General features: G+C 58.7%; 41 protein-coding genes and 3 pseudogenes. 26 read left to right on the forward strand and 18 right to left on the reverse strand.

What is annotated here, in order from left to right:
- Positions 1-354: 354 nt before the first annotated feature.
- The 10 genes and pseudogenes from M0D69_RS33255 to M0D69_RS33300 form a co-directional block, all read right to left on the reverse strand.
- Complete coding sequence (locus M0D69_RS33255; protein WP_301786084.1) at positions 355-828, reverse strand: VOC family protein; 474 nt, start codon at positions 826-828, stop codon at positions 355-357.
- Positions 829-1116: 288 nt separating this feature from the next.
- A pseudogene (locus M0D69_RS33260) lies at positions 1117-1330 on the reverse strand (transposase); the annotation flags it as partial.
- A 185-nt stretch (positions 1331-1515) separates the two neighbouring features.
- Positions 1516-2670 (reverse strand): multiple monosaccharide ABC transporter permease, encoded by a 1155-nt coding sequence (gene mmsB / locus M0D69_RS33265; RefSeq protein ID WP_301786085.1) that lies wholly within the window; start codon positions 2668-2670, stop codon positions 1516-1518.
- Positions 2671-2698: 28 nt separating this feature from the next.
- Complete coding sequence (mmsA, locus tag M0D69_RS33270) at positions 2699-4210, reverse strand: multiple monosaccharide ABC transporter ATP-binding protein (RefSeq protein ID WP_301786120.1); 1512 nt, start codon at positions 4208-4210, stop codon at positions 2699-2701.
- 113 nt (positions 4211-4323) lie between these two features.
- Positions 4324-5385, reverse strand: a complete 1062-nt coding sequence (gene chvE, locus M0D69_RS33275) for a multiple monosaccharide ABC transporter substrate-binding protein (protein ID WP_301786086.1) — start codon at positions 5383-5385, stop codon at positions 4324-4326.
- Positions 5386-6579: 1194 nt separating this feature from the next.
- Positions 6580-6738 carry a helix-turn-helix domain-containing protein gene (locus M0D69_RS33280; protein WP_367619793.1) on the reverse strand — a complete coding sequence of 53 codons (159 nt, stop codon included), beginning with the start codon at positions 6736-6738 and terminating at the stop codon, positions 6580-6582.
- A 75-nt stretch (positions 6739-6813) separates the two neighbouring features.
- Positions 6814-7617, reverse strand: coding sequence for a hypothetical protein (locus M0D69_RS33285; RefSeq protein ID WP_301786087.1), 804 nt, complete (start codon positions 7615-7617; stop codon positions 6814-6816).
- A gap of 68 nt (positions 7618-7685) precedes the next feature.
- Positions 7686-8552 carry an aldo/keto reductase gene (locus M0D69_RS33290; protein ID WP_301786088.1) on the reverse strand — a complete coding sequence of 289 codons (867 nt, stop codon included), beginning with the start codon at positions 8550-8552 and terminating at the stop codon, positions 7686-7688.
- 191 nt (positions 8553-8743) lie between these two features.
- Entirely contained in the window at positions 8744-9964 is a 1221-nt protein-coding gene (locus tag M0D69_RS33295) for an MFS transporter (RefSeq protein WP_301786089.1), read from the reverse strand.
- Between the two features lie 12 nt (positions 9965-9976).
- Entirely contained in the window at positions 9977-11086 is a 1110-nt protein-coding gene (locus M0D69_RS33300; protein ID WP_301786090.1) for an alkene reductase, read from the reverse strand.
- 152 nt (positions 11087-11238) lie between these two features.
- Here M0D69_RS33300 and M0D69_RS33305 point away from each other — a divergent pair, with 152 nt between their 5' ends.
- Positions 11239-12123: a LysR substrate-binding domain-containing protein gene (locus M0D69_RS33305; protein WP_301786091.1), complete on the forward strand. Its 885-nt coding sequence runs from the start codon at positions 11239-11241 to the stop codon at positions 12121-12123.
- A 13-nt stretch (positions 12124-12136) separates the two neighbouring features.
- On the opposite strand, the gene M0D69_RS33310 is transcribed toward M0D69_RS33305, so the two are convergent.
- Positions 12137-13477 carry an APC family permease gene (locus M0D69_RS33310; protein WP_301786092.1) on the reverse strand — a complete coding sequence of 447 codons (1341 nt, stop codon included), beginning with the start codon at positions 13475-13477 and terminating at the stop codon, positions 12137-12139.
- Positions 13478-13566: 89 nt separating this feature from the next.
- Positions 13567-14412: a carbon-nitrogen hydrolase family protein gene (locus M0D69_RS33315; protein WP_301786093.1), complete on the reverse strand. Its 846-nt coding sequence runs from the start codon at positions 14410-14412 to the stop codon at positions 13567-13569.
- 129 nt (positions 14413-14541) lie between these two features.
- On the opposite strand from M0D69_RS33315, the gene M0D69_RS33320 reads away from it, so the two are divergent.
- The gene (locus M0D69_RS33320; RefSeq protein WP_301786094.1) at positions 14542-15375 is read left to right on the forward strand and encodes a response regulator transcription factor; all 834 of its coding nucleotides are present in this window, start codon (positions 14542-14544) and stop codon (positions 15373-15375) included.
- Between the two features lie 39 nt (positions 15376-15414).
- On the opposite strand, the gene M0D69_RS33325 is transcribed toward M0D69_RS33320, so the two are convergent.
- Positions 15415-15804: a 4-oxalocrotonate tautomerase family protein gene (locus M0D69_RS33325; RefSeq protein ID WP_301786095.1), complete on the reverse strand. Its 390-nt coding sequence runs from the start codon at positions 15802-15804 to the stop codon at positions 15415-15417.
- 45 nt (positions 15805-15849) lie between these two features.
- Complete coding sequence (locus M0D69_RS33330; RefSeq protein WP_301786096.1) at positions 15850-16266, reverse strand: MarR family winged helix-turn-helix transcriptional regulator; 417 nt, start codon at positions 16264-16266, stop codon at positions 15850-15852.
- A gap of 517 nt (positions 16267-16783) precedes the next feature.
- On the opposite strand from M0D69_RS33330, the gene M0D69_RS33335 reads away from it, so the two are divergent.
- The 8 genes from M0D69_RS33335 to M0D69_RS33370 all read left to right on the forward strand — a co-directional run bounded on the left by M0D69_RS33335 (position 16784) and on the right by M0D69_RS33370 (position 25385).
- The gene (locus M0D69_RS33335) at positions 16784-18916 is read left to right on the forward strand and encodes a phosphocholine-specific phospholipase C (RefSeq protein WP_301786097.1); all 2133 of its coding nucleotides are present in this window, start codon (positions 16784-16786) and stop codon (positions 18914-18916) included.
- A gap of 385 nt (positions 18917-19301) precedes the next feature.
- On the forward strand, positions 19302-20030 hold the full coding sequence (locus M0D69_RS33340) for a GntR family transcriptional regulator (RefSeq protein ID WP_301786098.1): 729 nt from the start codon (positions 19302-19304) through the stop codon (positions 20028-20030).
- Positions 20030-21067, forward strand: a complete 1038-nt coding sequence (locus M0D69_RS33345) for an ADP-ribosylglycohydrolase family protein (protein WP_301786099.1) — start codon at positions 20030-20032, stop codon at positions 21065-21067. Before M0D69_RS33340 ends, M0D69_RS33345 begins: the two co-directional genes overlap by 1 nt.
- Positions 21068-21120: 53 nt before the next feature.
- Positions 21121-22560, forward strand: coding sequence for a cytosine permease (locus tag M0D69_RS33350; protein WP_301786100.1), 1440 nt, complete (start codon positions 21121-21123; stop codon positions 22558-22560).
- Positions 22557-23504, forward strand: coding sequence for a PfkB family carbohydrate kinase (locus M0D69_RS33355; RefSeq protein WP_301786101.1), 948 nt, complete (start codon positions 22557-22559; stop codon positions 23502-23504). The genes M0D69_RS33350 and M0D69_RS33355 overlap by 4 nt, the downstream gene beginning before the upstream one ends.
- 91 nt (positions 23505-23595) lie before the next feature.
- A complete protein-coding gene (locus tag M0D69_RS33360) occupies positions 23596-24633 on the forward strand; it encodes an NADP-dependent oxidoreductase (protein ID WP_301786102.1) in 1038 nt (345 codons plus the stop codon).
- Between the two features lie 114 nt (positions 24634-24747).
- Complete coding sequence (locus tag M0D69_RS33365; protein WP_301786103.1) at positions 24748-24984, forward strand: antitoxin; 237 nt, start codon at positions 24748-24750, stop codon at positions 24982-24984.
- Positions 24984-25385: a type II toxin-antitoxin system VapC family toxin gene (locus tag M0D69_RS33370; RefSeq protein ID WP_301786104.1), complete on the forward strand. Its 402-nt coding sequence runs from the start codon at positions 24984-24986 to the stop codon at positions 25383-25385. Before M0D69_RS33365 ends, M0D69_RS33370 begins: the two co-directional genes overlap by 1 nt.
- Positions 25386-25417: 32 nt before the next feature.
- Here M0D69_RS33370 and M0D69_RS33375 read toward each other — a convergent pair whose 3' ends face one another.
- The 3 genes from M0D69_RS33375 to M0D69_RS33385 form a co-directional block, all read right to left on the reverse strand.
- Positions 25418-26041 carry a GNAT family N-acetyltransferase gene (locus M0D69_RS33375; RefSeq protein ID WP_301786105.1) on the reverse strand — a complete coding sequence of 208 codons (624 nt, stop codon included), beginning with the start codon at positions 26039-26041 and terminating at the stop codon, positions 25418-25420.
- Between the two features lie 272 nt (positions 26042-26313).
- Positions 26314-27363: a LacI family DNA-binding transcriptional regulator gene (locus M0D69_RS33380; protein WP_301786106.1), complete on the reverse strand. Its 1050-nt coding sequence runs from the start codon at positions 27361-27363 to the stop codon at positions 26314-26316.
- Positions 27360-27635: a hypothetical protein gene (locus M0D69_RS33385; RefSeq protein ID WP_301786107.1), complete on the reverse strand. Its 276-nt coding sequence runs from the start codon at positions 27633-27635 to the stop codon at positions 27360-27362. The genes M0D69_RS33380 and M0D69_RS33385 overlap by 4 nt, the downstream gene beginning before the upstream one ends.
- A 110-nt stretch (positions 27636-27745) precedes the next feature.
- On the opposite strand from M0D69_RS33385, the gene M0D69_RS33390 reads away from it, so the two are divergent.
- The 12 genes and pseudogenes from M0D69_RS33390 to M0D69_RS33440 all read left to right on the forward strand — a co-directional run bounded on the left by M0D69_RS33390 (position 27746) and on the right by M0D69_RS33440 (position 39285).
- Positions 27746-28882: an acyl-CoA dehydrogenase family protein gene (locus M0D69_RS33390; RefSeq protein ID WP_301786108.1), complete on the forward strand. Its 1137-nt coding sequence runs from the start codon at positions 27746-27748 to the stop codon at positions 28880-28882.
- Between the two features lie 137 nt (positions 28883-29019).
- A complete protein-coding gene (locus M0D69_RS33395) occupies positions 29020-30519 on the forward strand; it encodes an AMP-binding protein (RefSeq protein ID WP_301786109.1) in 1500 nt (499 codons plus the stop codon).
- A gap of 5 nt (positions 30520-30524) precedes the next feature.
- Positions 30525-31328 carry a citryl-CoA lyase gene (locus tag M0D69_RS33400; RefSeq protein ID WP_301786121.1) on the forward strand — a complete coding sequence of 268 codons (804 nt, stop codon included), beginning with the start codon at positions 30525-30527 and terminating at the stop codon, positions 31326-31328.
- Entirely contained in the window at positions 31325-31840 is a 516-nt protein-coding gene (locus tag M0D69_RS43910; RefSeq protein ID WP_367619795.1) for an acyl-CoA thioesterase, read from the forward strand. Before M0D69_RS33400 ends, M0D69_RS43910 begins: the two co-directional genes overlap by 4 nt.
- A gap of 4 nt (positions 31841-31844) precedes the next feature.
- Positions 31845-32630: an enoyl-CoA hydratase/isomerase family protein gene (locus tag M0D69_RS33405; protein ID WP_301786110.1), complete on the forward strand. Its 786-nt coding sequence runs from the start codon at positions 31845-31847 to the stop codon at positions 32628-32630.
- A gap of 94 nt (positions 32631-32724) precedes the next feature.
- Positions 32725-33741 (forward strand): amidohydrolase family protein, encoded by a 1017-nt coding sequence (locus tag M0D69_RS33410; protein WP_301786111.1) that lies wholly within the window; start codon positions 32725-32727, stop codon positions 33739-33741.
- Positions 33742-34048: 307 nt separating this feature from the next.
- The gene (locus tag M0D69_RS33415; protein WP_301786112.1) at positions 34049-35386 is read left to right on the forward strand and encodes an MFS transporter; all 1338 of its coding nucleotides are present in this window, start codon (positions 34049-34051) and stop codon (positions 35384-35386) included.
- 141 nt (positions 35387-35527) lie between these two features.
- Entirely contained in the window at positions 35528-36277 is a 750-nt protein-coding gene (locus M0D69_RS33420) for an electron transfer flavoprotein subunit beta/FixA family protein (protein WP_301786113.1), read from the forward strand.
- Positions 36278-36291: 14 nt separating this feature from the next.
- Positions 36292-37224 (forward strand): electron transfer flavoprotein subunit alpha/FixB family protein, encoded by a 933-nt coding sequence (locus M0D69_RS33425; protein WP_301786114.1) that lies wholly within the window; start codon positions 36292-36294, stop codon positions 37222-37224.
- Positions 37225-37318: 94 nt separating this feature from the next.
- A pseudogene (locus tag M0D69_RS33430) lies at positions 37319-38187 on the forward strand (ornithine cyclodeaminase family protein); the annotation flags it as partial.
- Between the two features lie 238 nt (positions 38188-38425).
- A pseudogene (locus M0D69_RS33435) lies at positions 38426-38818 on the forward strand (methyl-accepting chemotaxis protein); the annotation flags it as partial.
- Between the two features lie 263 nt (positions 38819-39081).
- Positions 39082-39285 (forward strand): hypothetical protein, encoded by a 204-nt coding sequence (locus M0D69_RS33440; protein ID WP_301786115.1) that lies wholly within the window; start codon positions 39082-39084, stop codon positions 39283-39285.
- 40 nt (positions 39286-39325) lie between these two features.
- Here the strand turns inward: M0D69_RS33440 and M0D69_RS33445 are convergent, their stop codons facing one another.
- Positions 39326-40231, reverse strand: coding sequence for a LysR family transcriptional regulator (locus tag M0D69_RS33445; RefSeq protein WP_301786116.1), 906 nt, complete (start codon positions 40229-40231; stop codon positions 39326-39328).
- A gap of 107 nt (positions 40232-40338) precedes the next feature.
- Between M0D69_RS33445 and M0D69_RS33450 the strand changes: the two genes are divergently transcribed.
- The 4 genes from M0D69_RS33450 to M0D69_RS33465 all read left to right on the forward strand — a co-directional run bounded on the left by M0D69_RS33450 (position 40339) and on the right by M0D69_RS33465 (position 44932).
- Positions 40339-41304 carry a zinc-binding alcohol dehydrogenase family protein gene (locus tag M0D69_RS33450; RefSeq protein ID WP_301786117.1) on the forward strand — a complete coding sequence of 322 codons (966 nt, stop codon included), beginning with the start codon at positions 40339-40341 and terminating at the stop codon, positions 41302-41304.
- A gap of 1 nt (position 41305) precedes the next feature.
- Complete coding sequence (locus M0D69_RS33455; protein ID WP_301786118.1) at positions 41306-42583, forward strand: multidrug effflux MFS transporter; 1278 nt, start codon at positions 41306-41308, stop codon at positions 42581-42583.
- A 242-nt stretch (positions 42584-42825) separates the two neighbouring features.
- Complete coding sequence (locus M0D69_RS33460) at positions 42826-43050, forward strand: hypothetical protein (protein WP_122178059.1); 225 nt, start codon at positions 42826-42828, stop codon at positions 43048-43050.
- A 280-nt stretch (positions 43051-43330) separates the two neighbouring features.
- The gene (locus M0D69_RS33465) at positions 43331-44932 is read left to right on the forward strand and encodes a peptide chain release factor 3 (RefSeq protein ID WP_301786119.1); all 1602 of its coding nucleotides are present in this window, start codon (positions 43331-43333) and stop codon (positions 44930-44932) included.
- Positions 44933-45197 lie beyond the last annotated feature (265 nt).

Raw genomic sequence — 45197 nt, forward strand, 5'->3', positions numbered from 1 at the left:
AGCTTTCTCGCTGTCGTCGCGCGACAGCGACGTTGTGTATAACGACATGCCTCTAACCGTGGATAGAATCGCATTTATTGCCCGCCTTGAATCTGAATCGCCATGGACGAGGATGTCATTAGTGGGGAAATCCAGATAATAGTAGGTGAATCCGACCCCTCGCCGTTTCTCGCTATAGGTTCGCTCAGACGAGATTTTGACCTTCAACGAGTTAGCTTTCTGTAACTTAATCTCAAGCTGTGTTTTGTCTTCAAGCGGGGCCTTTTCCAGTCTGGCGTCAGGGTTCCTGAAACAGGTGAGATGAGCGTCGGCTGGAAGCGGGCAAAGCTGACCGACGCTCTATGGCGCCTTTTGTTAATCCGTCGTTCCCGAATAGGCGGCTCTCAGCGCGGCGGCGTCGAACTTCACCATTTTCATCATGGTGTCGGCAACGCGCGTGGCCTTTGCTGGATCGGGGTCAGCCATCATCTCGATGAGATCGGATGGAACGATCTGCCACGAGACGCCGAAGCGGTCTTTCAACCAGCCGCACGCCTCGGGCGAACCGCCGCCCTCGAGAAGGGCGTTCCAATAACGGTCAAGTTCTTCCTGATCGTCACAGTTGACCATAAGGGATACCGAGTGGTTGAACGGGTCGGGTTGCGCGGAGCTCATGGCGATGAAGGGCTGCCCAAAGAGAACAAATTCGACAACCTTCGTGGAGCCGGCGCTCGGCACCGAGGTTATCCGAATGACGCGCGAGTCTGGAAAGATATCCGCATAGAAAGCAGCGGCCTCCTCAGCTTCCTCGGAGTACCAAAGAAAAGGCGTGATCTTTTGAATCGTCATGGCAAATCTCCTGTCAGTGTTGGCTAAATGCGCAGGCAAGCCGCATGCCGCCATTGAGACGACGAAGGAAGACCATCAAAATCGACACGCCGAGAAGAAAAATTTCACTCGAATGGCAGCCTGAATGCGAAGGTCAACGGCTCAAGATGGCCGACCCTTGCCTGTCCGCGATCGGCGGCACGCGACCCATTGCGGACGTCATAGACTCCAGGGCAAAGTGTCGGCTTCGCACTCAAGATCTGCCATTCGCACGCCTCGATAAGAGGGAAACGGCCCTGGAGGTACGCCGCGATATGCAAGGTTGAGATCAACCTCTTCGCAAAGACGACGGCCCGAACGAATCCCAAAGCAGTAACCCACGATCAACATGCGAATCATGAGCTCGGGGTCGATGGAATGATCAGGTCCCACGTACGACTGTAGTGAGGTGTCAATGCCCTCTTAAGCCGGTACGCTCAACGTACCGATCGACGTGGCGCAACAGATGTGTTTGCGGCACGTGATGACCAAATGGACCGGCTCACACCGCGATTGAACGAGCGCAATGACTCAGTTGGTTTTGCTTCATCCCGAGCGCTTCGACATCGGGCTTTACTACCCGCCCGTTTCACACACAAGAAATCGAAGACGCCCGGAGTTGCTCGTGACAGGCTCTCGGAGAGGTAAAGGACGTGTTGTCGTGTCCCGTCAGGCGCGGTTACGGTTGTAGACATCAAGAAACACCGCCGCCAACAAGACCATCCCCTTGATCACTTGCTGGTAATCAATGCCAATGCCCATGATCGACATGCCGTTGTTCATCACGCCCATGATGAAAGCGCCGATCACCGCGCCCACCACCTTGCCCACGCCCCCGGAGGCCGATGCTCCGCCGATGAAACAGGCCGCGATCACATCGAGCTCGAAGCCGAGGCCAGCCTTCGGCGTTGCCGTGTTCAGGCGTGCCGCGAAAATCAGACCCGCCACTGCCGCCAATACTCCCATGTTCACAAAGGTCAGGAAAGACAGACGCGCGGTGTTCACGCCCGACAGACGCGTCGCCTTCTCGTTGCCGCCCAGCGCATAGATACGGCGACCGATCGTCGTGCGATTGGTCACAAACTGGTAAATCAGGATCAGTACGGCCATCAGGATCAACACGTCGGGCAAGCCCTTGTACGTGGAAAGCAGCCAGCACAAGTACGTGACGGCTCCCGCGAACAACACGTTTTTCATTGCGAAGAACGCGACCGGTTCGACGTCCATATCGTGTGCCCGTGCCTTGCGGCGCTTGCGTACCTCCGCCCCGACCAGCCCCAGCGCCAAGATGACGCCCACGATCAGGGACAATACGCGCACCTCTGTGCCGCCGAACGGATCGGGCAGAAAGCCAGTACTAATGCGCTGAAATCGCAGCGGGAACGGCCCGACCGATTGGCCTTGCAACAGCGCCAGTGCGAGCCCCTTGAAAATAAGCATCCCTGCCAGCGTCACGATAAACGACGGAATGCGCGCGTAAGCCACGAACCAGCCCTGCGCCGCACCAATCAACGCCCCCACCAGAAGCGCCACGATGATCGTCGGCACCACGGGCCATGAGTACTGCACGATCAGCACCGCGGCCAGCCCGCCGATAAAGCCGCTGACCGATCCGACGGACAGATCGATATAGCCGGCCACGATCACGAGCAGCATGCCCAGCGCCATCACAATGATGTAGCTGTTCTGCAAAACCAGATTGGTGATGTTCAACGGCTGCATCAGCACGCCGTCGGTCTGGAACTGGAAGAACCCCATGATAACGACCAACGACAGCAGCAGGCCGTAGTCGCGCAGATTGTTCTTGAGAAAGCCGAGTTTCATGAAATGGCCTTGATTCGATGTAGATAGGTCACGCATGACCGGCGTTCACGATGGCGCGCATGATACGTTCCTGGCTCGCTTCGGTTCGATCGAGCTCGACCACGAGCCGACCTTCGTTCATCACGTAGATGCGGTCGCACATCCCAAGCAGCTCCGGCATTTCGGAAGAAATCATCAGAATCCCTTCGCCCCTGCGCGCCAGCTCGTCGATGATGGTGTAGATCTCGTATTTGGCCCCGACATCGATACCCCGCGTGGGTTCATCGAGAATCAGCAGACGCGGCTTTGTAAACAGCCACTTGCTCAGCACGACCTTCTGCTGATTGCCGCCCGAGAGATTGACCACCCGTTGCTGGATGCCCGAACTGCGGATGCGCAACGTTTCGCGATACTGCTGCGCAACCTTTGCCTCGGCGTGTTCATCGATCACACCGTGATCGGACACTTCGGCGAGGTTGGCGAGCGACACGTTTTTGCGGATTTCCTGCTCGAGGATCAGGCCATACCCCTTGCGATCCTCGGTCACATAGGCAATGCCATGCTTGATGGCCTTGCCGATGGTCGATACATCCACTGTCTGGCCGTCGATCAGCACCTGTCCGCTGATCCGCCGACCATACGAGCGCCCGAAGATACTCATGGCCAGTTCGGTGCGGCCCGATCCCATCAGTCCGGCGATGCCGACCACTTCGCCCTTGCGCACCTTCAGGTCGATGCCCTTAATGACCTCGCGCTCCGAATACTGTTCGTGGAACACGTGCCAGTCGCGTACTTCGAAGATCACCTCGCCGATCTGCGGCTCGCGCTGCGGATAACGGTGTTCCATGTCACGGCCGACCATGCCGCGAATAATGCGATCCTCGCTGATCTCGCTTGCGGCGCAGTCGAGCGTCTCGATCGTGCTTCCGTCGCGGATGACGGTAATCTGATCCGCGACCTGTGTAATCTCGTTGAGCTTGTGCGAAATGAGGATGCAGGAAATACCTTGTGCCTGGAGTTCCAGCAGCAGTTTCAGCAGCGCGGCGCTATCGGTCTCGTTCAGACTCGCAGTGGGTTCGTCGAGGATCAGCAGCTTCACGCGCTTTGATAGCGCCTTGGCAATTTCCACCAGCTGCTGCTTGCCGACGCCGAGCTTTCCGACAGTCGCATCGGGCGACTCGTTCAGACCGACGCGCCGCAGCAATTCGCGCGTGCGCTTATGCGCCGCGTGCCAATCGATCACGCCGTATTGCGCCAGTTCATTGCCAAGGAAAATGTTCTCGGTGATCGAGAGCATCGGCACCAATGCCAATTCCTGATGAATGATGATGATGCCGCGCTCTTCGCTATCGCGGATGTCCGTGAAGCGTTGCACCTGCCCTTCGAAGTGGATTTCCCCCTCGTAGGACCCGTGCGGATACACACCGCTCAGCACCTTCATGAGAGTGGACTTGCCCGCGCCATTCTCACCGACGACCGCATGGATTTCTCCGGCTTTGACCGTCAGATTGACGTTATCGAGTGCTTTGACACCCGGAAACGTCTTGGTGATGCTGCGCATGGACAGGATGGTCTCGTCCGCCACGCCGTCTCCTGAATTTGTAATGTTTTGCAGGGTCCGCTAGCCGGAGCGCGCGTGGCGTCTCCGGCGACAGACTTGACTTCGATATTGCCTTACTTGACCTGCGCTTCCGTGTAGTAGCCGCTGTCAAGCAGGATCGGCTTCCAGTTGGAGCCATCCACCAGTACCGGGTTGAGCAGATACGACGGAACAACCTTCACGCCGTTGTTGTAGGTCTTGGTGTCGTTCACCTCCGGCTGCTTGCCTTGTGCCATTGCGTCGATCATCGCAACCGTCACCTTGGCGAGCTGACGCGTGTCCTTGAACACGGTCGAGTACTGCTCGTTGTGCAGGATGGACTTGACCGAAGGAATCTCGGCGTCCTGCCCGCTGACGATCGGGCACGGCTGCTGAGCCGTGCAATAACCCACACCCTTGACCGACGACAGAATGCCAATGCTCAGACCGTCATACGGGCTCAGCACGGCGTCGAGCTTGGCATTGCCGTAGTAAGCCGACAGCAGATTGTCCATACGGGCCTGAGCGACGGCGCCATCCCAGCGCAGCGTACCGACCTTGTTCATACCAAACTGCTTGCTGCGCACCACCAGCTTGCCGCTCTTGATGTACGGATCCAGCACGCTCATCGCGCCGTTATAGAAGAAGAAGGCGTTGTTGTCGTCGGGCGAACCACCGAACAGTTCGATATTGAACGGGCCTTTACCCTGTTTCAGACCGAGCTTGTCAACAATGGACTGCGCCTGCAGCACGCCGACCTTGTAGTTATCAAACGTCGCGTAGTAATCGACATCGGCCGTGCCCTTGATCAGGCGATCGTATGCAATGACCTTGATGCCGGCATCGTGCGCCTTTTTGAGCACATCGGTCAGCGTCGTCCCATCGATTGCGGCGATCACCAGCACCTTCGGCTTCTTGGTGACCATGTTCTCGATTTGCGCGAGCTGATTCGGAATGTCATCGTCGCCATACTGGAGATCGGTGGAGTAACCATCCGCCTGCAGATCCTTGACCATGTTATTGCCATCGGCAATCCAGCGCGCCGACGACTTGGTCGGCATGGCCACAGCAACCAGCCCCTTGTTGTCGGCATGCGCGATACCGATCATTGGCAGCGCCATGAGCGCAATTAGGGTTTTCAAGAACAGACGTTTCATTGGTATGTCTCCTTTGGTGTATGAATGAGTGCCGCTCTGGCCGCGGTCCAGGCGATCGTATTGTTAAAGCACCGCAGTTTGATTTTGACTTGTCCGTGTCAGGCCCGCATATAGGTGGTCTCGATGACGGAACGGAACTCGGCCTCATCAAGCCCCGGCTCGCGCGCATTCAAGCGTGCACCCGTCTTCGGTACAAATTCATCATGCACGGAAGACCCGGATGCCATTGGGAAAACGCATTCGCGGCGGCCCGAACGGCCTTGTAGGCCCGCGCCCGGTCACCGTGCGCATATCAGGCGACCACTTCACGCGCGTCGGGGGGATTGTTGCGATAGCCCCTTGTTACGCCGCTGACCCGGCGCCCATTGATGTAATTCGTGTCTCCCGCTCCGGTCTCGCTCGTTTTGATTTTTGCCCTCAGGTGGGTTGGAAGCAAGTCTACGTCTGGCGTCAGCATGCGTCCAATATTAAAAAAACCTAGCATTGATATCAATTTCGGTATTGCCCATTGCGCCTTCTACACCGGCTGCACTGAAATCGGCTAGCTGATTGCAGGGCTAGACGGTGGGATCGTGTTTGGCAGGATCCATATAGGTATCCGCGCTGGGGGTGAGCCGGCGGCCTGCCACCCCATCGACGAATGTCCGGTCCCAATCGCGTAGCCGCCGCCCGAACGCCCCGTCAATGTAAGGCACGAACGTCCCTTGATGGCCGTCAGTGACCGATGAGTTCGGCCGCATGGTTCAGGTTTGCCGCGACCGTATCCGGTAAATCTCGGTTTTCCAGTCGAGCAGCAATTCGGCAACTTGCTTGGAATGTTCCTGATTTCCGTTCAGTCCCATCCCCTCAGTTGCAACGTTATCCAGGTATGCCGCGATGGGCGATACTGCCGATCCCTCCTGCAACATGGCGACCACTTTCGGCAGATACCTTTGGTATTCGTCACGTGTAACGGGACTGGGCGCAACTCCGATAGGGTCCCATAGGTAGTACAGAAGTAGTACAGAACCTCATCCACTCTTCTGTATAGCTCCAGCTCGGTATCGGCCAATTTCTGTCCCATAGCACCTCATTTCGTTTTCGGCGACCGCCCCTCTGCGGACGCGCACGTCAAATGTCAGCGATCTAGACGTTGAGGTCGACTGGCCGTTCCTGGCCGGACAGAGACAAAGCTACACAATCCGAAGGCAGGGTTTACACGTCGGTTTCCCTAACTCCGCTCATTCTGCGAAATCCTCCGGGGCTTGTCCCCAAGAGCTTGGAAAACACTCGCGTGAAATGGCTTTGATCGGAGAAACCACAGGCCATACCTACGTCGAGCAGGGACAGATTGCGATCTTTCGTCTCGCTCATAGGCCATGCACTGCCGCGCGGGCTCGTCGAAGGCGAGCCTCGCCGCTGCCGAGCACCTGCTTTCGCCGACTTCGGTCAGGGCTTCGCGTCCTCTTTCCTGGAGCCAATGGCGGCAGCAAAGCGGCTTTGTACTGCGACGAGCTGGTCATCCGTGGTCGCCACCAGCCACAGACGTGCGCGCTCCGCGATCCAGCGGTTGTGGTCCTTCAACGGGCCCATCGCAGCAGCGGTCTTCCAGACCACCGGGCCGATTCGGCTGCTCCTGCCCGATGGCGCGCCTACCAGCAGGCAATAAGGTCCCAGCGGAAGCGATACAAAAGGAAGTGCCGGACTGGCGCGCACGCGCCAGTCGATGAAAGGCGTCTCGCTGATAAGCAGCGGTACAGGCAAGCCGTAAAGCACACTGAAATCGTACAGCGCCAGTTGTTCTCGCATGCCGGCGTAAATACGCCGGATGTCGTCGACAACTGCCACCCGGATCTCGTCCTCGAACATTGGCTCCTGCGCATAGCGGGCAAATGCCTCTCGAGCCTCCAATTGATATGCGCTGAACAGGCCGAGTTCCACGCAGTCCTGCACTGCGCGTTGAACCTCCGCTACAGAACCGGCTTCCTCTGGCGTGCCCAACTGCGCAGCCCGCAAGAACCGGGCAAGTCCCGCTTCCTGAATCGTAGGGCCATCCGTAGATGCATCGTCTTCAGCGTCCTTATCAAGGGACACGTAGATATATCTCTCGGCTGCGAAATGCGATTTCTTGCCTTCATCAAACTTGATTTCGCCATCGACGCAGTCCAGATAGCGCGTCCCAATTCGACCATGCTCCCAAATCCAGTTTTTCAGGAACGGGCGCAGTGGATGTAGTTTGTCGTGATCGGCCATTGAAACCTCCAGGTGCCCCAGTATAGTTCCAGGCTGTCGATTGTTCTGTGGAGGACATGGCGATCGATCTAGCCTTGCCGCCGTTGGGCGGTGGCGCGATCCAACTGGGTGAATTCATGGTCGGACAAGGCGATCACGCCGGCCGCCACGTTCTCTTGCAGATGCTTGAGCCTGGAGGTACCCGGTATCGGCAGGATCACGGGGCTGCGCTGCAAGAGCCACGCCAAGGCAATCTGGCCAACGCTGGCCTGATGGGCGAGCGCGATCGTGTTGAGAAGCGAACCGGCACGGGTCAGTGCGCCGGCCGCCAGCGGAAACCACGGGATGAAACCAATGCCGTGAGCGGTGCAGTAATCCAGCACGTCTTCGCTCCCACGGTCCCCGAGGTTGAAGCGATTTTGTACGGTTGCCACTTTGAAGTATTTGGATGCGGCCTTGATGTCGGCCACCGACACTTCGCTTAGGCCAGCGTGGCGGATCACGCCGCTGTCGACAAGATGGCGCACGGCGTCAAACTGCTCATCCCGCGACACTGCAGGATCGATGCGATGCAGTTGCCACAGGCCGATTTGTTCCACGCCGAGCCGATGCAGGCTACCGTGGGCTTGGCGGATCAGGTATTCCGGCCGGCCTTGCGGAGTCCATTGGTCGGGACCCGAACGGGCGAGTCCGGCCTTGGTCGCCACAAGCATGTTGGCGTCATACGGATGCAGCGCTTCGCGGATCAACTCCTCTGAAACGTTGGGCCCGTACGAGTCCGCCGTGTCGATGAAATTTACGCCGAGTTCGGGGAGGCGCCGCAGCACGCGGATTGCTTCCGCACGATCGGTGGGCGCACCCCAGATGCCAGGACCGGTAATCCGCATGGCACCAAATCCGAGCCGCTGGATCTCCGTGTCACCGCCAATTTTGAAAGTGGATTGTGGAGCATTCATGTTCGTTTTGTTGCCTGTGTGATGTCAGCCAAAAGGTTTCACCGCACTACCTCAAGACAGGGGCAGCGCCATGTGGAAGCAGGGCGTCCGGGCTCAGGCCCATTATTCGGCACGTGAAGCGTTTTCTTTCGGCCTGGAGACGGTGCCCGTGATGCTGCGGCCGCAGGTTTCCGCGGCGCTGTAGCAGCCTCTCAAGCGGCGGTGACAGTCAGTTTCTGCGCCCGCATCACGTGCCTGCCGAGGCTGACCGTCATGATGAGCGCTGCTATCTCGCAGGCGGCGGCGGTCCAGCCGAGATTGCCCACCGATGTGAGACTCAAGGTAAGGGACCCGAGGGCGGCGCCGAGCGAAAAGCCGAGATACATGAACGAAGCGTTCAGTGACAGGGCAATCGGCGTCCCGCGCAGGCCGGCGATGTTGATCAATCCTGTTTGCTGCGCGGGATAAAACGACCAGTGCGCCATGCCCCAGGCCACCACGCCGAGCAGGACCGGAACCAGTGCCAAGGTTTTCGGCAACCAATGCGCGCTCGCCGACATGAGCGAGAAAGCGAGGATCGACACGGTCAGGCAGGGGATGATCACGCGGCGCGGGCCAAGGCGATCCACTGCCTTTCCGCCTATGAACACGCCGGCCGCTGCCGCAACACCCCAGGTGAACAGGACATAGCCGATCTGCGCGCCCTGCAGCGGCGTCGTCTTGGCGACGAACAGGGCAAGGTAGGTGTAGATCGTGTAGGCGCCCATCGCCCACAGCGTGGTGACGAGCAAGGTCATCAGGATGATCGGCTGGCGTGCGACCTGGATGCGTTCGCGCAGCGTGGCGGTCGACAAGCCCGCGCCGATGGTACGCGGCAGGCCGAATAGCAAGCCTCCCGTGGCCGCGGCGGAGAGGGCGGCGACGCCCGCAAACGTCATGCGCCAGCCGAGCCGGTCACCGATCAGCGCGCCCAGCGGCACGCCGAAGGCAACCGCGATCGTGATGCCGCCGTTGACGATGGCCAGCGCCGTGCCACGCCGTTCGGGACCGGCGATGGCACTGGCCAGCGCGTTGGCGCCGGGAACGTACAGGCCGGCGGCTGCGGCGAGCAGGATGCGGGCCGCCATCAATTCCCAATAGTTCTGGGCGGCCCAGGCAATGATGTTAGCCAACGTGAAGGCGGACAGCGACAGAATCATCAGCGTGCGCCGATGGAACGCGCCGGTCAGGGCCGTCAGGACCGGTGAGCTGAGTGCGTAGGCTAAAGCAAACACCGTCACCAGTTGACCCGTGGCGACAATACTCGTATGCAGGTCGGCGGCCATGTCGGGCAGCAGGCCGGCGATCATGAAGCTTTCGGTGCCGACTGCGAACGTGCCGAGCGCGAGCCAATACAGCGGCGCAAGGGAAGTGCGCGTGGTAGTGGAGTTCATCATGTGCTCCGCTTACGCTGCTACCGAGTCCTTGCTATAGAACGGATAGTCCGTATAGCCGACGTCGGTGCCGCCAAAGAAGGTGGGACGGTCATATGCGTTCAGGGGCAACTGATGGCGCAGGCGTTCCGGCAGATCGGGGTTGGCGATGAAGTCGCGGCCAAATGCGACCATGTCGGCGTCGCCCGCCTGCACGACGGCTTCGGCCGAGTGGCCCTTGAAGCCACCAGCGGCGATGATGATGCCCTTGTAGTGCTTGCGGATCAGTTGCGCGGCAACCGGGTTCTGATCCTTGCTGTCGTCATCGACGTTGCCGAGCACACGCGGCTCGATCAGGTGTACGTAGGCCAGATTCAGTTTGGTCAGTTCCTGCGCCACGTAGGCGAAGAGGCCCTCCGGATTGCTGTCGGACATATCGCCCCAGGTACCGCTCGGGCCGAGGCGAACGGCCACGCGTTCGCTGCCCCAGACCGAGATGACGGCCTGGGTGGCCTCGATCAGGAAGCGGGCACGGTTTTCGAACGAGCCGCCGTAGATGTCAGTGCGCTTGTTGCTGCCGTCCTGCAGGAACTGGTCGAACAGGTAGCCATTGGCGGCGTGCAGTTCAACACCGTCGAAGCCGGCCTGTTTGCCGCGGATCGCGGCCGTGCGGAAGCTTTCGACCAGACCGGCGATCTCGGGGGGTGTCAGCGCGCGACTCGGTGTGTTCGGGATCCAGCCCGCTTCGGTGTACGCGACGCCGCCATGCAGGACGGCAGACGGTGCCACCGGCTGGGCGCCACCCGGCTGCAACTGGCTGTTGGACTGGCGTCCCGCGTGATACAGCTGCAGGAAGATGCGGCCGCCCTTGGCATGCACGGCATCCGTCACGATCTTCCAGCCGGCGATCTGGCTGTCCTCGTACAGGCCGGGCGCACCCAGGTAGCCATTGCCGTTGGGCGCAGCGATAGTGGCTTCGCCGATCAGGAAGCCGCCTTCCGAGGTGCGTTGCGCGTAGTACTCGGCCATCAGCGGGCCGGGCTTGGCACCTTCTTCGGCGCGCATGCGGGTGAGCGGCGCCAGCACCACGCGATGGGAAAATTCGTAGGGACCGACTTTGACGGGAGAGTGAAGTTTGGACATGGTTTCCTCAAGATTCAGTGGCTGATGAAGGTCAATCAACAGCGGGTTTTTGACCTTGAGGAGAGTGTATGGACTTAACCAGAGAAGAAAAATAAGCTAAGGTTCCGAATATATCGGACAGAAATGTCTTTAATCAGTCTCGGGATGCGGTGATGGATAGCCTCAGTGGTATTTCGATGTTCGTGCAGGTGGCGGAGACCCGCAGTTTTACCGAGGCGGGACGGCTGCTTGGCGTGTCGTCTTCGGCGGTCGGCAAAAGCATTGCGCGCACCGAGGATCGCCTGGGCGTGCGGCTGTTTCACCGCAGCACGCGCAGCATCACGCTGACGGCCGAAGGCGCCTTGTTCCTGGAGCGGTGCCGGCGCATCCTGGGCGAGCTCGAAGCGGCGGAAGCCGAGCTGTCCGATGCCGCCGGCAGTCCTCGCGGCAGATTGCGGATCAGCACGCCGCAACTGTCCGGGCTGATCATGCCGGCGCTGGACGGTTTCATGGCGCAATACCAGGAAATCGAGCTCGATGTCGATCTTTCCGATCGCATGGTGGATATCATCGAAGAGGGCTTCGATGCAGTCATTCGCACGGGCGAGCAGCATGACTCAAGGCTGGTGTCGCGGCGCCTTGGTTCCTGCGGTCAGGTGCTGGTCGCCTCGGCCGGCTATCTCAAGCGGCAGGGCGTTCCCGCGCATCCTTCCGAACTTGTTCGGCACGCCTGTCTGCTGCATAAATTTCCCGCCACCGGCAAGCTGGAACGCTGGCCGTTCCAGCTTGCTGCATCGGAAGCTGAGCCGGAGCTGCCGCAAACCTTCGTCAGCAACACCATTGAAGTCCTCGGGTTTCTCGCGCTTCAGGACAAAGGCCTGGCCTTCCTGCCAACCTTCCTCGTGCGCGATGCACTGGCGAGCGGTGCGTTGCAGATCGTGCTGGATGATTTCATAGACCAGACCGTCACCTTCTGGATCTTGTGGCCGGCAAGCCGTTACGCCTCGCCCAAGCTGCGTGTTTTCATCGACTATGTCAGCGGGAATCTGCAGATCTAGATTTGGGACCGCTTTAAACCGCCACTTCCGGCGGCGGCTGACGGAACAGGCGCGTAATCCAGCACAGATACACGAGTCCGATCGCGAACCAGATCGCGCCCAGTACAAGCGCAGTCTTTTCGAGGCTCACCAACAGCCAGATGTCTGCGACCGCGCCGATCAACGGAAACACCAAACCGCCAATTACGCCGATTTTCTTGTCGCCATGATTGCCGGACAGATACAGCCTCACCACGCAAAGATTGACGGCCGTGAACGCGAGGAACGCGCCGAAGTTGATGAACGAGGTTGATGTCGCCACGTCGAGCTTCAGCGCGATCAAGCCGACAATGCCTGCTATAGCGATGTTGATTGCGGGCGTCTTGAACTTCGGATGAATGAAACCAAAGAAGCGCTTCGGCAGGATTTCATCGCGACCCATGGCATACAGCAGACGCCCCACGCTAGCCTGCGCCGAGATTCCCGATGCGAATTGCGCGAGGATCAGGCCGGCGAGGAAGACGGTCACGAAGACATCGCCGCCGATCATCTTGGCGACTTCGAACGCAGCCGAATCGGTGTCCTTGAATTCCACGCCCGGGTGCGCAAGCTGCATCGTATAAGCGGCCAAAACGAAAATCGCACCACCGATCAGAGCGATCCACAAGATCGCGCGCGGCATGTTTTTCTTCGGATCGATCGTCTCTTCGGTGAGCGTGGAAACCGCATCGAATCCAAGGTACGAATACGCGGCGATCGCGGCGCCGGCCATGGTCGAGGCGAACGGCACATGTGACTTGAAGAACGGCTCCGCCAACGCGATACCGCCGGGCCCCGCCGCGGCCGATGCATAGTGCCAGCACAGCGCGACAAACAAACCGACAATGGCGAATTGCACCACCATCAACACAATGTTGAAGCGTGCAGCCAGTTCAATCCCGACAATATTCAGTGCGCTCGTCAACACGATGAACGCGACGATCCAGATCCACGTGGGCACGGTCGGGAACGCAGCATTGAGATAAGCCGCGCCGATCAGCCAGATCACCATGGGCAGGAAGAAATAATCGAGCAGCGTAGCCCAGCCGACCAGGAAGCCGAGATGCGGATTGAAGGTCTTGCGCGTGTAGGTATAAGCGGAGCCGGCAACTGGATAAAGCCGCGCGAGCTTGCCATAGCTCAGCGCGGTGAAGGCGATAGCGACAAGGGCAAGCAGGTAGGCGAGGGCGGCGGTGTCATCGCTTGCTTTGGCGAGCACGCCATAGGTGCCGTACACGATCAACGGCGCCATATAAGCGAGGCCGAACAACAATACAGACGGCAAGCCGAGTGTGCGTTTCAGATGCGACTGCGCGGCTACGGACGAGTCTTGCATGATATCTCCGGGACTTTCGACAGGCGTGGGCGGGCGCGTCCGGAGCGCGGGCTCCGGACGATTCATGTGCTACGGAACTGCAGAAAACTTCAGTCGATACGGCGACGTCGCTCGTCGATCACAAGCGCGCGTGAGCCGTTTTCGTTGTCGACCGGTGTGAGGCCGAGCGGCACGCGTGCGTCGTTCAGATAGCGGTAGTGCTCACGGCTCGCTTCGAGCCGCTGCAAGTCGATATGCGCACTCAGCAGCGTCTCTTCCGAGCCGGCCGCAGCGACAATTTCACCGAAGGGATCAACGAGCGCGGATTCGCCAGGGAACGTGAGGTTGTCATCGCCCGATCCGCAGCGGTTCACCATCAACGCGAACATCTGATTCTCCATGGCGCGCGCCATGATGGCCCGCCGATGCACCGGGCCGAACGGATCCATGTTGCCGTTGGTGACGATTACCAGGTCGGCGTCGAGTGCGGCGACCGCGCGCGCGGTCTCGGGGAACTCGATGTCGTAGCAGATCAGCAGCCCGACCGTGAGGCCGTTCCACCGGCAGGTTTCGAAGCGGTCGCCGGGTGTGAACACGCCTACGTCCGACGCCCACAGGTGCGTCTTCCGATAGCGCAACGCGATCTCGCCTTTGTCATCGATCAGTACGGTCGTGTTATAGAACCGTGCGCCTTCGCGTTCGGCGAAGCCCACCGCGACCGAGACTCCGGCGCGTCGTGCGGCTTCGCGCACGGTGGTTAGCGCGGGGCCGTCCATCGACTGAGCCACGTCCGCGATGTTGTCTCGTGTCGGGAAACCGGACAGCGTTGCTTCGGGGAACACAACCAGCTTCGTGCCTCCGGCGACATCGGCGTGGCCGATTGCCTCGATGACCTTGCGTGTGTTGTGCTCGATGTCACCATCTACCAGCGCGAGTTGCGCGAGTTCTGCCTGCATTTAAATCGTCTCCTTCCAGATACCTTTCAGGGGCAATATTCAGGTGCCCACGTTTTCGTCCGGACTATTATCGAGGCATTATTTTTGTCCAGGAATTACCCACCAGGGTTACCCTTACCGGAGGAGGCGATGGAGTTTAAATGGCATGATCTCGCGTTTCATCGGGAGATCGGTTCGGCCATCGACGCACTCGACGGCCCGCATTTCTGGGCGCGCCTCACGCGCGTACTTGAGCGGCATATCGGCTTCGACAACTGGGTTGCACTCCGCTTTGCCCGCAACGCACCGCCGCTGGTCTGCGCCGAGCAGGCGTTGCCGGACGGCAAGATCGACTTGCTGTTCCAGGACTATCTTGCGGCGCTTTATCAACTCGATCCGTTTTATCTTGCCGCCTTTGAGCAGCGTGTCTCGGGTTTCTACACGCTTGCCGACGTTGCGCCCGATAACTTCAAGATGACGGAGTACTACCAGCGCTACTTCAGGAAGAACATTGTTGGCGACGAAGTGCAGTTCAATGTTGTCATCGACGCCAATTACACGATGGGATTTTCTCTAGGCAATACGCGCCGTTACGACGAACGCGAAGTTGCGTTGCTGACGTTGTTTTCGCCGTGGGTTCTTGCGTTGATGCAGCAGCGTTTGCGGTATGAAAATTTTGGCGCGGTGCAAGGAGCGTCCGAGGCTGCAGAGGGTGGCCAGCACGATCTGCCCGCGCGGTTCGGCATGCTGACTGAAAAGAGCGGGCGTACCGCGTTGACGGCTCGGGAGATTGAAGTCGCCATGTTATCGCTGAGCGGATTTTCATCGCGAGCGATTGCGGAGAAGCTCACCATTTCGTTCGAGACGGTGCGTGCCCACAAGAAGCATATTTACTCGAAGCTCGGCATCGGTTCGCAATCGGAGTTGTTTGCGTTGTTCTATGAGCCGGGTTCGCACCAGTTCGCCGAAGGGTCGGAGGGGTGATGCGGCGACGCCTGCGGGGCACCGGTGTGAACCAAAGACTCAATGATGGTACCGGTACTCCTGCGTGCGTCCACCGTACCCATACGAAGCCGCCCTGACATCTTCTACATGAATGTAGCTCTCTTCATGCAGGTCACCCAGGATCCTCGCGAACCCCGCATATACCTCTGCGATATAACGCGCCTTCTCGTCTTTCGTATTCGTTTCGTCGGTGATCTTGATATCGAAATAGAAACTGGATTTGTGCTGCTCGCTTAATAGCCGGCCACCAATCACCCAGCTATCCGGATCGATAAACTGGATGGTGATCGCAGTCACCTCACGCTTCTTGCCCAAGATGCTGGAAGTCAGTTCAAGCAACATGTCCGATATGACCGCGACGGCCTCGGGCGACTTTTCAATGCTTACCTTCACGTTGAGAATCGGCATTTTGCATCTCCATTTAGTTCGCTATACAACTATTTAGAAAAAAAATCAGTCGAGGCTTGACCGTGCATCTTTCACGCTTGCGACCGTAGTCGCAAAGCGTTTCTCACCCAGCTCAGCCTTCAAACGTTTTGTGACTGCGGCACTCGCAGCGTTCAACTGGTCCTTGATCCGTAGTGCCTCGCCAGTCGGGTGAATCGCAGTCTCACGTCCGTCGGATGCGGTAAGCCGGCGTTCGATAAACATCAACTTCTGCAAACCGTCCAGGGTCCGCGTTGCAGTGGATCGTGAAATGGCAAGTTCAGATGCCAACTCGCTTTGCACAATCCCAGGCTTTGCCAGCACCGCGCGCAACATAAATCCCTGCGGTGGCGTCAGCCCAAACGCCTTGTACGCATTCGCCCACTCGCGCTCGAGGCTTCGCGCAAGTGCTGTTGTGTTGAAGTAGATGCAGTGATCGAACATGTGCACACTGTAGGCAATAACGATTCGCTATGCAACTAGTTTTTAGTGTTGAGCCCGTGTCGTTTCTCTGGTGAGCGTCCAGCTTTTCTTCGCTATTGTGACAACGCGAATATGTAAGCTTGTCGACAGAGTTCGATGCCTTATCAATCCTTCGCAAACGTTTCACAAAATTTTCTTGAAGCGTCTGCACACTGGCGTCCGCGATGCAACGGTAATGCTTCCGTGCATACCGAACAAGCGGAGACATCATGAGACGAACCGCGATATTGGCTCTAACAACGCTGACACTCGCCGCCTGCGGACCGGACGATCAAGCAAGTGCCGGTGCTGCACAAGCCACCGCGAATACCTCACTGCCGGCCAGGTCACACCGGTCATGCACTCCGCGCCTGACGCGACGCAATGACGCTATCCAATGAATCAACCTCCGTCCTGATCGACACCCTCGATCAGGATGGCATTGCCGCACCTGTCCGCATCTATCCTCATTTATCATTACGCCACGAGGTGAATCAAGATGACATTGAATAGCCGTCGCCGTTTTTTGCAGACCGTCGCTACTTCGGCCGGCGCCGCCGCCGCGCTTACGGTATTCCCCGAATCGATTCGCAAGGCGCTCGCCATTCCGGCGTCAGGGCGCACCGGATCGATTAACGATGTCGAACACATTGTTGTGTTCATGCAGGAGAACCGTTCGTTCGATCACTACATGGGTCATATGCGCGGCGTGCGCGGATATAACGACCGCTTCCCGATTCCGCTGCCCAACGGCCAGCCGGTCTGGTTCCAGCCGTCGAAGGAAGATCCGGCGAAGCCGGTGCTGCCATTCCATCTGAACACGCTGACGACCAGCGCGCAGTGCATCGGCGATCTCGATCACTCGTGGTACCCGACGCACTACGCGATCAATAGCGGCCGTTATGACCAGTGGCCCGCGTACAAGACGGATATGACGATGGGTTATCACCTGCGCAGCGACATTCCGTTTCACTACGCGCTCGCCGATGCCTTCACCGTCTGCGACGCCTACTTCTGTTCGCTGCCCGGCCCGACGCATCCGAACCGTGCATATCTCATGACGGGCATGGTCGATCCGACCGGCACGCAAGGTGGCCCGTTGCTCGATAATAGCGATTACGTCGATGGCGACGGCCCGCCGCAATATCAGTTGCTCTCGTGGACGACCTATCCGGAACGTCTCGAAGCCGCGGGCATCTCGTGGCAGATTTATCAGCAAGGTCTGACCGGCGCCGATCCGCTGAACGGCAACTACGGCACCAACGTGCTGCAAAATTTCGCGAACATCATCAACGCGCCGCAAGGTTCTTCGCTGCAGATGCGCGCGAACGCCGTGCGCACCATCGACGACCTGAAAGCCGACGTGCTGGCGAACAAGTTGCCGCAAGTCTCGTGGTTGTGTCCGCCCGCCGCGTACTCCGAGCATCCGAAATACACGCCGGCGTACGGTGCGGAATATACGTCGCAGATCCTCGATGCGCTGACCGCTAACCCGGAGGTCTGGAGCAAGACGGTTCTGTTCATCATGTACGACGAGAACGACGGTTTCTTCGACCACCTCGTGCCGCCGCAGCCGCCTATGTCGCGAGCCCAGGGCTTGTCGACGGTGACGACCGACGGCGAACTCCATACCGTGGTCAATCCGGGCCGCGGCGGCAGCTATACCGCCGATGGCCTGCCGTATGGCCTCGGCCCACGTGTGCCGATGACAGTCGTTTCGCCCTGGACCAAGGGCGGTTTCGTATGCTCGCAAGTGTTCGATCACACGTCGGTGATTCGTTTTATCGAAACACGGTTTGGTGTGATGGAGCCGAACATTACGCCGTGGCGCCGCGCGGTATGCGGCGACCTGACCACGGCATTCGATTTCCGCACGCCCGATGCGCAGATGCCGGTGCTGCCCGACACCAGCAACTACAAGACGATGGCCGATAACCAGTGCGCCACGCAACCGGCGCCCACGGTGCCGGTGGTACCTGGCGTGATCGATCCGCAGGAACCCGGAACGCGCTTCGCCCGCGCGCTGCCCTATGAGCTGTATGTACACAGCCGCCTCGATACGGACAAGAAGCAACTCGCGCTTCATTTCGCCAACACCGGCTCGCAAGGCGCGCACTTCTATGTCTATTCGTCGAACCGTACCGACGGCCCATGGCGCTATACGGTCGAAGCCGGCAAGACCTTGCGCGACACCTTCGACCTGACCGTGACCGCGGGTGTCTATGCGTTCACCGTCTACGGTCCGAATGGATTCGTGCGTGAGTTTGCCGGCACGGCGACACCGTCGAAGAGCGGCGGTGTGTTCGACCAGCCGGCGTTTCCAGAGGTCACGGCTCACTACGATGTCGCGAATGGCAACGTGTTCCTGAAGTTCACGAGCAATGGCCGTGGCATCGCGAGGTTATCGGTGGTCGATAACGCCTACGGCGCACATCCGCGACCGGTGTTCGTGCCGCCGCAAGGGTTTATCGAGGAGCCGTGGATCCTGTCCACGAGTCACCACTGGTACGACCTGAGCGTCAGCAGCGACGACGACCCTAGGTTCCTGCGCCGGCTTGCGGGTCACGTCGAGAATGGCCGCCCCAGTATCAGCGATCCGGCAGCAGTCGCGCCGGTGACGACGCTGGTTTAAAGAGCCAATGGGAACCCGGCCATGTTGTTCAAACGGCGGGTTCCCACGAAAGCCTGATTGAAAGGTAGAGGAAAGGGCCACGTCTGGCGCTTTCCTCGATGACACCTTCGAGACGCGCATCACCTCTCACCAAAAAGCCGCCCCAGGGGTTTCCCCTCATTAATTCCCGCTTGACCGTGGCAATATGACGTTCTAAATTTTGTACATGTTCCTACATGTACTTTTTATGAGTGCGAAAAGGAACAAGCAAACGGTCCGCGCTGCTGCTTTTTATCTCTGTGAGATTCAGTCGGGCAACACGCAGCGATTTTGACCAAAACATGTGCATACTTGTGCTTTTCCAGAGACTGGGCGGTCCGGTTTTCATTGGCACAGGAGTCACAAGATGGTTAAGCGAGCAGTAAAAACGGCGGAAGTCGGGCGCTCGAAAGCGCATAGGGTCGCCGCCACGATCGAGCAGGAAATTCTCACCGGACGCCTGCCGTTCGGGCAGCAACTGGAGAGCGAAAATGAGCTGGTCGAGCGTTTTGCCGTTAGCCGTAACACCGTTCGCAAGGGGCTCGATCTGCTGACCAACGGCGGCTTGATTACGCGCAAGGGTGGTATCGGTTCGTTCGTGACGTTCAACGGTCAGGCGATTGACGGCACGCTCGGCTGGACCACGGCGATCGAAAACGCGGGCGGTGGCGCGCAGACCCGCTTGCTGCAGATTGCACTGCTCGAAGACGAGACGCTTGCGCAGGAGTTGAAGCTTGAGCGTACGACCTTCGTGGCGATCGACCGGATGCGCGTGATCGGCGCCGACGCGCAATGCATTTCGCTCGAGCGCAGCCGCTTGCCGTTCAATGACGACCTCGCGGCGCTGCCGCTGGAAGGGCTGGTGGGAGGATCGCTGAACCGGACGTTGATCGAGCATGGCATGGTGCCGCATCACGGCGAGCAATGGGCCGAAGTGGTCGGTCTGGACGCTGCCGATGCTCGCTTGCTCAAGCGTCGCGCCGGCACCTCGTTCCTGCGTTCGCGGCGGCTCACGCGCGATCGGGATGAACGGATTATCGAGTATGTCGTGAGTTTGCTGGACCCCGCTTTCTTTGCATTACACCTGGAATTCTGATGTCTTCGTCTTTGCTTTTGAATCACCCCACGTTGGCGGATCGCGCACGCGGCGCCTTCTACGGTCTCGCACTCGGCGACGCGTTCGGCATGCCGACACAGTCGCTCAGCCGCGAGCGCATCGTCGAACAGTTCGGACGTGTCGACAGGCTGGAAAACGCATTTCCCGATCAACCGATCGCGCCGGGCCTGCCGGCCGGCTCCATCACCGACGACACGGAACAAGCGGTTCTCGTCGCGCATTTGCTGGCCGATGGCAACGGCAAGATCGAACCGATGGCGTTCGCGCAAGCGTTGATCGAATGGGAAGCATCAATGAAGGCGCGCGGGTCGCTCGACCTGCTCGGACCATCGACGAAACAGGCGATCGAGCGCATTGCCGCCGGTGAAGATCCGCTGCGCACGGGCCGCTTCGGTACGACCAACGGCGCGGCCATGCGTGTGACGCCGATCGGGATTGCGTTCGACTTGAGACGGCGTGACGTGTTTATCGATGCCGTCGTGCAGTCGTGCGTAGTGACGCATAACACCTCGCTCGGCATTTCGAGCGCGGCGGCGGTAGCGGCCGCGGTGTCCGCCGGACTGAACGGTGCGAGCCTGATTGAAGCGCTCGAAGCAGGCATCTCGGTGGCCGAGGCCGCCGAGAGCCGCGGTTTCTGGGTCGCGGGCGGGCGCATTGCGCCGCGCATTCGCCATGCACGCGAGCTGATGCGTCACAGCGCGGGGCACGAAGTGGCGGACACGATCTACGACGTGATCGGAACGTCGGTGGCATCGCAGGAATCGGTCGTGGCGGCGTTCGCGCTGGCTTTTGATGTGCAGAGTCGTGGCAACACCATCGAGGCCGCCCTGGGGGCTGCAGCGAGCCTCGGTGGCGATACCGACACGATCGCCGCCATGCTCGGCGCGATTCTCGGCGCGTGTGCGGGTTACGACGCGCTGCCGGCTGTTTCCATCGAGACCATTCGACGCGTCAATTCGCTCGATCTCGATCCGCTGGTCGAACGTTTGCTTGGACTGCGCGCCGGCACTTCCTGACGCGTTTTTAACGCATTTCCCGCTGTTCCCTTTAATCTGGAGATCGGACTCAGATGGCTTCGCCACGCACGTCAAACAGCGCTCGCAAGGTCGAGACGCGCGGTATCGAACCTGTACCGGAAAGCGAATGTCATGGGCATCCGCTGCAGCTTTTCTGGGTCTGGTTCGCCGCTAACATCAGCATTCTCGGGTTGCCGCTAGGCGCAACGCTGGTGGCTTTCCAGCATCTCGCGATCTGGCAGGCGGCGCTTGTCGCGGTGGTCGGTGCAGCGGGATCGTTCGCCATCGTCGGCGTGATCTCGATTGCCGGGCGACGCGGGCATGCACCGAGCCTCACCCTGTCGCGTGCAATCTTCGGCGTGCGCGGCAATATCGGGCCGACCATCGTCTCGCTGCTGTCGCGGCTCGGTTGGGAGACGGTCAATACAACGACGGCCGCGTACGTGTTGTTATCGCTCGCAACCATCGTGTTCGGCACGCCCGCCGAAGGCAGGAACGCACCGGTGCTGACGCTTGTGTTCATCGCTGTGTTCGTGGTGCTCACGTTGATCGTGTCGGGGCTCGGGCACGCGACGCTGCTTGTGATCCAGAAGTGGTCCACCTACGTGTTCGGCGTGCTCAACTTGCTGGTCGCCGGTTTCCTTGCGACGGCCATCGACTGGCACGCCGTGATCAACGCGGCGCCAGCACCGTTGAGTGCGGTGATAATCGGTATCGGCACGATTGCAGCAGGAACCGGGATTGGTTGGGCCAACGCAGGCGCCGATATGTCGCGCTATCAGGCGCCAACGGTCAAGGGTCCGGCGCTGGTGGCATCGGCGGCGTTCGGCGCGGGCATTCCGCTGATTCTCCTGGTCACGCTCGGCGCGCTGCTCTCGGTCGGCAACGATCATCTCGCGTCCGCTACGGACCCGATCGCCGCGATTCGCGAAATGTTGCCTACTTGGATGGCTATTCCTTACCTGATCACGGCGTTCGGCGGTTTGCTGCTGTCCAATTATTTGTCGGTGTATTCGGCCGGTTTGACGACACTCACGCTGGGCCTGAAAGTGAAGCGCGTGCAGGCGGTGGTGGTCGATGTCGTGGTGATCTTCGCGGGCTCGATCTATTTCATGCTGATTGCGGGAAGTTTCTATGGTCCGTTCATCGGCTTCATTTCGCTGCTCGCGGTGCCTATCACGGCGTGGGTCGGTATCTTCGTCGTGGATCTGATTCATCGCCACGAGTATTCGCCGACGGACTTGCTCGATGTCTCCCCGAGCAGCGCTTACTGGTACAAGGGCGGCATTGAGTGGCGCGCGTTCGGCGCGTGGGCGCTCGCAATCGTGCTCGGGTTCTGCTTTCTCTCGACGGGTGCGATTCATGGCGTATTCGCTGACTCGTGGCTCGGCCGCAATGGCCTTGGCTGGATCGTGACGTTCGTGGTCGCGGCCGGTGTGTACGCGGTTTTAGGCGGCGCGCGCGGAGCAGTTAAGCGTTGGAAGACAGCATGACGCAAGCAGAATCACAGCAGGCATCGAGATTGATTCATACGGGTCAGGTGATCGTCGATCTGGTCATGCAAATCGATGCGCTTCCCGCACCGGGCGGCGATGTGCTCGCGCACCACGCAAGCTTCGAAGTGGGCGGCGGTTTCAACGTCATGGCGGCGGCGCGCCGCAGCGGCATGCGCGTGGTGTATCCGGGCGGTCTTGGGCGCGGGCGTTTCGGCGACATGGCGCGCCAGGCGCTGGCGCAAGAAGGCGTGGAGATTGCGGCGCCGGAAGTCGCGGACCGGGATACGGGCGTATGCGTGGCTATCGTCGATGCTTCCGCCGAGCGCACGTTCGTCTCGCATATGGGCGCGGAAAGCGTGCTCGATCGGCACGTGCTGGATGCTCTCTCGGTGAATGGGAACGATATTGTCTACGTCAGCGGTTATAGCCTGATGCTCGCGGACAAGGGTGCCGTGCTAGTCGACTGGCTTGAGGAGCTGCCTTCTGAAACGCGCATTGCGTTCGATCCGGGACCGCTTGTGGATGCCATCGATGCAGCGTTGCTCGAGCGCATGCTGGCCGTCGTATCGATCTGGACGAGCAACCGTGCGGAAGCGTTGCGTTTCGCCGATACCGACGACTTCAACGCCGCGTTCGACTTGATCATCGCGCGCTTAAGAACGGGCGCGCTGGCGATCGTTCGCGATGGCGCACTCGGCTGTCATCTGCGCGTGGCTGAAATGCGCGACCATGTGCCGGGGTTCGCAGTGAAAGCGGTCGATAGCAACGGTGCCGGCGATGCCCACGCCGGCGTGTTCCTGGCCGCGCTCGCGAGCGGCGCAGAGGCACGAACGGCGGCTCGCCGCGCGAACGCTGCTGCGGCGATTGCCGTCACGCGCCATGGCCCGGCGACCGCACCGGATGCAGCGGAAATCGACTCCTTCATTGCGTCGGTTGCTTAAGCGATCCAGGGACATCTGGGCGCTCGTCCATGCGCGATTGCGCGAGCGCGTATATGCTGAGTTTCCCCGCTTTGCGCCCTGGAGAAACCGCATGACCTCAGCTATCGCTCGACAAATCGTGTTGGCCTCGCGTCCTGCTGGAGGTCGTGCTGCGCTGACAGATTTTCGCCTCGAAGAAGTGCCGATGCCCACGCCCGAGGACGGGCAGGTGCTGTTGCGCATCGACCATCTATCACTTGACCCGTACATGCGCGGTCGCATGAACGACGCGCGCTCGTATGCGAAACCCGCGCAGATCGGCGAGGCAATGCCCGGCGAGAGCGTGGCGACTGTCATCCAATCACGCGATGCGAAACTTCAGCCGGGCGCGCAGGTGCTCGTGCACGCGGGCTGGGTCAGTCACGCGGTGGCCGACGCCAAGGACCTGAGCGCGTTGCCCGTGGACGGCATCGCTGCCCGGGCCTACCTCGGCGTGCTCGGCATGCCGGGGTTCACTGCGTACGCCGGTATGGCGGCGATCGGCAAGCCGAAGAGCGGCGAGACGGTGGTGGTTGGCGCGGCGAGCGGTCCGGTTGGCTCGCTCGTCGGTCAGCTCGGCAAGATCGCAGGTGCTCGTGTGGTGGGTATCGCGGGTGGCGCGAAGAAGTGCGGCTATGTGGTGGACGAACTGGGCTTCGATGCCGCCATCGACCATCGTGCGCCTGATTTTGCCGATCAGTTGGCGAAGGCATGTCCCAACGGGATCGATGTGTATTTCGAGAACATCGGCGGCGCGGTGTGGACGGCCGTGCTGCCTTTGCTCAATCAATACGGCCGCGTTCCCGTGTGCGGATTGATGGCGCAGACGTCGGGGAAAAATGGCGGCGCTGACGATGGGCTCGCTGCGACGATGCGCGCGATTCTTACGCGCAGCCTGACGGTGCGTGGTTATATCAACTACGAGTTTTTGCCCGAGTATCGGGATGCTTTCCTGCGCGATGTCGGCGGCTTTTTGCGCGCGGGCCAGGTGAAGCATCTGGAAGATGTGACCGTGGGATTGGAGAACGCGCCGCAGGCATTCCTCGATATGATCGACGGGCGGAATTTCGGCAAGGTGCTGGTGCGGGTGTCTGAGGAAGCTGGAGCCTGATGGGCAGTGTCTTTGTACGTCCATTTTTCTCCAGAAGTAGATTGTACACACGTGTATTTACATTGAGGGCGTCCTCGGCTATAGTACATCTAACGTACACACAAGGAGTTCGCTATGCCCACCACGAAAGTTTTCCGAAATGGAAACTCGCAGGCCGTACGCATTCCCGCCGAACTTGCCTATGACCGTATGGATTTAGAGGTGGAGATCGAGCGCGTGGGCGACGAATTGAGGATTCGTCCGGCACGTCGATCTCTGGCGGGGGTGCTGAAAACCTTTGCCAAATTTGCACCGGATTTCACGGTGGATGGTCGTGACGAACACGAGCAGACGGACCGCGAGGATTTGTAATGCCGCTTTATATGCTCGACACGAATATCTGCATTTACCTGATGAAAAATCAACCCGAGCAGGTTGCCCGACGTTTTGAGAAATGCTATTTCGGCGACGTGGTCATGTCTGCTATCACGTTTGCCGAACTGGAATACGGTGTGGCAGTTTCGGCAAACCCAAAGCGTGAAAGGCGGCATCTTGCGGCACTGACACAAGACATTCGGGTGTTGGCGTTCGACGCAGCTGCCGCGACCGCCTACGGTCCGATCCGGGAAGCCACACGCGAACGGAAGAAGGATCATCTCGACAAGCTAATAGCGGCGCATGCTGTCGCGTTAGACGTGATTCTGGTTACCAACAATGAACGAGATTTCGCGAATTATCCTGGCGTGAAGATTGAAAACTGGCTAAACGGATAAGGCTGTGGCGGTTGGCTCTATCCCATCCAACCCTAGTCCTGCGGATTCACCAACGACGTCAGGACATGATCCGCCCACTGCCCGTCGATCTTGAGATACGCCTTGGCCAGCCCTTCACGTTCAAACCCAAGGTTCTCTAACAGACGTCCGCTGCGAATATTGTCCGGCCGATAACTCGCCATGACGCGATGCAGGCGGTACGCATCGAAGATAAAACCCAGCGCCGCGCCAAGCGCTTCGCGCATCAGTCCGCGCCCTTCATAACGCTGGTCGATAGAATAACCGAGATGACACGCCTGAAACGGCCCGCGCACGATGTTCGTAAAGTGGCAGTCGCCGATCAGCACGTTGCGGCGTTCGCTTGCGAAAATCAGCAGGTGCAGAGCGGTGCCGGCGGCCATCGCTTGCTCCATTAACGCCATGCGTTCGTTAGCGGCTTGCATCGTGAAGAAAGCGTCCTCGCGCAACGGTTCCCAGCGGTCGAGGTGCGCGCGATTCTCGAGCCGGTAGAGAAGCAGCGCGCCGGTGTGCTGACTGCTGGCCGGATGCAGGACGACACGCTCCGTTTTTATACCCTCTGGCGGAAATTGCGCCATGGCGTTGTGTTCGGCTTCGATGGCCATAAGCGGGAATAGACCTCTGCTGTCGAGATTCATTTAGCTTTGCTTTGCGCTAACACGACCGAAGTTCAGATGAAGCAACAGCGGCTCCCCCGATCTGGTCGAGGGCCGACCGGTTTGTCCCGCCGGAGCTGCTGCTGTAGCCCCGGCGTAGGGTCTTCGGAGCACGCCTCAATCGCAAATAGCTGACTACGCATCACCGACGATAAATGGCTTCATGATTTGCACAGCGTGTCTTGATTCGTGGCTAGGGGTGTTGCAATGCTTCTGCGTCCCACCTACTGAGATGCGATGTGGTTCTCGAAATCCTACCCCCCTGCTAAGGCGGGATCTTTTGGGACGGTCGTCAGGCGCGGCGAACCATCGGAAGAGCGCAGGATAAGTTCGGGCGACCAAACCTCCTGAAGCTCTCTCACCGGCACGCCTTCCAGTTGCGCCAGCAGCATCTCGGACATTCTTTTTCCAGCGTGCAGCGTTTCAGCAGAAAAGGTCGTCAACGCGGGGGAGAGAAGGGTGCCGAAAGGATGATCATCTCCCCCTATCACCGCAATGTCGCGACCAGGGACCAAGCCGCGCTCAGTGATCGCTCGGTAGATGCCGATGGCCACAAGATCGTGCCCGCTGATTATTGCAGTCGGTGGGTCATCTGTTTCGAGCATCTGTCTTGCCGCAGCGAGCCCACCTTCCTCCGTAATATTCGCTTCGACGTATAGCTTCGCGTCAAATGGTATGCCGGCCGCGCGAAGGGCGGCTTCGTATCCTAGTCGTTGGTGGCAACTGAACATTAACGTGTCTGGCGCGTTCACAAGGCCGATTCTTCTATGTCCAAGTGTCACGCATCGTGCGCAACCTTCACGCGAAACGACGGTGTGATCAATGTCCAGATAGGCAAATTCGCCTGGCGTTTCACTGCGTCCGAAAGCAACGAATGGCACTTTGCGTTCCAGCAAATAGGCAATCCGATCATCGTATCGACGCGTGCGGCCGAAGAGCACACCATCGACCTTTTGTACTTCAACAAGGCGCTTGAGCACTTGCATTTCGTGTTCAGCGCTTCGCGCTGAAGAGACGACCAGTTGATAGCGCGAATGCTCGAGCTTTTCGTCAATCCCCATCAGCATATTCAAAAAGAAAGGATGGGCGAAATGTGCCTGAGGCGCCGACAACACAAACGCGATGAGATCGGATGTTTGTGTGCGCAGTCTTCTCGCCGCAGCGTCCGCCGTGAAACCAAACTGCGCGGCGGCCTCAAGCACTCGTTGTCGAGTATTTGGGTTGACATCCGGCCTGCCATTGATGGCTTTCGATACGGTACTGACAGAGAGTTTTAAGTGCGACGCTAATTCTTGAATGTTCATTCCAGCTTTCCTTGGATACGGAACAACGGACGCGTCGAAATCGATTTCTCTATTCTACGGAATCCGGAGATGCGCAGCATCTGAAGATTCGAGCGAGTTTCAAAATCGATTTCGATCTTCTGGCAGAACCGATAGGCGGTCCTGCATTGATCCTTTTTATCGGTGTTTACCCGCGTCGCCTTGCGTTGTGGGATTTGAACGCAGCGAACACCACGCACTGGAAAGCCTTGTGCCGCCTGTCTCTCGAGGATGCTGCGCCGCGCAGTGGCCACAAATTGTGATCGAAAACGATTTCGAGATATTTTTGGCGAACCTTGAGCTTTGCGATCTACGTTGGTATCTTTGATCGAAATCGTTTTCGAAACTACGTAGTGAGGACAGCATGAACAGTGAAGAGATTGAATTGCTTCGGGCGACGACGCGCCGGTTTGTACGCTCACGTCTGGTTCCGCTGGAGGAGCAAATCGAGGCGGCAGACGACGTGAATGAAGAGTTGCTCGCTCAGTTGCGCTCTGAAGTAGCGGCACTGGGATTGTATGGTTTCAACTTGCCCGAGTCGATTGGAGGTCCGGGTCTCAGTGCCGCCGCCAAGTTGGCAATTTTGGAAGAAATGACATATACGTCCGTCCCATTGAGCGAAGTGTTCGGTCACCTTCCGCTTTCCCTCGGGAGGTGTAACGCCGAGCAGCGCGACCGGCTTCTCCCTGGTTTCCTGTCAGGGAAAAAAATTCTTACCTATGCTTTGACCGAACCCGACGCGGGTTCGGATCTGAACAATCTGCGTACGCGTGCAGAAAAAACCGATGGCGGATGGTTGCTCAATGGTAGCAAGCATTTTATTTCGCATGCCGAAACGTCAAACTACATCATCGTACTTGCAGTGACGGATACCCAGGCATCCCTCAAGCGGAAGCTGACGACGTTTATTGTCGAACGCAGCAACCCGGGCATCGTCGGCATGACCCGATATAAAAAGATGGGCTGGCGCGGTTACCACCTCAACGGTTTCTCGTTGGAAAACTGTTTTGTCCCGGATGCGGATGTCCTCGGTGAGCCGGGTGACGGCTTCATGAGCATGATGGAATCGATCAATCACGACAGAATCCTTTCCGCCTGCCGGTCAACGAGCCTCGCCGGGCGCGCACACGCGATGTCTTGCGACTACGCGAAGGAGCGCTCTGCTTTCGGCACTCAGCTCGCGAATCATCAAGCGATCCAATTCATGATCGCAGACAACGATGTCGAGATCGAAGCAGCACGACTCCTGATTCGACGCGCGGCCGAACTTGTTGAGGCCGATGTTCCTGAGGCGCGCATTGCTACCGCGCGAGCAAAGTTGTACGCGAGTGAAATGGGTTGCAGGGTCGCGGACCGAGCCCTGCAGATATTTGGCGGCATGGGTTACATGTGCGAACTTCCGATCGAGCGTTTTTATCGTGACGCAAGGGCCTTCCGTATTGGAGAGGGAACCTCGGAAATGCAGCGCCTGCAAATTGCGCGAAACGCGCTGTCCGCCTAAGCATGAATCGAAAGGTCGTTATGTTGAAAAATTCTCCTTGTTCGAATACGCCGACTCTGACGCGAGCTCCGGCTTCACCGTCTCAGCGCGACGGGAGCTCCGATACAGTTGCCTCGATCAGGGCGTTTAGAGATCTATTGGCGCATGATCCCGCGCTCCCGGTTTGCTACTTTGGAGATCTGACCTTTAGCCGCGCTGAACTTGATGCTGCGGCGTCTGATGCAGCAAGCGAGCTTCTCTCACTGGGCTTCACAGCGGGCGATGTGCTCGCTATGTGGCTCCCGGATAGTCCGGCGTGGTTGCAGCTACTTTTCGCAGCCGCGGCGATTGGTGTGATCGTGGTGCCAGTCAGCACTCGATACAAACTTGCAGAAGCGAACTACGTAGTCGACCAAAGCCGCGCGAAAGGATTAGTCGTTGCGACTCAATTTCTCGACTATGACTATCAAGATGCGGCGACCGCCCTCAAGTCGGACAATCCGGCTCTCGAGCACATTCTCAGCGTCGATATCAACGCTGGTTTCATACGTAATGGGGCGGCGAAAACCGAGCGCGTATTGGCGGCACCACTCCAACTCCCGCTGGTCACTTTCAGCACCTCGGGAACGACTGGTCATCCGAAACTCGCTCTGCACACCCAGGAGGGCGTCGCAAAACATGCTCTGAACGTCTCGCGTGAGCTGGATGTTCGCGGCGGCGATGTGATGCTTTGCGCATTACCGTTGTACGGTGTGTTGGGTTTCGTTCAAGCAATTGCTGCAATCGCAGCGGGCGCGGCGTGCGTCTTGATGCCTGTATTTAAAGGCGAGGACGCCGCGCAGGCGATCGAGCGGCACGCTGTGACTCACAGCTTCGGCTCAGATGGACTCTTCGACCGGATCCTTGATACGAACGAATACTCGCTAGCTTCCTGGAGGCGTGGTGGTTTCACCGAATTTGCGGGCCTCGGCCCTGCGATTTGCCAAAAGGCAGAACAGGACTTGAACCTGTCGCTCACCGGTTTGTATGGCATGTCGGAGTGTCTTGCAATTACGGCTACTCGTTACCCCGATGAGGATCCGCGAGTCCGCTCGCTAGGCGGTGGTTCACCAGTGTCACCCGAGATTCGACTGAGGATTTTGGACGCCGATAACGGCCTCGAAGTCGCCGAAGGACACAAGGGTGAACTGCAAATTCTTGGCTACAACGTAATGACAGGATATTTGTACAACGAGGCTGCAACTGCGAGCGCGTTCACCCCGGACGGTTGGTTCAAGACGGGAGACCTCGTGCAGCGTACTGCGGACGGCTTCATCTACCTGGCGCGCCTCAATGATGGCCTGCGCCTCAGTGGATATCTCGTTGATCCGTCGGAGATCGAGGAGTTCCTGACTCAGCACGAGGGTGTGATTGGCGCGCAGGTGGTTGCTGTGAAGAGGCCTGGCGTGGGCGACGTTGCGGTTGCTTTCGTTCGAGCAGTGGATGCAGAACTGTCTGAGGCCGACCTGATCGCTTACTGCCGAGCCGGCATCGCGAACTACAAGGTACCGAAACGAATTGTCTTTGTAGATGCGTTTCCGGAGAAACCTGGCCCCAACGGCGTGAAGATTCTGAAGACGAAGTTGCGCGAAATGGCAGCGGCTGAGCTATCCGTTTGATTGAAATGCGGCACAAAGAGGGAGTCGAAACAATGAAAGACAGTCAAGTAAAGTCCGATATCGCGTGGGCCAACCCTTCCAAGGTGGTAATTCACGGGTTCGATCTGTGTAACGACATTGTGGGCAAGATCGATTTTGGACAGATGACCTTCTTGCAACTGTTCGCTCGACTACCTGAAGCGCGCGAGCTGCGGATGTTCAATGCAATGATGGTCATTCTCGTTGAGCACGGGATCACGCCTTCGTCCTTGGCCACGCGTTTTACGTATTGCGGTGCGCCGGAGGCGGTTCAGGCAGCGGTCGCCGCTGGGCTGCTGGGTCTCGGATCCGTGTTCGTTGGCTCGCTCGACAACGCAGCCAAATTATTGCAGGAAACAATCCCCGCGAATACGACGCTGCCCGATCCACATGCGAAGGCGGCAGAGATCGTCACTAGCTACCGTTCCCGCAAGGAAATCATCCCTGGTATTGGACACCCGTTTCACAAACCGATCGACCCGCGAAGCGTTGCGCTGTTCGAAGTCGCGAAGGAAACCGGTTACTACGGGCCCTACGTTCAGTTGATGGACGCTATTGCCAAGGAGGCCACACTCCAGGCGGGCCGTCCTCTTCCCTTGAACGTCACCGGCGCGATGGCTGCTGTAGCTTCGGAGATGGGCATCACGTGGAAGATCTGTCGCGGTTTGGCCGTCGCTGCGCGAGCCGTTGGGCTAGTGGGGCATGTATTGGAGGAGATGCGCCAACCCATGGCCGAGACACTCTACCTGCGGACGGAACATGAGGCAACGAAACACATGCACAAGGAGTGAACGTAACGTCAACCGAAGGCTCGCGGACGTTGGCACGTTCTGACTCACTGAGTCGAACGCACCCGCTTAAGAGGTGGGAGTGCGATTTCTGGACGCAAGCGAAGCTTCGGAACGCCGACACTGATCAATTTCGTCACGTCAATAATGCGGCGATCTCGACTCTGCTCGAAGTGGCCCGGATGGAGATTTTGGACCGCGATTCGTTGAAAGGGCCGATGATCGGCAGGAACGTAGTTGTAGCTCATCTATCGATCGACTTTCTCAAGGAGCTTCACTTTCCAGGGACTATCGACATAGGGTCCACAACCCTTAAGGTTGGGAGTACTTCGTTCCGGCTGGCGCAGGGCCTATTCATCGGATCTGAATGTTTGGTGTTCGCACTGGCGACCTGCGTTCTTCTTGATACGGAGCGGGCTGAGCCAGCTCCAATTCCAGAGCCGATTCGAACCTACTTGCTTGCGGGCTTGCCGGGCGCGAGAGACGAGTCGGCCAGTGCCGGATTTTGGAGATAAAGGTATGCCCACGAATTTTTCGAAAGTGTTGTTCGAGATGCGCGGCGATGTTGCCGTCATCACACTTAACGACCCGGATCGCCGTAATGCTCTGTCACGGCAGATCGTAAGCGAAGTCTTCAAGGCTTTGGAACTCAGTACCGCAACTGCGGCACGCGCGATTGTGATCGCCTCGAACGGGCCGACGTTTTGTGCGGGAGCGAACATCGACGACCTGAAAGACGGATGGATGGAGCGCACTGACCCTCTGACTGACCCCGCGTTGCTGTTTAAGCGCCTGGTCGAAGAGCCGCGTATTGTCGTCGCGGCCGTTCAGGGAGGGGCGTTGGGGGGTGGGTTCGAACTTTCCCTGTCATGTGACCTCGTGGTCGCTGCGGAGGCCGCCTGGTTCGCTTTACCGGAAGTCTCTCGGGGGGTGATCCCCAATACTGGCCTGGCACTCCTTCAGCGAATGGTGGGTTCCAGGGTTGCACTTGAACTGATTTTGACCGGTCGAAAACTCAGTAGCGACGAAGGCGTTTCCAGAGGTTTGGTCAACGCGGTTGTCCCGCGCGAGTCAGTCATGGAAAAAGCGGTTTCGTGGGCCCATGAAATTGTCTCAAAGGCGCCTCCGGGCGCTATTTCGGCCGCGAAGAGGCACCTGCATGCGCACGCTGAGTATGACTGGGCACGGGTGCAACGGTCGGTTACCGACGTCCCGCGTGCCGAATGGCAGGAAGGTCTCGACGCTTTCACCCAAAAGCGCGATACGAATTTTGAGCCGTTTTGGCACGCAGCGGCGCCGACCTGACAAACACAGGCTCGTCGAAGCCGCGGGCCAAGTGGATGGCCAAGAAACCACGGGTGAAACCTGAGCGTTACGACCCATGTTAGAGGAGTAGTACATGATTATCGATTTGCACGCACACGCGCTCAATGAACGTTTCATCGTCGATCTGGCGAAGTCCCCGGTTGCAGGACTTCGGTCCGAGCGTGACAGTGAAGGTCTCTATATCATCCGGCGCGCGGGCGACGATCGGAAGAGTACGTTGGATCCGCATCTCTTTGATATGGAACATCGGCTCGAAAGCCTCAAACGTCGTGACGTAGGGCTCCAACTTTTTGGACCACCACCGTTTATGTTGGCGTGGCCTGGCGGTGCCTCCGGAGTTGAACTGGTTCGAGCTCTCAACAAGGCCGCGCTGGAAACCGCAACTGAGTCAGAAGGGCGAATGGAGCCGCTGGCATCTTTGGCCTTGGGTGAACCTGAGCGAGCGGTCGCTGAGCTCGAGTACGCCGTGCACGAACAGGGATTCCGCGGCGTCATCATGCCGAGTACCGCGGGCGGAAAGCCGCTCGACGGCCCTGAGTTCGCGGGACTTTTCGCTGCAATCGAACGACTCGGTCTGATTGTCTTCATGCATCCGACCTCTGCGGCACTCTCGGATCGTTTCGGCATGTATGGCGTCCACGTTCTCGTCGGCTGGCCGTTCGAGACCACGCTGGCAATCACACGCATGATTTTCAATGGTGTGCTTGAACGTTATCCTGCACTCAAGCTGGTTCTGGCGCACGGTGGTGGCAACCTGGTCTTTCTTCGCGGGCGACTGGACTCTGCCTACGAAGCGACTGGCTGGGAGGCTGACCCATATTTCCGGCAACATATTTCGCAGAAACCGAGCGCATATCTCGACAGACTCTACTACGACACCTGTGCCTTGAGCGAAGACAGCAATCGATTCGTCATTCAGACCATGGGTTCGGATCGCGTCGTCTTCGGTAGCGATTACCCGTTCGATATTGGCGATCCAGAGGGCAAGCGCTCGGTGCCGGTCATCGATCGTTTGCCGCACGGCGACCGCGCACGTATCTGCCATCTGAATGCGGAGAGGCTGCTGACGGACGCCGGACGACCGCGGTAACCGGGTCCAGGTTTCACACGAATTCGGGTAAAGAATATTTACTTCGTATACCTATTGAATGCAAAAAGTTTAACGGAACATATCGTTAAGAGATCAGTGCGGTAACCCTTTGCGGCGATGAAGTTCGAACAGACAGATTGATGTCTGGTCAGCATTTTTTGGGGGCACTCGAAAACGGGGGCGAGAGAAAAACTTCATCCCGGCGTTGTCCTCGACAGGATAAGAAACGGATAAGTGTTCTGCAGAACGAGGGTGCTGTTGGTTGAAGACGTGAGTACGAAAGCGAACTATCGAAGCGGTATCTAATGTGCCTTCCAAGGAGATATTCAAAATGCGAATGTTTGATTGGTACCGGGCCGCCTCCCCCGTGGAGCGGCGAACGTTCTGGGGGTGCTTTTGCGGTTGGACCCTGGATAGCTTTGACAACCAGATTTTGGCTTTCCTGTTGCCCACGCTGATGGCAACGTGGCATTTCTCCAAATCTGAGGCGGGCTTAATTGCGACTTCTTCATTGTTGGCCGCAGCGGTCGGAGGTTGGGTCTCGGGGATTTTGAGCGACCGCCACGGACGAGTGCGCGTTTTAACGTGGTCGATAATCTGGTTTACCGGGTTCAGTATTGTGGCCGGACTTACGAGCTCATATGGTCAGTTGCTGGTAGTGCGAGCTTTACAAGGTTTGGGATTCGGCGCTGAGTGGGCCGTTGGTGCTGCGTTAATGGCTGAGGTAATCAACCCCGCTCACCGCGGAAAGGCGCTCGGTCTGGTTCAGAGTGGGTTCTCTGTTGGCTGGGCGCTCGCCTCAGTTGTTACAGGAGTCCTTCTGGCGTTTCTCCCGACCTGGATCGCGTGGCGCTCGGCGTTCTGGATCGGTGTCATTCCTGCACTCATAGTGCTGTTGATCCGGCGGTATGTTCCCGAGCCGGAGTTGTTCAGGAAGCTGCAGGAGGAGACGAGCGGTGCAATTGTCGCGACATGGCGCTCAGCTTTGCGACTAGATGTCCGGCGCGCGAGCTTACTCGCCGCACTTTTGGTCACCGGCCTTCAGGCAAGCAGTTTTGCCATTGCAATCTGGTTGCCCACAATGCTGATTCAAGTTCGTCATTTGCCTGTGTCAGTCGTCGCTATGATGGCGCTGATGATGAGCGGTGGCTCGTTTATCGGTCAGGTGAGCTTCGCTTATCTTAACGACTATTTTGGTCGTCGACTAACGGCGATGACATATTGTCTCTTTGCGGCGTCCTTGACTGCGTGCTATCTGTTCATTCCGATGGACCCGTGGATGTTGGCAATGCTGGGGCTTCCTGTTGGCATGGCTGTGAACGGTGCATTTGCAGGTGTCGGACCCATGTTGTCCGAGTTGTTTCCAACTGCAATCCGGACCACCTGCATGGGGTTCTCATACAACGTCGGGAAGTCTCTCGGGGCTCTGAGCGTCGCAGTTGTCGGCGTTGTCGCCGAACACATAGGTTTAGCGGGTGCGATTGCTCTGTTCTGCTTCATTGGCTATTTCTGTGCGCTACTTGCCTTGACGTTCCTTCCGGAGACGCGAGGTCGCGATCTTGCGGATATTTCTGGCGCCGCAGAAGGTCTCGGCTTGGGCGATCGATCAGATTTGTTGAAACAAGTGAGCCATCCGCAGAGCTAGCGATTTTGACTGCGGGCAGTTGCTCTGCGCTGCGGCCAAAAGACACGGCACACGGTTCTACCATCACTTCGATCGGAACTTCCGATTGATGATTAGGATAGCGATTTATTTATCAGCTCGTTTTCTGTGAAGGAGAACATTTTGAAGATATTGGTGGCAGTCAAGCGTGTCGTCGACAGCAACGTGAAAGTGAGAGCGAAAAGCGACGGTAGCGGCCCTGATCTCGCGAACGTGAAAATGTCAATGAACCCATTCGACGAGATCGCTGTTGAGGAAGCAGTTCGCCTGAGAGAGGCCGGTGCAGCAGCGGAGGTGATCGTTGTCTCATGTGGTCCGTCTCAATGTCAAGAGACACTACGAACCGCGTTGGCAATGGGTGCCGATCGGGCGATTCTCGTGGAAACAGAGACCGAACTACAACCGCTCGCAGTGGCGAAACTTCTCAAGGCGGTGTTCGATCGCGAGGCTCCTCAGGTGACGATCTTAGGCAAGCAGGCGATTGACGATGACAGTAACCAGACCGGCCAGATGCTTGCAGCGCTGGCTGGGCTCCCGCAGGCAACCTTTGCTTCAAAGGTTGCGATTGCCGGCCGTCAACTTCAGGCGTCGCGTGAAGTTGACGGCGGACTGGAGACACTGTTGCTTGCCCTGCCGGCTGTGGTGACCGCCGACTTACGCCTCAATGAACCTCGTTACGTGACACTGCCCAACATCATGAAGGCGAAGAAGAAACCACTTGAGACGGTTACGCCGGATGTGCTCGACGTGGACGTAACGCCGCGACTAAGAATGCTGCGTGTCGCTGAACCCACGAAGCGCGCAGCGGGTATCAAGGTGCCCGATGTACGGGCGTTGCTGAAAAAATTGAAGAGCGAAACGAAGGTCATATAGGAAGGGCGGAAGAAATGGCAATCCTGGTAATTGGCGAGCATGACAACACGTCAGTCAAGCTGGCGACTTTGAGCACAATCGCGGCGGCTCAGATGATTGGAAGCGACATCGATCTGCTTATCGTGGGAGCTGACGTCCAACGAGTAGCCGAAGCGGCCTCGAAGATCATGGGAATTCGGCGGGTCCTGGTTGCCGACGCGCCTCATCTTGCGGATGCTCTGGCCGAGAACGTTGAAGCGACGGCTATGCAACTGGTGGGGGACTACACGCATGTTCTTGCGCCTGCCACTGCGTTCGGAAAGAGCGTCGCACCGCGCATCGCCGCCAGGCTGGATGTTGCGCAGATCAGCGATGTGACGGCAGTGGAGAGCCCGGACACCTTCCACCGGCCTATCTATGCGGGGAACCTGATCGCGACGGTGCGATCGACCGATCCGCACAAGGTCGCGACGGTTCGGGCAACCGCCTTCGAGCCGGTTGCGGCCATGGGTGGCGCTGGGACAATCGAGCACGTCAAGGCCGCTGCCGACCCCGGGATCTCGGTATTTGTGAGTCGGGAAGTCACAAAACTGGATAGGCCGGAATTGACTGCCGCCCGAATCATCGTTTCTGGAGGACGTGGTCTGGGTAGTGGCGAGAATTACGAGAAGATTCTACAGCCACTGGCGGACAAGCTAGGCGCCGCTCTAGGGGCTTCGCGTGCGGCCGTGGATGCCGGGTTTGTGCCAAACGATTACCAAGTTGGACAAACCGGAAAGATTGTTGCGCCCGAACTGTATCTGGCAATCGGCATCTCGGGTGCGATTCAACATCTAGCTGGCATGAAAGATAGCAAGGTGATCGTGGCGATCAATAAAGATCCGGAAGCAGCCATATTTGGGGTGGCTGACTATGGACTTGTGGGCGACCTTTTTGCCATCGTACCTGAGCTGACTGCATCGATCTGACGTTACGGGTTGCTCCTTAGCGTTGTAGAGACTTTCCGTTGAGCGAGTGATTCTGTTCGTGTCACGCAGCCCGTTCTGGAGCTAAGGTGATTTCATGCCAAAAATCGAAACATTGCTGTTGCTGAATAAAGACCAAGTCGAAGTCTTGCTCTCACCTGAGGGTGTGATTTTAGCGGTGCGCGAAGCGTTCCTTTTGCACTATGAACAGAAAGGGCGCCTTTTCCCGGTGGTTCGCGAGCGGCTTGGTACGGAGGACATTTTTGGCGTCAAGTCTGGAGACGTGGAAGAACTCGATCTACTGGGGTTCAAGGCGGCAGGGTTCTGGCCGAACAACCGAAATATAGGTAGCGAGCCTCATCAGGCAACAATCATGTTGATCGATCCACATACCGGGCGACCGAAATGTGTGATCGATGGAAACGCGGTTACCACCATGCGTACCGGTGCGGCGGGTGCTCTTGGCCTTCAGGCGCTGGCGCGACCTGACAGCGCCACCATGTGCGTTTTCGGTACTGGGGTGCAAGGACAAATTCAAACGCGCTTCGCTCTAGATGTTCTACCGTCACTTCGAATGTGAAATACGTGACGTCATCAGGAACCCGTGATCCAGCGTTCGAGTCACTATTTGCGTCCCGATGCGATATTCGACTCGCGACCAACGCAAACAGGGCTGTCGCCGACAGCGATGTTGTTATCACAGCTACGCCTGGAAGGACGGTGTTGTTCGATGCTGACGTTGTTCGCGCCGGGACCCACATCAGTTGTGTCGGCGCAGACACGCGCGGTAAACGCGAATTGCCGGCTGGGCTTCTCGAGCGAGCGAACGTTTATGTAGACGATGCGACTCAGAGCGTAGAGATCGGTGAAGTTCAATGGGCACCAACAGTAGCGCGCACAGAGTTCGGTGACGTAGTTACGAATGGACTACACGCACCGAGGGCACATGACGAGATCACAATATTCGATTTGACAGGCCTCGCGCTGCAAGATTTGACCGTCGCGCGAATGCTATGTCGTGCCGCTCGCGAAGCAGGCATCGGAACGATGGTTGGATGGCCCTGGTAGGTGCGTCTAGCAGAGGAGCAGTGTTCCTTGATGATTGTCCAGATCAATGCACGTCGCAATCCCCCTTGGCAAAGACGCAGCGCTTCGGTCGTCGATGTCTTTTTGACAGGTTCTTGACCCCGGTCGCCCTCCCCCGGCCGCAGCCAAGGAAATCAAAGACCTGATCGAAGCCTCCGTCAACGAGATGCGCACGGGTTCGAACGACGCTGAGGAAGTCGGCCGCACCACCGCCGAAATGCGGCAGGCCATCAAGCAGGTCGCCGACATCATCGGTGAGATCGCCGCGGCGTCGGAGGAACAGGGGCGCGGCATCGAGCAGGTGAATCGGGCGGTCGGGCAGATCGACGAGGTGACTCAGCAGAATGCCGCGCTCGTCGAGCAGGCGGCTGCTGCTGCGCAGTTGCTCGAAGAGCAGGCGATGAAACTGAATCACACGGTGTCTCTGCTCAAGGTCGAGATGGAACAGGCAACAAGCAGTGCGTCGACTTCCACGGGTCAGTTCGGTAGCGCGGCACCAAGCGCGATATGAAAGCGACCGGTTCCGGTCGCACCCTGTGTGCGCAAGGTTAAGACTTAAGTGACCAAAGTTCAAAGTTAAGTGAATCTCGACTTCTGCTTTCAGTCGTTTACAGCGATCAATTAAACTGATTTTTCACATAGTGAAGGACAAAATAATTTCGTAAGCGGCGTTTTTTACCGTGTCGTTTACGTCACCCGTCCTTATTTTCGACTGGCAAAAGATAGGTGAAAACCCTTATAATTTCCAAAGTCAAGATTCAAGGAACTTTGGAAATGCCCCGCCGCTTCATGATCGTCGAGCGCATCGCTTTCGCGCTGCTGACCTTGTCCGCTCTCGCGGACGCCACCTTTATCAGCTACGAAAAGAGCCCAAATTTCAGAGATAACATCCATGAAATCGTACGCGTAAGCAAAGAGGTTTCGCTCATGTATCCGGCGGTCGGTAACGATCCGTGGATGCCGCTGGCGTCGAGCTGACAGTTAAAACGAGCGCGCTAAAGCCAAGTCTAAAGCGTGCCTATCTTGCCACCGAGTTGCCGCCGAGCGTCTCTTGCACGAAATCAAGAAAGACCCGCACTCTCGGCGACAAATGCCGGCGATTCGCAAACACCGCATATAACTCGATTTCATCGCAGTGATAAGGCGCGAGGCATTCAATCAGCCTGCCCGCCAGCAAATCATCTTCTATGTCCCACAGGGCCTTCAACGCAAGGCCGCGGCCCTTCAGCGCCCAGTCGTGGAGCACCTCGCCGCTCGCGGTCGATAGCGTGCCGCGTACCTGAACCTCGCGGTGCCGGCCGTCTTCCATGAATAGCCATCGATCGAAAACACGCTGCCCGCGCACGAGCCGCAGGCAATCGTGCACGGCGAGATCGGCGAGCGTTTGCGGCGTGCCATGCCGTGCCAGATAACCCGGCGCCGCGCACACAATGCGCCGGCTCGACAGCAGTTTCTTCGCGATGACGCCGGTATCTGTCGGCAAGCCGATGCGCAGCGCCACATCGAGATTGTCATCGATTACATCCAGCCCGATATCGGAGAGCACGAGCCGCACCTCGACCTCCGGGTAACGGTCCAAGAACACTTCGATCAGCGGCGCGATCTGCTTGCGGCCAATCTCCGACGGTGCACCGATACACAACAAACCCTGCGGCACACGCGCCTGAGCGCTGATTTCAGCTTCGGCGTCGTCGACCGCTTGCAGGATCGCGACCGCGCGCTCATGGAACCGCGCGCCCTCCACGGTCAGGTCGAACCGCCGCGATGTCCGCGTAACGAGGCGTACGCCCAGGCGTTTCTCCAGCGCGGCGAGCCGCCGGCTCATCGCAGCGGTCGAGCCATCGGTCCGGCGCGCTGCCGCCGACAGGCTGCCGGCATCCACCATCTGCGCAAACAGGCGCAGGTCGTTGATCTCGTCGGGCATCGATTCAATCCATCTTTCCACTTGACGCAACGATTCTATGCGGACAAGCGCCTTTTCGCCACGGGCCGGCGCGGCAATAATGCGGACATTGCAACGGAGGAACCATAATGAAAGCACTGCGCTTTACGGAACACGGTGACCCGGGCGTTCTGGCCATCGACGATCTGCCCAAGCTGAGGCCATCCGCAGACGAAGCCGTCGTGCAGGTCTTCGCGGCATCGATCAATCCGAGCGACGTAAAGAACGTGGAAGGGCGCATGAGCCAGACGACGCTGCCGCGCACGCCGGGCCGCGATTACGCGGGCGTGGTGATCCAAGGTCCCGCAGCCTGGCTTGGGGCTGAAGTGTGGGGTTCGGGCGGCGACGTCGGTTTCACGCGCGACGGCACGCACGCGGAACAGGTGGTTGTGCCCGTTTCAAGCCTGCGCCGCAAGCCGGTAAATCTGACGTTTGAAGAAGCATCGGCGATCGGCGTGAATTTCATCGCGGCGTGGTGCGGCATGGTGGAAGCGGCGCAGGTGCAGGCCGGCGAGACCATCGTGATCATCGGGCTCGGCGGTGTGGGCGGGGCGGCGGCGCAGATCGCGAAACGTATCGGCGCGAAGGTGGTGGGTGTGGCGCGCGGAGTGGCCGCGACGAGTCCGTACGTCGACGCCATGGTGGACTCGCAAGGTTCCGATGCCGTCGAACGTATCCGCGCAGCGACGAACGGCGGCGCGCCTGTCGTATTCGATACCGTTGGCGGATCGATGTTCGAAACAGCCGTCCATATGTTGAAAGTGGGCGGACGGCTGGTGGAGATATCCGCCACGGACCGCCGCGAAGTGACTTTCAATCTCGCGGATTTCTATCACAACGAGAGCCGCCTGATTGGCGTCGATACATTGAAGCGCGATCTGGTGGCATCGGCGGAAATGCTCGAAGCACTGCGTCCCGGCTTCGAAGACGGCAGCTACAAAGCGCCGCGGATCGCGCAAACCTTCTCGCTCGAGGAAGCGCAAGCCGCCTACCGGGCGGTGGCGGCGGGCACGCATGGCCGTGTGGTATTCACTCTGCAAACGAAGCGGACCTGATATGACGACGCACTGGCGACTCGCGCCGCAATCCATCCTCTTCGCCGTTTTTCTTGGCGCGCTGGCTGCATTGCCGCCCATTTCTATCGACATGGCGTTGCCCGCGCTCGCCGACATTGCACGCTCATTGCACGCGAGCGCAAGTCAGGCCGGGCTTACTTTGAGCCTTTTCATGGCGGGTTTTGCGGTCGGGCCGATCGTGTATGGCCCTCTCTCTGACGCTCGCGGCCGCAAGCCCACGCTGCTGCTCGGCCTTGCGTTGTTCACCGTGGGCGGGATCGTTTCAGCGCTCGCGCCCGGCATTGGCGTGTTGCTTGGCGCCCGACTCGTACAGGGTATTGGGGCGGGCGCGGGGATGACGGTCGCATTGGCCGTCGTGCGCGATCTGTTCGAAGGCAACGCGATGCAGCACCGGCTCGCGGCCATCACAGTGGTCGCGAATGTTGCGCCGATCGTGGCGCCGTCGATTGGCGTGGGTTTGCTGGCGGCGATCGAATGGCGCGGAATCTACGGCGTCATGGCGGTTTGCGGACTGCTGGCCGCGCTCGTTACCTGGGCTGGCCTCACGGAGTCCGCGCCACAGCGCAGCGCAGGTGTCGCCGTTTCTGGACTGCGCGATGGATATCGGCGCGTGCTGACGCATCGCGCGGTGATTGGGCACATCCTTATCAACGGCTTCGGATTCGGCTGGATGTTCGCGTATGTCGCGGGCTCGCCGCTCGTGTTGCTGCATATCCTGCACGTCAGGCCGATCGTCTATGCCGCTATGTTTGCAATGACTGGCGCGGGCATTGTTGCGGGTGCAACGGTGAACGGGTTTATCGGTGCGCGTGGTTTTGAGTCGCGGGGTATTCTTGCAACGGCTATCTGCGTGACGCTGGCTGCGAGCTTCGGATTGATCACGCTGAGCGTAATGCATTGGGTGTCGTTGCTCACGGTCATGCCCTTGCTGGTGGCAAGTACTTTTTGCTTTGGACTGGCCGCGCCCAGCGCCGCGCACGGCGCGCTCGATCCCATTCCTGAAGTGGCGGGCGTGGCGGGCGGCTTGTTGACTTCCATACAGATGCTGTGCGGCGCGGCGTCCAGCTCGGTCGTTGCGCTGCTGTTTCCCGCACTCGGGATCTTCGCTATGAGCGGCGTGATGACCGCTTGCGCATTGCTTGCGGGAATGGTCTGGATCTGGCTCGGGCGGCGGGAAGGAATAGAGACGCCCTCAGCGGTCGCCGATGTGAACCCGGCCTCGTCGGTCTACAAGGCCATAACACGCTGCTTCGATTAGCGGTCGAATGAAATCGTTAAACAGTGTTATGTACTCGTGCTGAATTTCATGCAGATGCGAAAACAGGGGCACAGGCTAACGTTTTCACGGTTAATCGAAGGAATCCTGCTCGCGGTGATTTAGCGGATGTCGTCAGTTTTTCTTTCGATCCGTGTCAACACACTCCGCGATGAGACGTTAAACGAGTACACGCGACGTCGTCGCCGCGTAGTCGTTAATCAACCATCAAGGGTCTTATCGCCATGAAAAAGCAACTCGTTGCCGCGACGCTCGTCGCTTTGTTCTCTGCTGGCGCTTTTGCACAGGCTTCGGCACCGGCTCCTACGCCTGCTCCCGCCATGGCTCCGGCCGCGACGGCTGCTGCCGCAACGCCGGCTAGCGCTGCGCACAAGGCTAAGAAGCACCATAAGAAGCATCACAAGCATGCAGCAGCTACGACGATCCCGTCGTCGGCAGCCAAGCCTTAATAGGGCTTAAGCAGCAAGTTTCCTTAAGCCTTTCTTAAGCTTAAGCGATGCTAGAGGAGCCCCGATTCGTCGGGGCTTTTTTTCGTCCGTACAAGCAACTGAGCCTGGTGCGAGCGGATCTACGTTGAGCACTATGGCTCCCAGCGGCATCCTGGCCCACTAGCGCGAGCAGACCAACCTCGGCGCGAGTGACCACCCCCTCGTGTATCATCCACACCACGCAGCTTTTCGGGCCGCCGCTCCGCCCGAACGCTCAACCCTACAGCTCTTTCCAGTACCGATGTCACTCTCCGAACTTAAACGGCGCCGCACCTTCGCGGTCATTTCCCACCCTGACGCGGGCAAGACCACGCTGACTGAAAAACTGCTGCTGTTCTCGGGCGCAATCCAGATCGCGGGTACCGTGAAGGGCCGCAAAAGCAGCCGTTACGCGACATCGGACTGGATGGAAATCGAAAAGCAGCGTGGCATTTCGGTCGCGAGTTCGGTCATGCAGTTCGAATACGGCGATTGCGTCATCAACCTGCTCGATACGCCGGGACACGAAGACTTCTCCGAAGATACGTATCGCGTGCTGACGGCCGTCGATGCTGCCGTGATGGTGATCGATGGTGCAAACGGCGTGGAAGCGCAGACGCTCAAGCTGCTCGAAGTCTGCCGCAGCCGCCGCACGCCGATCCTCACGTTCATCAACAAGCTCGACCGCGAAGTACGCCAGCCGCTCGAACTGCTCGATGAAATTGAACAGCATCTGGGCGTGGCGGCTGTGCCGTTCACGTGGCCGATAGGCATGGGCAAGGAATTCCAGGGCGTCTACGATATCGCGCACGATCAGGTGCGTGTCTTCCGTGCTGGACAGGACACGGCTGGCGGTGCGGTTGAAACGGTGCGTGCTTTGGACGACGCCGACGGCGAGCGCCGGTTCGGCCCGAGCTGGGCGCGTGCGAAAGAAGAAATCGACTTGATCACGGGCGCTACGCCTGCGTTCGATCGCGCTGCGTTTCTCGCGGGCGAACAGTCGCCGGTATTGTTTGGATCGGCGATCAACAACTTCGGTGTGAAGGAAATTCTTGACGCGCTAGTCGACCTCGCGCCGTCGCCGTCCATGCGTATGTCGGTACAACGTCCGGTGTTGCCGGAAGAGCCCCGCTTCACTGGCGTGGTCTTCAAGGTGCAGGCGAACATGGATCTTGCGCACCGTGATCGCGTGGCGTTCATTCGGGTGTGCTCGGGACATTTTGAGCGCGGCATGGCGCTTAAGGTGACACGTACGGCCAAGACGTTCCGTGCGAATAACGTGGTGACGTTCTTGTCGCAACGTCGCGAGACCGTCAGCGAAGCGTACCCTGGCGATATCATCGGCATTCCGAATCACGGCACGTTAAGTCTTGGCGATACGCTGACCGAAGGGGAATTGCTGCAGTTCGTCGGCTTGCCGTTCTTTGCGCCTGAAATTTTCCAGACGGTGGAAGTGGTCGATCCGATTCGTGCCAAGCAGCTTGGTGAAGCGTTGCGTCAACTAGGCGATGAAGGCGCGATCCAGGTCTTCCGTCCCGTGCTTGGCGGGTCGACTATTCTTGGCGCGGTCGGGCAACTTCAGTTTGAAGTGGTGTCGCACCGGTTATCGGCGGAATACAAGGTGGATGTGCGGATCATGCCGGCGCGCTATCGCATGTCGCGGTGGGTTACTTGCGATGACGCTGCAGAATTGCGCCGCTTTACCGATGCGTATTCGGCTCGCATTGCACTTGACGCGTCGAATGCGCCGACGTATCTCGCCTCGCACGTTTCTGAAATTGATGTGGCGAAGAAGGCTTGGCCGAAGATCGTTTTTAATGAATTGCGCGAGCATTCTGGAGCGCCGTTTCAGAAGTCAATATAGAAAGGGGGGGGGCTCGCGCCGGTGGACGGGGTTTGGGGTTCTGGCGCGACCAGTGATTGAACCTGCCGGAGGTTCACCCCGCGCTATCCGCGTACAACCCACCTCAAAAGATGACCTCGCAGTCCACCTAGCCAACCCACCATGAAATGAGGCAACCAGCACACGTCAGGCCGTCATGGTCTGGGGGCCATCGTGCTTGCCCGAGAGCGGTGGGGGCGAAGCGTGTTCGTGTCAGGATTCGCGAGAAGGAGGGGTTCACACATCC

This window comes from Caballeronia sp. SEWSISQ10-4 2, from assembly GCF_030464885.1.
Lineage (GTDB): Bacteria > Pseudomonadota > Gammaproteobacteria > Burkholderiales > Burkholderiaceae > Caballeronia.

Bases quoted from the DNA above. Each gene is read 5' to 3' on its own strand.
- M0D69_RS33255 (WP_301786084.1), bottom strand. From the start codon at position 828: ATGACGATTCAAAAGATCACGCCTTTTCTTTGGTACTCCGAGGAAGCT.
- mmsB (WP_301786085.1), bottom strand. From the start codon at position 2,670: ATGAAACTCGGCTTTCTCAAGAACAATCTGCGCGACTACGGCCTGCTG.
- mmsA (WP_301786120.1), bottom strand. From the start codon at position 4,210: ATGCGCAGCATCACCAAGACGTTTCCGGGTGTCAAAGCACTCGATAAC.
- chvE (WP_301786086.1), bottom strand. From the start codon at position 5,385: ATGAAACGTCTGTTCTTGAAAACCCTAATTGCGCTCATGGCGCTGCCA.
- M0D69_RS33280 (WP_367619793.1), bottom strand. From the start codon at position 6,738: ATGAGCGAGACGAAAGATCGCAATCTGTCCCTGCTCGACGTAGGTATG.
- M0D69_RS33285 (WP_301786087.1), bottom strand. From the start codon at position 7,617: ATGGCCGATCACGACAAACTACATCCACTGCGCCCGTTCCTGAAAAAC.
- M0D69_RS33290 (WP_301786088.1), bottom strand. From the start codon at position 8,552: ATGAATGCTCCACAATCCACTTTCAAAATTGGCGGTGACACGGAGATC.
- M0D69_RS33295 (WP_301786089.1), bottom strand. From the start codon at position 9,964: ATGAACTCCACTACCACGCGCACTTCCCTTGCGCCGCTGTATTGGCTC.
- M0D69_RS33300 (WP_301786090.1), bottom strand. From the start codon at position 11,086: ATGTCCAAACTTCACTCTCCCGTCAAAGTCGGTCCCTACGAATTTTCC.
- M0D69_RS33305 (WP_301786091.1), top strand. From the start codon at position 11,239: ATGGATAGCCTCAGTGGTATTTCGATGTTCGTGCAGGTGGCGGAGACC.
- M0D69_RS33310 (WP_301786092.1), bottom strand. From the start codon at position 13,477: ATGCAAGACTCGTCCGTAGCCGCGCAGTCGCATCTGAAACGCACACTC.
- M0D69_RS33315 (WP_301786093.1), bottom strand. From the start codon at position 14,412: ATGCAGGCAGAACTCGCGCAACTCGCGCTGGTAGATGGTGACATCGAG.
- M0D69_RS33320 (WP_301786094.1), top strand. From the start codon at position 14,542: ATGGAGTTTAAATGGCATGATCTCGCGTTTCATCGGGAGATCGGTTCG.
- M0D69_RS33325 (WP_301786095.1), bottom strand. From the start codon at position 15,804: ATGCCGATTCTCAACGTGAAGGTAAGCATTGAAAAGTCGCCCGAGGCC.
- M0D69_RS33330 (WP_301786096.1), bottom strand. From the start codon at position 16,266: ATGTTCGATCACTGCATCTACTTCAACACAACAGCACTTGCGCGAAGC.
- M0D69_RS33335 (WP_301786097.1), top strand. From the start codon at position 16,784: ATGACATTGAATAGCCGTCGCCGTTTTTTGCAGACCGTCGCTACTTCG.
- M0D69_RS33340 (WP_301786098.1), top strand. From the start codon at position 19,302: ATGGTTAAGCGAGCAGTAAAAACGGCGGAAGTCGGGCGCTCGAAAGCG.
- M0D69_RS33345 (WP_301786099.1), top strand. From the start codon at position 20,030: ATGTCTTCGTCTTTGCTTTTGAATCACCCCACGTTGGCGGATCGCGCA.
- M0D69_RS33350 (WP_301786100.1), top strand. From the start codon at position 21,121: ATGGCTTCGCCACGCACGTCAAACAGCGCTCGCAAGGTCGAGACGCGC.
- M0D69_RS33355 (WP_301786101.1), top strand. From the start codon at position 22,557: ATGACGCAAGCAGAATCACAGCAGGCATCGAGATTGATTCATACGGGT.
- M0D69_RS33360 (WP_301786102.1), top strand. From the start codon at position 23,596: ATGACCTCAGCTATCGCTCGACAAATCGTGTTGGCCTCGCGTCCTGCT.
- M0D69_RS33365 (WP_301786103.1), top strand. From the start codon at position 24,748: ATGCCCACCACGAAAGTTTTCCGAAATGGAAACTCGCAGGCCGTACGC.
- M0D69_RS33370 (WP_301786104.1), top strand. From the start codon at position 24,984: ATGCCGCTTTATATGCTCGACACGAATATCTGCATTTACCTGATGAAA.
- M0D69_RS33375 (WP_301786105.1), bottom strand. From the start codon at position 26,041: ATGAATCTCGACAGCAGAGGTCTATTCCCGCTTATGGCCATCGAAGCC.
- M0D69_RS33380 (WP_301786106.1), bottom strand. From the start codon at position 27,363: ATGAACATTCAAGAATTAGCGTCGCACTTAAAACTCTCTGTCAGTACC.
- M0D69_RS33390 (WP_301786108.1), top strand. From the start codon at position 27,746: ATGAACAGTGAAGAGATTGAATTGCTTCGGGCGACGACGCGCCGGTTT.
- M0D69_RS33400 (WP_301786121.1), top strand. From the start codon at position 30,525: ATGCGGCACAAAGAGGGAGTCGAAACAATGAAAGACAGTCAAGTAAAG.
- M0D69_RS33405 (WP_301786110.1), top strand. From the start codon at position 31,845: ATGCCCACGAATTTTTCGAAAGTGTTGTTCGAGATGCGCGGCGATGTT.
- M0D69_RS33410 (WP_301786111.1), top strand. From the start codon at position 32,725: ATGATTATCGATTTGCACGCACACGCGCTCAATGAACGTTTCATCGTC.
- M0D69_RS33425 (WP_301786114.1), top strand. From the start codon at position 36,292: ATGGCAATCCTGGTAATTGGCGAGCATGACAACACGTCAGTCAAGCTG.
- M0D69_RS33440 (WP_301786115.1), top strand. From the start codon at position 39,082: ATGCCCCGCCGCTTCATGATCGTCGAGCGCATCGCTTTCGCGCTGCTG.
- M0D69_RS33445 (WP_301786116.1), bottom strand. From the start codon at position 40,231: ATGCCCGACGAGATCAACGACCTGCGCCTGTTTGCGCAGATGGTGGAT.
- M0D69_RS33450 (WP_301786117.1), top strand. From the start codon at position 40,339: ATGAAAGCACTGCGCTTTACGGAACACGGTGACCCGGGCGTTCTGGCC.
- M0D69_RS33455 (WP_301786118.1), top strand. From the start codon at position 41,306: ATGACGACGCACTGGCGACTCGCGCCGCAATCCATCCTCTTCGCCGTT.
- M0D69_RS33460 (WP_122178059.1), top strand. From the start codon at position 42,826: ATGAAAAAGCAACTCGTTGCCGCGACGCTCGTCGCTTTGTTCTCTGCT.
- M0D69_RS33465 (WP_301786119.1), top strand. From the start codon at position 43,331: ATGTCACTCTCCGAACTTAAACGGCGCCGCACCTTCGCGGTCATTTCC.